Origin of the sequence: Lysinibacillus sp. 1 U-2021, from assembly GCF_029916965.1 — a bacterium.
Taxonomy (GTDB): Bacteria; Bacillota; Bacilli; order Bacillales_A; family Planococcaceae; genus Lysinibacillus; species Lysinibacillus capsici.
This window is the reverse complement of record NZ_CP123966.1, coordinates 2,937,536-2,993,831: the sequence shown is the minus strand read 5'-3', so window position 1 is coordinate 2,993,831 and position 56,296 is coordinate 2,937,536. Positions and strand designations below refer to the sequence as shown.

Here is a 56,296-nt window from a genome sequence, read left to right as displayed (position 1 = left end):
AAATCGAAAAAAAATAAACTTTAAGCAACTGATACTTGTAGCACTCTTTATCGGCTATATTGTATTTGTGTGTGAACTAACGATTTTTGGGCGTGGTTCTTCCCATTTCATGCAAATGAATCTCCAACCATTTAGTGGCTATATAGATGCATGGAAGAAATACTCGTTACGTGATCTTCAAAATTGTATTTTTAACATTTTAATGTTTGTGCCACTAGGCATTTTCTTACCTTTACTTTTCTCTAAATTTAAATTGTTCAAATGGCTTCTTCCTGTAGTGGTGATGGCAACCTTATCCATTGAAACGTATCAAACACTTACAGGAGCAGGGATTTTCGAGCTTGATGACTTAATCAACAACTCGCTTGGTGGGATTATTGGATACCAGTTATATAGACTAGGATCTTCTATTGTTCAGCATAAAAAAATAAAAATGAAAAGTTTGATCGGAAACCTAGCCATTCCTCTCATGATGGGTTTGATTTTTATTGGCATGATGATTGTCTACGCTCAACAGGAATTTGGTCATTTAGCAATTAATGCCTACACAAAATTAAATATGTCGGATGTTGATGTAACCACCTCATTAGATTTACATACAGCATCTACCGTTGCCCCCGTGTATAAAAAAATAATTCATACAGATGAAGTTGAGACTTTGTTGCAAAAGAAATTGGATTTATCAGAGTTAAGTCGGCAGGATATTCGTGGTGATCGTGAGCTCTTATTGAAAGATAAAGCCGAGAACTCGTATACGCTATTTATTAATTCAGAGGGAAATTGGTCGCTAACAGACGATCTTTATACGCCCGTGCAACCTTCTTTAGCTGTGCAAGAGACACTTGTGAAGAAGGCAAAGAGTATGATGGATGAGCTTTCTCTCCTTCCTAAAGATGGGGAGTTTACAGCCTTGGATAATGGCGTATTTGAATGGACGCTTCCTGACCAAGCTGAATTGAACCAAGATTATTGGCTTGGTGAGGTAGAGCTCGGTTTGAAACCAGATGGTAGTTTGTATTCATTATCGTATAATATTCATGAGCATCAATTGATCCGTGAAGTAAATATTTTGTCACCTGCAGAGGTGTATGAGCGAATTAAGAAGGGCGAATTTCCACAGATAAAATATAATGCACTCGTAACAGAAGAAGAACTGTTGATAAAAAAAGGCGATCAGCTTACTGTCGATTTAATAGAGCTCTCGTATATGTATGATACAAAAGATTTCTATCAACCCATATACAGAGTTTCTGGTACATTCAATGGAAAAAGTTGGTTCACCTTGATTCAGGCGAGAAAGTAGCTTTTTTAATACCGCTAACTAAGGAAAGCCCAGACTTGATACTTGGCTTTCTTTTTATATGAGTTGAAATAACATCTCAAACTTTGGAATACTTCTAACAAAATGGACACCATCAACAAGTAACTACTTAACAGAAAAATACTAGTGTTTTTAGGTTTTATCTAATCTGTAGCCTAGGTGCCGGTTCTATTAAAGATAAGAGAGTTGAATATAATATTTATATTGAGAGCATAGAGGAGGGTTAGAGAATGTTCGGTAAACATACATGTCAGAACTGTTGTCCAAATGAAATGAAATATTCCCCAAAAATTGTTGCGCTTCTTGGTCCTGTTGTTCCTGTCCCTTCACCAGATCGAAGTGCTTTAGCGTATGGATCCCTTAGAGGAGATACATTGGGCCTTTTATCACCTGATCCAATACCCGTCACTTTCCAAGTGGTTGGTCCGCTATCAAATGTTACGGTTAGCCCATCTGGGAATGAATTGGTCGTTCAAAATGACGGTGTCTATCAAATCACCATTTCGATTAATGCGCAAGCAACAGCAGCCCCTGATCCTGATCAACCATTTTTCACAGTTAGCATTACCGTCAATGGTCAACCGATTTTTCTAAACGGCATTGCAGTCTTTAATGTTGTCAATAGAAGTAGCTCGGCCTATGTGGTCCAAGCTACATTAGCCGCAGGGGATGTGGTGGGAGCCAGTGCAGCTTCAGATTCCTTCGTCGCTAGTTATGCTAACCGCTCCTTAACGATTGTTCAATTAAATGGTTAGATTAAAAGTATATAAAGGACAGTAGCTCTCATCTCTAAATTTTAGAGATGGGATCTTTTTGATTTGACGAGGAGTGTATTTGGCTTCCTCTAATACTTCATTATTTATTTCTTACTCATAATCAAGTGACGCCAAGTCTGTTCTTCTCCTATTTTTTAGGTACGCCTGAATGATCATGTGTTATAGTAAAAAAAATAGTTACATGAGGTGGAACAATGGTTAGAAGAAGATAGCTAGCCTCCTAGGTTGTCAGTAGATTTAGGGGGCGAATTTAATTGATAGGAGTGTTCTATACATGAAACAAAATAAATATGATGAAATCAATTTCTTTTCCGAATATGAAAAAATGCCACGTTCCGTTCAAGGACTAGACGCGGCAGGTGAATGGCACGTATTAAAAGCACTTCTTCCAGATTTCCAGGATAAGACCGTACTTGATCTAGGCTGTGGCTTCGGCTGGCATTGTCGCTATGCCCGTGAACAACAGGCAAAATCAGTAATTGGTGTGGATTTATCAGAAAAAATGCTGCAAAAAGCGCAGGAAAAAACGAATGATCCTTTTATTACCTATTTAAAGATGCCGATCGAAGATATCCATTTCTCTGCTTCTCAATTTGATGTAGTAATTAGTTCATTAGCGATTCACTATGTACAATCCTTCGAAGCACTTTGTAAGAAGGTTTATGCTTATCTAAAACCTAATGGTTCATTTGTCTTTTCTGTAGAGCATCCTATATACACATCACGCAATGAACAAGATTGGGTCTACGATGAGAATGGCAACCGCCTGCATTGGGCAGTTGATCATTATCAGATAGAAGGCATTCGAGAAACGACCTTCCTTACCGAAAATGTTATTAAATACCATCGCACACTGTCTACTTATATGAATGTCTTAATACAAGCTGGATTTACGATAAGTGCGGTGAAGGAACCTATGCCTTCAGAGGAAATGCTAAAAAATATTCCGGACATGCAGGATGAACTACGGAGACCTATGTTTTTAATCATTACAGCTGAGAAAAAATAATCACTGTGTGCTTAGGCAATATGGATCGGGTATCGCTAAGTATACAGCTATATCGTATATAAACAAAAAACCAGATGCTCTCTTTTGGGGAGCACCTGGTTTTATTGTGAAAGTGAATCTTACTAACTTACTTAGTTTTGATTCGTTATAATACTACGACAACTTGAGGCGCTGAACAAGTTAAAATATTTTCCAATAGGATTTTAGGGGGAATTAATGCTTTTTCGAGAAAATAAATCATTCTATCAAATTTTAAGTCTTTCTTAGTTTCATTAAAATAAGAAATAACGAAATCTCATAAATGACTAACCGTAGCTCATGACACAGGGTCATTTACCAATGACAGCCCCACTGTATAGGTGGGTGACTGTTTGCTATTTTCACATAATTAAAGTATGTTTCTACAAACTGAAATTGATAACAATGCTCCCCCTGCTCTAACTGAAAAATTTCTGCTAAAAGCATGAAATCCGCTTCATCATTCTCGCATAGTGATGGAAAAGCAATACAAGCAAGACATGCGCTGTTAAAACCATACAGGTCTCTATGATTTTAACTATGATAGGTGAAGCTACTAACTTTTTCGTGCTATTCATAAAACATGCTGAAGAAACACGTCTGCTAAAGGAACATTAAACAAAAAGACCAGTCACTCTTTTAAAGAGAACTGGCCATTTTGCGTTTAGGTTGAAGACTATGAAATATCTTCATTCATAGATTAACATATTATACTGAACAATATCTGAACAACCATACAAAAAAGACTAGACTCTCACATGATGATGTAAGCTCTAGTCTTTTAAGTGAAAGTGAATCTTACTAAATCTTGTCTAGCTTTAGATTCAAATTACAATACGAATGAACAGGCTAAAGGTTTCATAAATTCTTTATTTTTTCGTTAAATTATAGGACTACCACCACAAAAAGACCAGGAAACACGACAAAATGTGAATCCTGGCCCTTTTGTGAAAAGTGAATGTTACTAGTTTGCTTTAGTTCTTTGTATTCTACTGATGAGTTAGACGGCTGATGTTTTAAAAAGTTACACATTCTTAAAAATTTTTTACTCTACTAATTAAATGGCAAATCAAACACGCCGTTAGCTCCATCCACCATACTAATTGACATAGCACACGCTCCCTCTGACTTATATAGGCTTCCTTTTCCAGTAAAGATGTTTGTCCTTCAGCAGCTACTCTACCTTTAGCCCATATTTTCCCTTCCGAAGCCGTGACACTCCAGTTAAATTGTTGTGTGCCTTTATTTTTCACCTCATATCAGATACCGAGTTCTTCATCAGAATGGACACTATAAAAGGAGGTGTGAAATTCACCATTCCCAGTTGGTTTATCTACATAATTCACAGGGAAGATCTATGCTGTATCCCTACTTATAGCTTGTGTTGGATACTAACTAATTCTGTGAATCTTCCATTGCTTTTTCTAAAAGACTAAAAAAAACGTGATCTTCTATCATTTCAAAGCTTTCATTTGTGTTAAGGAGAACCAATATTTTATTTTTAGAATCAATGAACATCGGGTAGCTTGTATTGAGTGAAATTGTCATTCGGTAATCGTAATCAATAGTTTTTATGGCTGTTTTTTTGAATGTTACCTGTTGAAAAGACTGTATCAATTCTTGCTGTGTTTCTTTTGATATTTTCATTTCAGAAAAGATATCTTCTGTATCTGTATCTATACGATGTAGCGTAACAGTGGAATTTTCCACATGAAAATTAGCATTTTCTAATAGATCAATAGCAGAATAGCGTTGATCTTTCCATGTAATAAGCATACCACTAACAATTACTGCTAAGAGTAAAGATAAGCCTATTTTAAATTTTTTCATATTACTCCTCTTTCTCAGTATCTATAACTTGACAAAAAAATATTTTTATGCTAAAATTTACTTTTAAATAAATATTATATATAATAGGATTCTCCTGGCCAGGGGAATCCTATTTTTTTGTTAAGGAGTGTTGGTATGAATCAACAGAAATCTAGTATCACTTCATTAGTTGCTGCCTTTAGTAGAGCCTACCATAGCCAATTTGATACGCCGAAAATTTTTGATGATTATTTAGCCAAGGAATTGATTTCACAAGAAGAATATCAAAATATTCAAGCTAATCTGATACAAGGCATTGCATTTTTTAATAAAGATATCGCTACAAAGTTTAAAGACGATTCAAAGGAATTAATAAAATGGATTACACAGGTTCAACTCTCACCGACTCCTTTGGCACGTGCTGCTTATTGTGAAAGGGTCTTGCATAGCGAAATACAGCTTGGTGTCGAGCAATATGTCATCTTAGGTGCTGGCTTTGATACTTTTCCATATCGTCAGCAACAAGGACAAACCATGCTGGAAATTTTTGAGGTGGATTATCCCACAACACAGACATCCAAAATAAAAAGATTACAGGAAGCTTCTCTCCCCCTCTTGAATCATCTGCATTTTGTACCAATGGATTTTACAAAGCAATTTCAATCTCAATTATTTTCAGAGCAAGGCTTTCAATCTAAAAAAACATTTTTTAGTCTGTTAGGTGTGTCCTATTATTTAACAAAAGATGAATTAGCAAGTTTACTCAATCATCTATTTGCCTTAGTTCCATCAGGTAGTTCCATTGTCTTGGATTATGGTGATGAAACACTCTTCACGGAAAAAGGACTCTCCAATAGAGTAGAAAACATGGTCAAAATGGCCGCAGTTGGTGGTGAACCAATGAAATCATGCTATGCTTATGAGGACATGGAGAGGATGCTAGATCGATTAGGTTTGCTTATATATGAACATCTATCTCCTACAGCGATTCAAGAGCTGTATTTTCAAAATCGAACAGATTACTTATGTGCTTTTGAAACTATCCATTACATGCATATTGTTAAAAAATAGGTCCACCCCATTCAATTTTATAAAATTCTAAATTTTCTTTTTATTACCCAGGCAATTAACTATTTCAATATAGAGAATTAGTATACTATAGTAGTGTAAAGCTAATTAGCCTTACACCTCCTAGATTTGTTACTAGGGTCACTGTTAACGCTGTGACCCGCTTATAATGATTGACAAACACCTAAAGGATTCCCATCAGGGTCATAGAAGGTAAAAAATTTGGTGTCCCCTTCTCCTTCTAAAGCCTCGACTTGAACATGATGATCCACTAGAAATAAATAGGTCTCTTCAATATTTTGAGAAAGGAAGTTCACATATTTCCCCACACCAAAGTGATTGTCTGGAAAATGACATGGCTGATGCTCCTTAGCTTTTACTAAGCAAATGACCGTGGGGGATTGTTCAGTGATTTTCATAACTGCTGCGCCCTCTTCTATATATTGAAGCTTAAATCCGAGTATTTCCTCATACCATTTAGCCGATAATTTAGGATCTTTTATTGGAATAAAAATGGCCTCTACACCTTTAAATAAGGATTGTTTCATTTTTCTTACCTCCATTTCACAGTTTGTTTTCTCATTTTATTCTCCTTCAAAAAGATTCATTGAGATTGTCATTATTGATTATTTTGCCTGTCTTTTGCTTATCCTTAATAGTATCCGAAATGTCTTCTTTTCCTAGAGGAGGTGTCCACCATTAAACACAAGGTATCATTCATCCTATTGCTGTCAGTACTTCTTTTACTAGGTGGATGCTGGAATAAGCGGGAGTTAAACGAACTAGCTATTGTTACGGCTGTTGGTGTGGATAAATCGGACGAGCAATTCGAAATTTCTGTTCAGATTGTTAATCCAAGTCAAGTGGCTTCGAACAAAGCATCTGGCATTCAAGTCCCTGTTTTTACCTACCATGCAAAAGGTAAATCATTATTTGATGCCATTCGAAAATTAACAGCGCTAACACCTAGAAAGCCTTATTATGCGCATGCCCAAATTATTATTATTGGTGAAGAAATGGCTGAGGAAGGTATGAATAGCATTTTAGATTTATTTCAAAGAGACCCAGAAGGACGAAGTGATTTTAACTTTATTGTTTCTCATGATTCGACTGCACAAGAAATATTAAGTGTTTTAACCCCTTTAGAGGATGTGCCTGCTAGCAAAATGTTTAAATCATTAAAGGTTTCTGAAGCAGTATGGGGCACTACAGAATCTGTTATTCTTGATGATTTAATTCAATCGTTAGGCAGTATTGATCATAGTGCCGTCTTACCCTCTATTCATATATACGGTGATGCGGATGCTGGAGATTTTAGCTCGAATATAGAAAAAATGGATAGCCCTGCACAATTAAAATATGGTGGACTGGCTATTTTTAAAAATTATAAGCTCATCGGCTATTTAACAGAACAAGAAAGCAGAGACTATAATTTTTTAAATAATAATATAAAAAGTACATTTGAAATTATTGCTTGTCCTGAAGAAGGGAAAATCTCAACAGAAATTATTAATTCTTCTACTAAAATGACGGGTCATTTTCAAAATGATGTACCCTCGATTTCCATCAAACTTGATATTGAGCAAAACGTTGCAGAGATAAGTTGTCCATTGGATTTAACAAAATCAAAAACCATCGATGCTTTAAATAAAGAAACGAGCAGACAAATCAAAGAGCGATTAGAACGTACACTTCAAACAATTCAACAAACCTATCAAGCCGATTTATTAAAATTTAGTAATGTACTACACCGAGAGGACTATCAAGCATGGAATCGAATTAAAAAGAACTGGCTGACCCTCTATCCAGATCTTGAAGTTCAAATTGAAGTCGATGTGCATACAAAAGGAATAGGAACTGCAACAAAATTAAAACTTGACTAATTCATAAAAATGACCAGTACTCTTTTAAGGAGTACTGGTCATTTTAATTAACGTACCGCTTCAAACGTTATGAGTGACGTTTCTTCAGTTGGTTGTTGAAGGAACTTATAATTCGCAGAACAAGTTATTGCAGAGAAGCCCACACTTTGTAATAAAAGCTTAAATTCTTCAATCCCATACCAGCGTAATAAAAACTTTTGCAGTTCCGTATCACTTAATGTGCCTTGTTGCCACTTCTCATATTTTAAAACCATCAGCGTATATTGCTCCACCCAATTCATGGCAATCGATTTTCTTTCAAGGGCAATTCCTTCATCTTGTGAAATTTGATGGTAAGATGTCGTAATTTCTCCTGTTTTCCAGTCTGTAGGAAGTAATAAATCTACTAGGAGTCTCCCACCAGGGACAAGGTGCTGATACATAGAGGTTAAAGCTGATAGTGCTTCTTGATGATTTTCAATTAAACAAAATGAGCCTGTAGGCATAACAATGGCTTCGTATTGTTGACCTAAGGTGAATTGGCAAACATTCCCTTCATACAGCACTGGCGTCAATCCTCGTTCTTGGCATCTTTTTCGACAGGATGCTAGCATTTCTGGGGAATGATCAATTCCCTCTATATCAAAGCCTTTTTCCATAAAAGGAATATAGAAACGTCCAGAACCAACCCCTGCTTCTAGAATCTTCCCCTTTACACCTTGCAGTCGTTCTAGATAATATTCAATATCTCCACCAAGCGAGTATCCAACTGGTTTCGTAAAATCATAAAGTGCTGTGCTTAACGGTCCGTAATTTTTGTACATATATTCTCCTCCGATTGTTTGCGGAAGAAATCAACTAATCTATTTATTCTCCCGCACCTTTATTATATTCAATGGGAAAACAGAGCTGACTATCATCATCTATCACTCACTTTCTTGTAAATTTAGTTAAATTATACATTTATTTATTGTTTTAATCAATGTTTCTATTGATTTCCTATACATTACAATTTAATGTACAAATTAGCACAAATTATCAAAAAACCCTTCCCATTAAACGGTACCATTGAGTTAAGAAAGGATGATGGTATGGATTATTTTGAAAGAATTCAAAACGCCATAGAGTTTATTGAGAAAAACCTACATGAAAAGTTAACGATTACAGATATTTCTTCTCAGTCTTACTTTTCAGCATTTCATTTCCAACGACTTTTCCAAGCCATTACAGGTTTTTCTGTGCAGCAGTATATTCGCAACAGGAGACTTTCTGAAGCAGCTTCCTTATTAGCAACAACAAAGCAGAATATACTTGAGATTGCAATCAACTTTCAATATGGTTCTCAGGAGGCATTTACACGGGCATTTGTTCAGTATTTTGGTGTCACACCTGCTAAATACCGAAAAGGAGCCAACTCCATACCATTTCAAACCAAAATAAACTTTTTGGATTATAAACTGGAAGGAGAGCTCCCTATGCAGCGACCGGAAATACTTCACTTATCTAAAAAACGTATTACAGGCTATGAATACAAAACGTCCTTACAAGACGAACAGTACTATGCAGAAATCCCTGGCTTTTATTTGGATTTTGGTCAGCAGCAATATTATGAGCGAATTTCCCATAAAGTAGCCCCTAATATGGCGTATGGCATTTCTACAAACTTTCAGGAGAATGGTCAATTTTCCTTTATTGTAGGAGAGGAAGTCGAAACATTTGAGGAGCGATTAGAGATAGGCTTCACCCAACTTGAAATTCCTGCTGGTAAATATGCGGAGTTTACATTGAATAGCACTACGGAAGGAATTCAAAATACAAGACGTTTCATTTACGGAGTATGGTTGCCGAATTCTAATTATGAGCGCGATACGGGTCCTGATTTTGAAATAACCGATGTCATGCAATCGATCTATCCACAGGAGATGAAAATGAAAATCTACATTCCCATTAAAGAATAATAAAGGAGCAAGGTCGATGATTATTGAGAAAGTATTTAAGCAGTTCCCTACCCTACATTCAGCTACTTTACAATTTAAAAAAATTGAAGACTCACATATACAAGAGTTATTTGCTATTTATGATAATGACAAGGTATTTGAGTATTGTGGCATCATCCCAAAACATAACCTTCAAACTGTTCAAAAAATGATTGGCCATTTTGAACGTGATTATACGAAGAAAAGCAGGATTAAATGGGGGATCTTCGAAATATCACAGCGTGAAAAACTAGTAGGGATTATCGAAGCGATGGACTTTAATCAAAAAGTAGATATGGTAACAATCGGTTACTATTTAGCTGAAGCATCCTGGGGAAAAGGCATTGCATCAGAGGCAGTTGCAACAATCGTAAAATTTTTATTGGAAGAGGTAAATGTTAATCGAATACAGGCAGAAGTCATGCCTTTAAATGAACCCTCGAAAAAGGTTTTGTCAAAAAATGGATTTTCAAAAGAAGGTCTTTTGAGACAAGCTTCATTATGGTCTGGTAAGGGTGTTGTTGATTTAGAGATATACGGCTTATTGAAAGGCGATTACAATTTGAAAGACTAAACTCTACTAATGAGTTTAGTCTTTTCTTATATTGTACAGATAAATGGACATTTTACCATCTCCTAAAGGGCTCTTTAACATAGACTAGAAATAGATGACTCATGCTAGCATGACATTGTAATCATAAAGGAGCGTTTTAGAAATGGATGGAAACAGATATTTAACACGAATGAATTGGGAATTTAACAATTATCATAAATTTTCTAAATGCTATTGTGAATCAAAGAATGTTTACTTTGGTCACTCTCCCAGCGTAGAGCATCCTATTATTGAGGAAGATTCTTATAAAATAAAATATTATAATAGTCCCCAATTTGAAAAAAAATATCAGAAACAAAATCAAATTGAAAAGCATTGTCAAAGCTGTATTTGTAGTCACTTAGAATGTTTTGAACCAGGGACTTTAGTAGATGTATACCTTTCAGATGGCAGCCAATTTCTAGGAATATACTTTATTTATCTTATTCCGCACAGCTGCTGCGGGTACTTCCTTCAAATCGATGATATGGCACGGCCTGTCATTATGGACTGTCAAAACATTGATGCAATACGTAAAACTTGTTGAGGTAGTTGATACTTTGGCTTTTCTCTTTTTATTATTAAAATAGGCTGGTTAATTGCTATACAAGCACAACCAGCCATTCGACTACCCCTCGTTTATCCATTGAATTAGTTGTTCATTAAAAAATACAGGCTCTTCAAACATTGGATTATGACCACTTTTTTCAAAAATGACTTTCTTTACATGGGGAATATGATCTACTGCATCCCATAATGAAATAGGGGCTACTAAATAATCATACCTGCCTAGACCTAAAAAAATTGGCTTATTAACTTGTAGCATTTGTTGTAAAAGGTTCTGCTCCGCAAAAGCTACTCCCCATAGATAATCAATAATTTCCATATTCGGATGAACGTTAACCCACATAGAGGTAGCATTGAACATAAAATCATAAAAACTATGCGCCCCCATACGAATACACATATGAACAAAGCGTCGTTCAGGCTCCTTCTTTAGATCCTGCTCCAATAAGGCTATTTCGTGCGCAAATTGATGATTACGCTCCATACTTGCATGTGCCTCAAAATAAGATAAGCTTTGTTGCTGTCTTTTTTGACTATTCGATGTTGCTGTATTTAAGAGTACGAGTTTTTGAACATGCTGGGGATACGCTTTGGCATACGCCATTGCCATAAATGCATGTCCTGAATGTCCTAACACTATTAAATTATCTAGCTGTAGGATTTGTCTCGCATACTCCATATCCTTCACTATTTTGTCCAATGTATAATCTTCTTGCGTAAATGCTTGAGCTGGCTTACCAAAACCTCGATGATCTAAAAAAATCACCTGGAAATGTTGATAAAAGTCTTCTGAGAACAGACGTGGATAATAAACACTACTCCCCACCACTAAAATTGGTTGGCCTTGCCCCTTTATACAATAGTTTAATTCAAATCCATCACACATAAGTTTTTGATATGTCATTATCTTCATCCTCTTTTCTATTTTTGTATCATCACTCCCTTCCCTCTTGATTTTCCCGTGTTTTTTCCATTGAACGCTCTAGCATTCTATCACCCCAGTAGATGTTATTATTTACATTAACAATAGCATTCCCATAGATTCCTAGCAATGAAGGATCGTGTATACTGAATAAAAGGAGAATGTCTATGAGGGAAGATCTAATAAAGCGTTTGCGGTTATTTTTATTTAATGAGAAGCATCAAACGTTAGTGGGTAAACCTGCAAGTCAAAGGGAAATCATAGAGGCACAGCAACAACTTCATGTACAATTTCACAGCGACTATGTAGCGTTCATTGAAACGTTTGGTGGGGCATATGCAGGTATAGCAATCCATGCTTTTTCTAACGGCTCAAGTCTAGGAAACGAAACCGTTGTCAATTTAACACTGGATTTCCGTCAACAATATAAAGAGTTCCTATCTCCAAATGTTTTAGAAACGAGCTATGTTATTTCAATGGATGGTGGGGGTAATCCCATTTTCATCGATCCATCAGGCCATGTTTTTATTTGCGATCATGATTGTGGAGAAATTAAGCGAATAGCTGATTCATTTGAGTTGCTGATAGAAGATTGTTTTTATGAATGGTAAGTTACTTATAGTAAAGAAGAGGTTAAATATAATGGACAAACAATTAGAACACATACTTACATTAAGAAAAAACGGACAGCTTGAGGAAGCAAATCAATGTATGGTGGCACTGGTCAAGGAACAGCCTCAAAATGCTTATTATCAATTTCAATGTGCTTGGACATTTGATTCTTTAGGGCAGGAAAAAGAGGCTGTTCCGCACTACGAAGAAGCGATAAAGTTGGGGCTAGAAGCAGAAGTTTTAGTGGATGCCTATCTTGGTTTAGGAAGCACCTATCGGACTATAGGACAATACGAGCAAGCAAAACGGATCTTTGAACAAGCCATTCAAGAGTTCCCCAAGGCTGAGCAAATCAAGGTCTTCTATGCCATGACACTCTATAATCTTGGCGAACATGCAAAATCAATGGAAACATTATTGAACACGATATTACGCACAGCCAATCATCAAGGCATTCAAGATTATAAAAAAGCTATTCACTACTACAGTGATAAGCTAGATCAAACATGGTTATAAAAAACAGGCCCTATTTAGAGCCTGTTTTTAGCATTATTATATGGAAGTTTGCTTTTTGAATGTAGAAGATAACGCCATAATCAAGAATGTAAGTATACCGCTAAAGAAAAATAAATAGCTCAATGGAATTAAAAAGAAGTTTTTCTCCACTATCGTACCATCTGCTAGTATCTCATCTCCTATAAGGCCTTTTATAAATAAACATACGATCCCCATGATCATCGGAATTGTGGCAAGTAAATATTTCCCCATTATTTCTTCCTCCATTTGTTAAATCCTTGTTGTAATTGATGATAGCGTTATTTTTATTGCAAGTCAATTATTTTTTATCGAAAAACAATAAATAGTTATTGATTAACACTCCCACCTAAAAGAACAAACGTTCCCTCCTCTTTTAATTTCTTGTACGTGATTTATTATGTTTTTTGAGTAAATTTTGTGCGAGTTAGTATAAATAATTATATAAATTAATGTCGGATAATCTGTTATATTGGGCTATAAAAAACAGCTACTTTATTAAAAGTAACCGTTTTTCCATAAAATCATATTGATTGAGAAGCTTGTTGTATGAGGGCAGCGACCATTTTATCCATCTGAGCAAAGCGATCATCCTGCGTTTGTCCTTGAACATAGCGATAATAGATTTGCTGACAAATAACGGCTAATTTAAAATAAGCAAATGTACAGTAATAATGAATAGCTGACACATCTCGCCCACTTTTCTCTGCATAACGATCAATAAATTGCTGTCGGGTATAAAAGCCTGGTAATACAGTTACTGGTGGTTCACCAAGTGCATATAATAGCATTTTCGGGTCATCCGCTTGCATCCAATAACTCATTGCTACACCAACATCAGCAAGTGGGTCCCCTACTGTTGCCATCTCCCAATCAAAAAGGCCAATCATTTCGGTATAGTCCTCGGAGAACATTGCATTATTCAATTTATAATCGTAATGAATAATGGTTGCCTCATGATTGGACGGAAGATTGTTTTTTAACCACTCTGTTAACATCGCTACTTCTGCATGTTCTGCTGTTTTCGCATTTTCATAACGCTCAATCCAGCCATATACTTGTCTTTCAAGAAATCCGTCAGGCTTCACGATATCCTTTAGCGGAGTGTCCTGATAAGGAATAGCATGTAATGCAACTAAAGAATCAACCATCAGTTCGGACAATTGACGTGCTAGCTCCTCTGTTGGTTCTGTGCCTTTTGGAAAATGTGTATCAAGGACGATTCCTTTTTTGCGCTCCATTAAAAAGAAATCACTCCCGATAATGTCTCGATCCTCTACATAGACATATGGTTTTGGAACCGATGGTAAAAATGGATGCAGTGCCGATAAAATCGTAAATTCCCGCTTCATATCATGCGCTTTTTTGGCAACTGGTCCAAGCGGAGGACGACGTAGAACAGCTTCAAAATCAGCTATTTTTAAACAATACGTCAAATTGGAATGCCCTGCACTAAATTGTGCTATTTCAAGCTTCCCCTGTGGAAGCTCAGTGAAATAACTCTCTAAAAAGGCATGTAGTTTATCAACATCCAAACGTTCACTTGACCTTACTTGCATCGTATCCATTCTATCTCCCTCCTTAAATAATGGAGCTCATGCCCCCATCTACTACAATGACATCCCCAGTTACATAGTCCGAAGCTGGTGCTGCTAAAAATAAAGCTACGCCCTTCAAATCATTTTCGGAGCCTAAGCGTTTCAACGGTGTAACACCCATCAAATAGTCTTGTCCACGTTCGATTAAGACATTGGACATTTTCGTAGGAAAAAAACCTGGTGCAATAGCGTTGACATTGACTCCATGTGGCCCCCATTTGACGGCTAAATCCTTCGTTAAAGTAATGACAGCCCCTTTACTCGCGTTATAGGCAATCGTATCCATAAAGGCTGGTAGCGTCCCACCTAGTCCAGCAATAGAAGCAATATTAATGATTTTGCCGCTTTTCTGCTCTAGCATAATTTTGCCAACGGCTTGGCTGAATAAAAATGTCCCGTTGACATTGACATCAAATACTTTTTGCCAGGCTTCGTAGGGCATATCAATGGCAGGTGTTCCCCATGATGCGCCACTGTTATTGACTAAAATATCAATTCTACCAAATGTTGTAATCGTTTGGGCTACCACATTGGCAATATCCTCAGGCTTTGTGACATCACAGGCTAGAGCTAATGCTTGAACACCAAGCTTTTCGAGCTCAGCGGCAACCTCCTCACATGCCTCCACCTTTCGTGAGCATAAGACCACATTGGCTCCAGCCTCTGCAAATCCTTGAGCAATTTGCGCACCGAGTCCACGTCCTCCACCTGTCACAATCGCTGTTTTACCTTTTAAGCTAAATAACTCTAGGACCGTCATTTCACCAGCTCCTCTTGTTTGTTGGCATGCTTTTTCAATTCTAGTTTAGCAATGGTATTACGATGCACCTCATCTGGTCCATCCGCTAAACGTAATGTACGAGAATTAGCCCATTGTGCAGCAAGCGTAGTATCGGGACCTACCCCAGCAGCACCAAATGCTTGGATAGCTCGATCAATGACTCTGAGTGCCATATTTGGAGCAACTACCTTAATCATAGCAATTTCAGCTTTTGCCTCTTTGTTGCCTACTGTGTCCATCATATAAGCAGCCTTCAATGTTAAAAGTCTTGCTTGCTCAATATCCATCCGAGATTCTGCAATGCGCTCCCGCATTACCCCTTGATCTGCTAGTGGTCGATGAAATGCCTGCCGCGCTTGTACACGCACACACATTTCCTCTAATGCACGCTCTGCGGCACCAATAAGACGCATACAATGATGAATTCTACCTGGTCCTAGTCTGCCTTGCGCAATGGCAAAGCCTTTACCTTCACCCCATAAAATATTTTCCACCGGTACACGCACATTGGTAAATGTAACCTCACCATGTCCTTCTGGCGCATGGTCGTAGCCAAAAGCCGTTAGCATACGCTCCACTTTTACTCCTGGTGTATCCATCGGTACAAGAATCATAGACTGCTGCTCATGGATAGGAGCCGTTGTATCTTTATGCTTGCCCATAAAAATAGCCACCCTACAGCGAGGATCCCCAGCACCAGTTGTCCACCATTTATGGCCATTTAAAATGTATTCATCTCCATCGCGTTCAATGCTTGCCTCAATATTTGTAGCATCACTGGATGCAACGGCTGGCTCCGTCATCGCAAAGCAGGACCGTATTTCACCTCGTAATAATGGTTCTAGCCACTGTTTTTTTTGCTGTGCCGTTCCATAGCGTACAAGTACTTCCATATTGCCTGTGTCAGGTGCATTACAGTTAAACACCTCGGGGGCCAGAAGTGAACGGCCCATGATTTCACATAAAGGTGCATATTCTAAGTTGGTTAAACCTGCCCCATATTCACTATCTGGTAAAAATAAATTCCACAAACCTGCCTGTTGCGCCTTCTGCTTCAGCTCCTCCATAATCGGTGGAATCGCTCCCCAACGATCCTCCATTGCCTCAACCTGTGCAGCATAAACGGCCTCATTTGGATAAATGTATTGCGCCATAAAATTCGTCAGCTTGTCCTGTAACTTCTCAACTTTTTCACTATAGGAAAAATTCATTAGAAGATACCCCCTTTGCTTGAACTTCGCAAAATGAATGAATGTTCATTTTCATTCTTACAATAAATGTTACCGCTATTTTTCTAGTAAAGCAATGTTCTATTTTTGAATTTTCTAATAAAAGAGAAAATTCATTACTATGGACTTACATCATTTATTTTCAAAAAACTGTACTATATCCTTCAGTAATTGTCGGATGGCTAATGGTAAATGACGGTTTTTTAAGTACACTAGATAGACATTGCGACTTAAATTCAGACCCTCTATTTCTTTTTTTACAATCGTTTTAGCAGTCGGTCCTTGCAAGTAATTTTCAGGTAATATGGTCACTCCTAAATGTTCTCGTACAAGCGATACAGCGGTTTCAAAACGCTCAATTTCAAATTGAATATTGATGTTTTTACCAGCCTGTTCAAATGACGTTAAGATATCTCGTCTTGTTTGAAAGCCCTCGGTACTAATAATAAATGGTTCTTCACAAATATCTGAGATGGTTAAAGTATCCTTTTGGGCTAACGGATGATGTAAAGGTAATACTGCGACCAACCGTTCTTCATATAAAGTTTGAACTTCCAACTCTGGATCATCCATTAGCTGATTGGTGATGATTAAATGAGTTTTATAGCTTTTCAAGGATTTTTTCACCCGCTTACTACCTAAAATATCGACTAAATGAATATTCATGTGAGGATAGTCTTTTTTATAGTTGGCGATTACCTTTGGCAGCCAATGCTTAATAGATTCCATGACACCAATGGTGATGTCTCTCGTGCCATGAACAATCACTTCATCCATTTCGATTTTTAGCACTTCCATATTTTTTACAATAACTTTTGCTCGTTCAAAAAGTAACTCTCCAGCTTCTGTTAATTGCAGATTTCTAGTATTTCTCTCTAATAAAGGGGAGCCAATCTCTTGTTCTAATTTTTTGATCGCATTACTTAAGGAAGGCTGCGAAATATGCAGTCTTTCTGCGGCTTTTGAGAAATTCATCTGTTCTGAAACAGCGATAAAATAGTGTAATTGTTTAATGTCCACCTATAGATACCTCCCAGATTTATAGTTAAAAGCTATAGATTAATATTAATTATATATTAGTAATTATAATTATGTGAATATATAATGAATTACAACAATACTTTTTCTACAATAATATTCACAATGGGGTTGATAAGTTTATGTACACAATGACAGATCAAAAACAATGGAAAGGCCGAATAGATTCAACGACAAATACAAGCAGCTTTCGTTTACATCAACAAGTAAAAAGAGTTGCGATTAATGATGTAAGCGCTTCAGATAAGAAAAATGCTGCTCTCGTTGGCTTTATCTGCGATGAAGGGGTACGTCGAAACCAAGGCCGTGTAGGGGCAGCAAATGGTCCAAACGCCCTACGAGAAGGCTTAGCCAGTTTACCGTGGACATTTGAAGACGATCAGCAAATTATTGATGTTGGCAATATCGTTTGTCTAAATCATGCTTTAGAGGAAGCCCAACGTGAGCTTGGTGAAGTCGTAGCAACAGTACTACAAAAAAACTTATCATGTGTGGTGCTAGGTGGCGGGCATGAAACGCTGTATGGCCATTATTTAGGCGTTCGTTCTGCTCTACCAAAGGAAGCTAAAATCGGCATCATCAATATCGATGCTCACTTTGATTTACGACCATATGATGAACAACCTTCGTCAGGTACGATGTTCCGTCAAATTTTAGAGCAGGATCCACACGCTGACTATTTTGTTGTTGGTATTCAACGCTACGGCAATACAAGAGAACTTTTCGAAAAAGCTGATGAATTAAACGTGAAGTATGTTTATGAGGATCAAATGACGGTAGCCTACCAACAACAATTAACGGATGCATTACAACATTTTATGGAAAAGCATGATTATATTCTTTTAACATTATGTATGGATGTATTGAATGCAGCATTTGCTCCAGGTGTAAGTGCTCCATCACCGTTTGGGCTTGACCCATCGACTGTGCGCTCCATTTTGCAACAAGTCACTTCACACCCTCACACCCATTCATTTGATATTTGTGAGGTCAATCCGTTATTAGATGAAAACGGACGTACAGTGAAATTAGGTGCCTATTTTGTATATGAGGCACTGAACAACTTACTTAGGGGGCAAGGTTCATGATCGAAATTAATCAAATTACAACGGTATTCCTAGCTGTTGCACTCTTTGCATTAGGTAGCTTTCTTATCAATAAAATAGGCTTTTTAAAGCGTTTCTGTATCCCAGCACCAGTGGTTGGTGGTTTATTGTTCGCTGCTCTTGCTACCATCTTAAAAACAACGGGTATTTTAGAAATATCACTTGATACTTCTTTACAAAGCTTATTTATGATTACTTTCTTTACGACAATTGGCTTAGGTGCAAGCTTTAAACTTGTAAAGCTCGGTGGTAAATTACTGATTATCTACTGGCTAGCATGTGGCTTCCTAGCGTTAATGCAAAATGTCATTGGGGTATCTCTGGCCTCACTTATGGGGATCCATCCTTTAATCGGTATGATGGCGGGTGCCGTTTCTATGGAGGGTGGTCATGGCGCTGCAGCTGCATTTGGCCAAACCTTAGAAGATTTAGGGATTTCTTCAGCTATGACAATTGGTGCTGCTGCCGCAACATGTGGTCTAGTTGCTGGTGGCTTAATTGGTGGTCCAATTGTCAAATATTTAGTAGGTAAATATAATTTAACACCAGATGAACAAGAATCGGAAGAAGTCCAATATGAAAATAAACATGAGCAAATTACATCGGATTCGTTCTTTACACAAGTCTTATTAATTACTTTCTGTATGGCGGTTGGTACGTACGTCGGCACACTATTCTCAGAAGCAACAGGTTTCGTTCTACCTGGCTATGTAGGAGCAATGTTTGTGGCTGTATTAGTGCGCAATATTATGGATAAATTCAAACCTGAAGCCATTAATATGAAAAGCATCTCATTAATTGGAGATGTCACATTAGGTGTATTCCTTTCCATGGCTCTCATGAGTATTAAATTATGGGAAATTGCTGATTTGGCACTACCATTATTCATCATTGTTTTTGCGCAAGTATTCTTTATTGTTGTATTTAGTATTTTTGTGTTATTTAAATTACTTGGCAAAAACTACGATGCTGCTGTTATGGTAGCAGGTTTTGCAGGACATGGTCTAGGCGCAACACCAAATGCCATGGCCAATATGTCAGCCGTTGTGCAACGCTTCGGTCCTTCTAAAAAAGCCTTTCTTGTCGTACCGATTGTCGGCGCATTTTTAATTGACGTATTTGGGATTCCTATTATTATTACGACTATCAATTTATTTAAATAAAAAAGAGCTTTGCATTCGTTCTGAGTAGACGATTGCAAAGCTTTTCTATTATTGTAATATCTCACTTACTGTAACAAATTCATAGCCTTGTTTTTGTAAATAATGAATAACATTTTCTAAACCATTGGCTGTCGTTTGATGGATATCGTGCATTAGAATAATACTCCCATCTTTTACAGAGGCTTTGACATACGCTAAAATTTTATCTGGATTGTGATGTTTCCAATCCAGTGTATCAATCGACCACAAAATCGAGGGGATTGTCATGACAGAACGTACTTGGTCATTGGTCGCCCCATAGGGTGGTCGGAAAACAGTTGGATACTGCCCGATGGCTGCATAAATAGCATTACTTGTGCCATTGACTTCTTGTTTAACGCCTGCTATTGATAAGGTCGTTAATTTTTTATGGCTCAAGGTATGGTTTCCGATTTCATGCCCTGCTTCATAGACTTGTTTAACGATTGCAGCATTTCTTGACACATTTTTACCTACCATAAAGAATGTAGCCTTGGCATCGTATTTCTTTAACGTTGCCAAAATTTGTGGTGTCACCTTAGCATCTGGCCCATCATCAAATGTTAAGGCTACCCGTTTTTTTGCGCCTTTCGCTACTGGCACACCTTTATTATAAACTTTATTATCTATTAACTGAATATCGGCTAGCTCAGAAGCTTTGACATACCCTTTTTGGTCGCCTGCTTCTACATAAGCCCAACCCGCAAGTGTTATGTAATACTGGACAGTTGTTTTATTGGGAAGTGTACCAAGAACTTCTCCGTTTGGACTAGCTGTTAAACGTAATTCAGCACCAGTAACAGCATTAATTTTTTTCTTCGTTGGAGCTGGTTTTTTTAATGCGTTTGTCGCTACATATCCTATCTCCTCGCCATATTGAACGAAAGACCAACCACCAGGTGCTGTGCCATATACATAAATTATTCGTCCTTCATAGAGCTGTCCTACATGCTGGGCATGTTGACTTGGCGCTGTAAATAATGTTGTACCACCCTTTTGAATGACTAGGTATCCCTCAGACTTCAACTTGACTAAAGCATCAGATGTGACATAGCCCTCCTGCTCTGGCGTTTGAATATGTGTCCAACCTTTACTTACTTTTGTTACTGAAACAAAGTTACCTTTCGAAAGTTCCCCGATCTCCGCACTATTCGTAGAAGCTTCTTCAAAAATAACCGTATCTTTGACTACCTTGTGAATCACCACTGACCCTTCAGCATTTACTGAAAGTTGCCCTGCCAAGATGCACATCATAAACGTCAAAACGATGGCAAAGGGTAAAAATTTTTTCATTGTTCTACACCGCCCTTAGATGTCTTCCATGTCTGTTTGCTAAAAAATTGCTAAGATTTAACTTTTATTATAGAGTAAACAACCCTGCCATAAAATAGTAATAATCAACTAGATTCCCTTTTACGATGCTGCTAAAATTCATATTTTAGTAAATACTTATACATTCCTCCTTCCCTTTTTACTGAGAAACTATGCATAGGTTATGATAATTAAATGATGGTGGCTTATTTTGTAGATTTTTTGTTAGCTCCTTTTTCTCATGCTGCTAAACGACCTACGGACTTAGGTGAGTGACCTTCTCCTTACTGGGAGAGGGCTCTCACCTCTTTGAGCAGGTTCGCCACCTTTTGGAGATGGCTCCCCTCTCTTTTTGAACTGCTCCCTCACTTTTAGCAGCAGCTCTCCCCGTATTTGATGGTTCCTATAAAAAGCTGGTTATCCACCACCGAACCTCAGCTATATAATTCCCCTTTCTATTAAGACGTTAGGAACCATGAAAAAGTTGAGGTTTTTTCATTATTTTTCCTGCTATAAAGCTTCGAAGGCCGTTAGGGCATCTTCAATATGTGGGGGTGGGTTCCATATATAGCTAGGAGCATTGGTTGTAATGAATAAAAAAGATTTCCCTTCTTTCTCGATTATGGTCGCCAGACACAGTCCTGCTTCCGGGGTATAGCCTGTTTTTCCCCCTATTATCGGACTGTCTAGACCCGGTAATTTTGTAAATAATGAGTTTGTGATGATTAATTGATTGGGAACATAGGTTGTGTAGTTTTTTGAGGTAAATATTTGATAAAAGGTAGGATTTTCCAATGCATATCGCAGAAGCTTGCTGATATCCCGCACGGTGGATACATGTGCCTCATCATGTAGGCCACTGGTATTAACAAAATATGTGTCATGCATGCCTAATTCTTGCGCCTTGTTATTCATCAACGTGACAAATTTGTCCTCACTGCCAGCGACAGCATCTGCAAGTGTTCCTGTTGCATCAGCACCTGAGGCAAGGAGTGTACCATACAATAAATCCTCCATCGTGACAAAATCTCCTGCTTGAAAGCCTGCCATCGAAGCATTTTGTGCCGTATAGTTCGCAATCGTTTGGGGCTCTACAATGGTTTGTGTTTGTAAATTATCTGTCATCTCTATGGCAACGATGGCTGTCATGATCTTTGTTAAAGATGCAGGATAAATAATAGCATCCGCATTTTTTTCGTATAATACATCGCCCTGTTCATTGAGTAACAAAGCATTTTGACTATGTAATGATGGCAGTTCTAGATGCGTGAATTCATATGTTTTGCTTGTATAATAAAATAAGAAAACCATGATACAAATACAGCCTACTAACATCCATTTTTTCATAAAAAACGCCTCCTACACATTATAAGAGGCGGCATTTCTGAATATTCCTTGAGAAAAATGGGATACGCTCAAATATTTTCACAGGTAAAAATCATCATCGAAATTTGAACTAATTCTTGTAATCTCTTTATTTGTTAATTTGAACATTACATCTTGAGAAACCTCTAACTTGAGCGTCTCTTCTTTGCTTAGACTTGCATAGACGCCGCGTAAAATACGACCAGTTAAGCCATGCGAGACAATAATCACTTTTGAAAGTGGTTGAATCGTTTCAAGCAAAGCAGTTAATCTGCTTACAACAGCTTCATAGGTTTCCCCATCTGGTGCACGAAAATACCAATTGAAGGCATCTGTGTTCGTTAACAAGGCAGGCCATTGTTGCTGTATTTCCGCCATGGTTAATCCAGCCCATTGTCCCACAGCAACCTCTGTTAAACGTGGATCCTGCCTCACCTTGTTGCTGTCATAGCCCAGTGTTTCACAAAGTATGGCTGTGCTTTGCATGGCTCTTCCCATTGGACTTGATAGGATGGTCCATTCATCTGCATCGCCAATGAGTGATTTCAGCATGCGCGCATTTTGCTGAACCTGCTCCCGACCACGCTCAGTGAGTGGTGAATCAAGCTGTCCTTGATATCTCCCTTGTGTATTATAATTTGTCTCACCATGGCGAAGTAAGTAGATCATTTGCTCCATTTTATATCCCCCATTCTGCTCCCCTTATTAAAGTAAAATTGCTGTTAAACTAACACCAGCACATAAACAAAGCTAAGAAACAAGCATAAAGGACTATACCATTTTGAATCATTTTGAGCAAATGTGGAATGCTTAATCGTTTTAAAAATACCAACATACTTAAAATCACCAATTGCTCGTAGCAAAAATACTAGCGCACAAACGATACTTCCTACTTTTGAAAAAATAGAGGCTTGAAAAAATGGCATGAAGCCTCCTTGAACAAGGATGATACCACTTGCTAGCATCAACAGCATTGCAACAAAGAGCGTTCCCCATTTTCTAGGCGTAAAAACGGCTTGTTGGCTGCCTTCTTTCATAGGAATAACAGCTTCTGTACCCCATCGACCACCAAAGGCCCAATAAATATGTAGGATACTAATGAGCCCTAATAGTCCCACTGCGACAATTGATAAAATAAACATGTTCTACCTCCTCTTCATTTACATACGCTACCGTATGTTCTGGCGTTAAATATAGTCCCTCAAAGCCCATGTTAGCTCCGAGAGACCTTCTTACTGTATTAACAGCTTAATCATTTTTTCGAGATCGAAATGAGGATTGGCTTCAAATCGTGTCATCCAGCCTATATAGGTTAAATAAGCTAATCTTGCACGATCAGTGGATTCGTCTATGCTGATACCACTTTTTTGATAGAGTGTCGCCACACAGGCTATTCGCTGCTCCTCTATTTGAACGATACGCTTTGCGACATCTGAATCATATTTGGCCCAAGCATAAATGCCTATCTCCATCTTTTTATTTTTGTGAAAACTTATCCGTAAAAGCTGCTCTAGAGTAGCATCGACTTGCTCCATATTTTGAATAATGGCCTTTGTTGCATGGTTTTCCCAATAGTCTAGCATGGCATCTAATAGTTGTTGACGATCACGAAAATAATGATAAAAGCTACCTTTACTAATGTTTAATGATCGAGCAAGTGCTTCAATACGTACTTTATGAATCCCCGCTTCTGTTAATTGCTCTAGACCCGCTCTAATCCAATCCTCTTTCGTTACTTGCATAATTGCCCTCCAAAAAATACGTTAGCGTATGTTTTGTCTTATATTACCACTTTATACATCACTCATCAACTTTTATCGTTTTTATGGCGTACATTAATATGATTATTCACTGTAACATGAACTGTTACTAGTCGTGGTAAAATACATGCACACACTAAAATAAACACTAATAGCTTTTTCATGAATTTACTCCTTGTCTTAAAAAGTATTGTCAAACAACTTTTCTGCAATGCCCTGTAAAATATCCTGCTCCTCAAATGTCATGAGTTCTTCTCTCGAGATTGTTGCCTGTTGAATCAATCGGTTTGATTGGATCGTCACTAGTTTCTCAAACAAGTTTCGAATATAACGACCATTCGAGAAATTAGGGATGGTTTCAATCGGCATATGACGTAGCTGTGTTTTCATATGTTGGGCAAATGCTTCGCCAAATTGATAATCGTTCGTTTGACAAAGCATCGCAAAAATATCATAGAGTTCATCCGTGCTAAAATTATCAAATTGTACAAAATGATTAAAGCGAGATTTAAAGCCTGGATTAGATTGTAAAAAATCTTCTATTAGCTCTGTATAGCCCGCAACAATAATTACCAAGTCATCACGTAGATCCTCCATTGCCTTTAATAAACTATCAATAGCTTCCTTCCCAAATGCATCCTGTTTATCATTCATTAATGAATAGGCTTCATCAATAAAAAGTACCCCGCCCTTTGCTTTGTTAACGACTTCCTGAACCTTTAATGCTGTTTGTCCAACATAGCCAGCGACTAAACCTGCACGATCTGTTTCCACAAAATGCCCACTTGAAAGGACGCCAAGATGCTTGTAGATTTGGCCAATAATGCGTGCCACTGTTGTTTTACCTGTGCCTGGATTGCCCGAGAAGACAAGATGATACGTAATAGGAAAGCTTGTTAAACCATGATCCACACGCAGACTTTGAATTTTAATAAAGTTTATTAAATTATGTAATTCCTTCTTTGCATTCGGAAGACCTACAAGACTATCTAATTGTTTTTGTAGCTTGGCAATCTCTTGCTCGACTTCAGGTGTAATGCGTAACCGCTCATCGTTGATAAATTCACCACTATAGATAATTTTGCCTTCTTCATTATAATAATCGCCTCGTCCATGTTTTTTGCCTTGAACGAGGTCACCAATATAGGTAGCTTGCCCATTGGCATAATAGAGCGTTCCTTGCCCTGTCATCATATCCTCTTTAAATTGCCCTTCCGCTTCTAAAATTCCATCCCTAGAATATACTTTGCCTTTACCATGCTTTAGGTCCTCAAAGAAATGACCTTCATAGTAGAGATTAGTTACACCACGTGCAAGCTCCTCAGCTGTTGGTGATTCCGTAGGGTAATATAGCTTCCCAGCCCCTTGCATATGATGCCAAATAAAATCACCCTCATATTGTAAAAATCCATTTGGATAGTACTGCTTGCCTTTTCCCTTTTTCATGCCATGGACAAAGTCACCCTCATACTGCGGTTGATTTAAATGTGGATACTGTGCTCGTAGTGTTTGATAAGGGCTAATTACTTCTTCTTCATAATATAAAACACCATAACCATCCATTAAGTCATTGCGAAAATGACCTTCATAATGGATATGACCATCCTTATATAAAATGCCATGACCCTGTTTTTTATTTTGTATGAATTCACCCTGATAAATGAGTTGTCCTTTCAAATACATAATGCCATTGCCTTGCTTCATATGATTGACGAATTCACCCTCGAATAATAATTCTCCCTCTTGATCAAATAGCGAGCCTTTGCCGTCATAAATATCGTGACCGAAATCATTCTTCTTGACGCCACCTCGATACATAATGATTCCACTTGGGTAAAATAGTTCTTTCTCTTCATGATTATGTGTCATTTAATTGCCTTCCTTCATCATTTCAGTATATGCTCAATTATAGCGTGGAAAAGAATACATATGTGTGAATTTTTAGAATTTAAGGAGACAAGCATGAAAAAAAGATACAAACTACTTCTAGGCATTTTACTACCACTACTTATTCTGTATATCTCGACAATGCTGTTAACACGAGACACTGATTTTACAACAGAGGTAACAGAACGTCTCGAAATGGAGGAAATTCATGAGATTGAAATTATTCGTTCCTCAGATGAAAAAACAGTAACGATTACTGATGCAGCAGAAATCAATCAAATGATGCAGCCATTCAAGGACCTACCTTTAAAAAAGGTGTGGTTTTCGAATTCTGATTCTCATGAAGCATACTGGCTAACACTCTCAATTAATGACAACAGGGAAATTGGCTTGCGTTTAGATGATGACCAGCATTTATTCGTGTATTTATATGAGGAAAATTACATGAAAGATTATAAGCTCACTAAGGATATCGATACGACATTTATCAAACAATTGTTTCAGTAAACGTAAAAACCCGTGCATGTACACACGGGTTTTTATATGTAACGATAATTTTGCTGCATAGCTTGTAAGGTCTCAATAATCTCTTCTCTCAGTTCAATTGGCTCTAATACCTCCATATCGGCTCCTTGACTTAACAACCACTCTTTCACGCCATATTCTAACACTTCTGCCTCAAAAACATATTCATGCTTGTTTTGTGAAACTAGGTGGGCTGTTGGGAAACGACTGTAGACTATTTGAGGAGAACGGCCTTTATAGAGAAGACGGATATGAGTAAGGTCATTAGTGTCCTCTACTTGTAATGGATGTACAGATGGAAATTCAAAATGGATAGTCATTTCACGAAAATGCTGAATACGATCCATTCTGTAAACAGTTGGGGTGTCTTGATTATCGCCTATTAAATAAAAATAATGTGTTGAAAAGATAACAGCGAGCGGCTTTAAAATTTTTGCAGTTGGAATCGCTTCACCCTCCTGTAAATAATCAATTGTAATGACCTTTCTCTTTTGAATGGCTGTTGAAATTCCCCATATCAAGGACAATAATGACTTGTTTTGATGGAGATCTTCATATACAATTTTTTCATTTAATAACAGTTGATCGTCTGCTACACGTGAGAGAAGTTGATTAACGATCTCACCGATATCCGATTTTACGAGAGCTTTTGAGGCAATCAGTATTTTAACGATGACTAGTACCTGTTCTTTAGATAAACGATTGTTTTTTGTATGCATTAATTTATACACTTTTTCTGTACGTACATATTGTAAATGGTAATCTAGCTTAGCCTTTTCCAGATACGTACGAATTTCATCGATATCCCGTTGTATGGTTTTTTCACCAACCTGATGTGTCAATGCTTCTTGCTTCTTGTTGATTCCTTGGCCATCCATCAATCGATCAAACATCGATAGTACGCGATAGCCTTTGCCTTGTTGTGAATCTACCATATATCCCACTCTTTCTTCTATCATGCCCAGCTTGCAGTACATTGGCCATAAATAGCCCTTCTACTGATTGCGTCCAGATTTTTTGCGAGTTGCTCAAAAAGCTTCTCTTCAAAATCTGTGACCTCCACTTGGGCTTTTATCTTGATTCAGTTGGTGTTTTGACACCCACTCCATTTGTGCATTCATCTCATTATCTATAAACTGAATCAAGATAAAACTTCTACTTTATTGGTATAATTTGTACTATACCCATCCTATAATAAATCACCATTCAAGCAGCACAATAGACTGTATTTTTGACATAATTAACTAAAATTTTACAGCATTTTAGATGAATGTGTCACTTTTTAACCATTGAAAAAGGACTTCCATTGAATGAAAGTCCTTGTACTCTTTTATTTGAATTTTACAGCTGTTCCATATACCAATACTTCGGATGTACCATCCATGACAGATGAAGTAGCATAACGAACGCCTACAACTGCATCTGCACCTAATTGTTTGGCTTCCTCTACCATTGCCTCTGTGGCAATTTCACGAGAGCGCACAAGCATCTCCGCATACTCCTTCATTTCTCCACCTACAATATTGCGAAGACCTGCTATCATGTCACGACCAATATTTCTAGATTGAACAGAATTCCCTTTCACTAGCCCTAATGTTTCCATGATATCTTTTCCTGCCACCATGTCTGATGTAGCTAATAGCATCATGATGCCTCCCCGTTCTGTAGTTTTTGTATGGCTTTCACAGCCTCTTCAATAGAAGATGTAATCACGCCATTGCGTTTAACTAACCCCACAACAAATAAATTACGATAAACAAACTGATTCTCTAGCCCATCTCGGATCAGTGCCTCTATTTTTTGCATATTGTCCCGCCCTTGCTGACGAACATCTGTTAGCACACCAATAATGGGACGATTCAGCATCGAAAACGCACCTATCTCTGCGGCAACGCCTGAATCAATTTCCACCCCATCTAATACAGCTATCAGAACATCGCTATCCTGTAGCATCTCTAAATCTGCTTGGGCAATCGCTAAGCTATCTGCATAGGCAGATTTATCATTGATGGCCTCATTCTCCTGAGGTACATATAATGCGATGCCTGGTACTGCCTCGCGAATAGCTGCTGCCAATTGTTCATTTACAAAACGATCGCCTAACGAAAATAACCCATTTGCTAAATATGCTTTCATGTATAAAACTCCTTAATTAATTATTTTTCAAATATAATTTTATGTCTGCCTTTTTCATCAATAAATGTTGATCGTATATCGAAACCATGCTTGAGGTTGGTAATGAGCATAGCTTTGAATGTATTTCTTCCATATGTACGAACTTTGTGAAAGCCTAAAGTCTTGATATGCTCATGCTGTTGTTTCATTAATTGACTTGCAATTCCCTGACCTCGATGTGCTACATGAACGCCACCCAACCAACTATCAAATACGCCCTTGCGTAATTGCGTCCAGATTTTTTCGAGCTTGCTCGAAAAGCTCCTCTTCAAAATCTGTGACATCCGCTGGGGCATTTATCTTGATTCAGTCGGTATTTGGACACCCTTTATATCAAAGAGTACAATTGTGCATTCATCTCATCACCAATAGAGGTGGGCATTTTCTGATGAATCAAGATAAAATATCATCTGGATGTGGGTAGCCTAGTTTAAAGCCGATTAATGTGTCACCTTCCACTGCCAATATGCAAAGAAGGCCTTCTTTCTTTTCTAGCTTTTCGAGTGGCGAATTTGCTCCATCAAAAACGTGAGCGTGGATTTCTGGTAATTGTTCAAGCCAAGCATAGGGTATGCCTTCAATCGTCACAATATGCATATTCATCACCTCTGTCTGTCATTATAGCAGTTCTATAGCCTGAAGAAAAAGGTAGACATCTGCTCCAAAAGCAATTATTATCACTGCATAAAAGTAACTATTTTCCATCTAAGCTATTTTCGACACCCACCAAATTCAGTATACTTGACCAAAATACAAAACAAGAGCTAGGAGGAAATTCGATTGACACCATTTACTAGTTGGTTAACCAATTCATTGCGCCCCTATTTCGGCCTACATACTTTAGAAGCACATTGGGAAACGATTCCGATTCGAGAGGATTATTTTATTTGCCTTGAAGGTGATCTCATTAAAAAAAGAATTTTCGTGAATGAGCATAGCTACCAAGAAGCGGATGTCGACATTTTAACACGTAATCGTGAAGTCATTGTCCCTCAAACCGCGCGTGGAAAAGAAAAGAAATTGAATTATACCAATATCTCCGCTGTGAAAGCTGCAGGCGTTGTTTTTTCTGCTGGTCTAGGTAATGAAAACCATCCATCTAGCTATATCACAGCTCGTAACACTAAAACATATTACCAGCTGCCATTAACAGGCTTTGAGCATTTAACGACTAAGTCGGCTCTCTTTAATTGGTTAGAGCAATTTCCCTCCCAGCTTCCTGCTGATTACTCAGACAAGCTAGAAAAGCTAACCAAGATGAAAAGTCTACGCTATAAGACTGTGCCAGGTGATATTTTTCGTGTAGAAATCGATTTATTTGTAGATGGCTATGTGCTTGTCATTGGCGATTTACGTCAAATGCAAAAGGATCATCTTTTTGGAGAAGATAGTATTTGGCATAATGTAATGACAATGCCATTGTTTGTACGGCCCTATTTGTTGACAACGACAGAGCGCCTGCCTTCTCTTGAGGAAATCATATCAGCTCCATTGGCCCCTCAAACCCATATTGTGATGGATGACCATTTTATGCGGGGATGCTATGAAAAGATAGGCCATAAAATGTTAACAGAATCCGATATTGTATTTCCAATGGGCTATGGCGTGACACTAAACTATGGGAAAGAGCCTCGATATCGTCTATCCTGGGGGACAGGAACAATTAGTAAACCTGCACCTTCCACCTCCTATCAAACAGCTAGCCGTTTTACCAATCATGGTGTCTATGCAGGCGTTGCCAGTGATTGGTTGAAGCAAGAGGAAGGAATTGTAACAGAGTCGCTAGATCATCCACACTTCCGCGAAGATCGTCAGCGGGCACTCGCTGAATTTAGTTTTCCAGAAGATATCTCCTACGATGACTTTAATCGCCAAACGGGTGGATTGACCCGCACCCAATATATTCATTACCTCAATAAAACTTATCATCGTACACAAAAAAAATAGAGGGAGCTTCTAGATGCTCCCCCTCCACTTTTTCATTGATGGTTGATTTCATCCAATAATTACTTATAATATAGAGATATCATTAACCAACTTCCATCACTAGAGGTGCATTTTGTATGTATTTTGGCATTATTCCACTGATTCTTTTCATCGTTTTTCTTATTTCTTACTTCAAAGACCCAAGAAAAATGATCAACGGACTATTATTTAATCTATTTGTCTGTTCATTTCTGCTATTCTGCGTCATTCTATCTTTAGCATCTGACCATTACTTTTTAAGGCTTATTGTCATTATTCCACTGATTGCTCTTTTCATTTTAATTCCTTTTGGTATTGTTGCCTTAATGTTTGGTTTATTTTTAAATGCGAGAGTATTAATGAAGCGAGAAGGTAGACGTTTAGCCAATTCCTTAACATTACTTGTGGCGATTGGCATTTTACTTTTTATCCTATTACCGATTATCAATCCAGCGAGTTTGTTTTCAGTCCACCTCCAGCCCATTTTTGGTGGAATTTCACTCATTACGTTTTATTTTTTTATCCATTTATCCAATTTTTTATCTGCTTATTTTCTCTACCAATTCAATCGCCCTCGATTGAATCAAGATTTTATTATTGTACTAGGCAGTGGATTAATTAATGATAAGGTGCCTCCACTTTTAGCTAGTAGAATTCAAAAGGCCATTGACTTCTATCATAAGCAAGCAGCAGTGACTACTCCACCTACCATTATTTTCTCTGGTGGACAAGGTCCTGATGAAAATCTACCCGAAGCTGAAGCGATGCAACGATATGCAATAGAAAAAGGCATTCCCATTGAGCATACACTTCAGGAGAACCGCTCTGTGAATACCTATCAAAATATGTTATTTTCTAAGCAGCTCATGGATGATCGGAAACAGGGTGAGGCCTATAACAGTATTTTCACCACGAATAATTTCCATCTTTTTCGTGCGGGTATTTATGCAAGACTTGCGGGCTTAGATAGTCAGGGCATTGGCTCTAAGACAGCCTTTTATTATTGGCCAAATGCGATGATTCGTGAATATGTAGCGATTGTTGTAATGGCACGAAAACGACATATGAAAATGATTGGACCTATTGTAATCATTTCGATTGCGCTATCTCTATTCAGCTTTTTCTTTGTATAGGTTCTAGGAAATGGATTCGTACACTTTTTATAGAAAGTGTTACGAATCCTTTTTGATGCTATCATACCCAAAATTTCTTCAGCTGTTGTTCATAGAATGTCTCATAGTAAAGTTTTCGAGGATAGCGTTGTTCTTGTAATACCTGATAGAGAATGGATTGACCTTCCTCATAGCGAATCCCCTCATCACAATTATCAAATAGTTTTCGTGTCAGCTGTCTTACTAGGTGAACATCTTTTGTGTTCACTCTCCAGCCAAATTGAATTAAATCCAGTTGATCGAGCGGATCTCGATAAGTATCAAGTACCACACAGACATGTGGTTGCTGCTTATTCGAAAATACTAAAACATGTCCTGTATGAATGGATTGACCAAAATAACGTTCGTAAATCTCTGCTAGCGGTACGTGGATTTCAAGCACATCCATGATCGTCTGTAAAGTTGGATGTGCTATATAGTCATCGCTTGTCTCATCTGGATATTCAACCAACTCCATGATGGAAGCCATCATCCAAAAATCATAGGTCATTTCCAATCACTCCATCTATTTTTGTAGCAAACGGTTAATCGCTTGTTCAACCGTCTGAATAAGATAGGCTAAGTTGGTCTGCCATTCTGGCCAACCCTTGGACTCTTGCCATAATTCTACAATCTCTCTACTACCATGTTGATCAGGTACTTCATCTCTAATGTCCTGTAAATACCGCAATATAAATGTCAAAGAGCTTTCATCAACTACCCATTGTATTTGTTCATCCTTACTTTCTTGACCATAAATGGTTCCTGTATCCAGATATTGACTATAAAGCTCTGCCAAAGCCAGGGCACTTATATCGTAGAAAAAATCTATATCCTCCAATGTTTTACCAAAAAAGCCTTGCTGTTTCATAGCCTGTACAATATCCGATAATGTTAGCTGAGTGGATTCCTTATGCTGTTCCATAAACTCCCGCAAAAACGCCACTACATCTAAACCTTCATCACTTTCCAATGCTTTGTATCCCCAAGCCCCCATCTCACTGCACCTCTCTTTTTTATTTTAGTAAAGCTCTGGTAAAAGTAAAATCTGCACATTATTAGTGCAGGACCATGGCAGCAGTTCATTATAGTATGTGCTCTTAAAATACCTTCGCTATATCAATAATCCTCAGCATCCTTTGCCAGTTTTGTGATCGATCGAAATACTGCTCCTTTTTATAGGTAGGAGCCAAAGTAAAACTTCATCTTTTCCTGTGAATAGCCATCCTGTCCTCTCCAAGTTGCCATTGACATAAAATCAGTTCCACGTCCACGCTCCTTGCGATAATCATCCTTTGATACGAGTAGTCCCGCATAACCCCAGATTTCCATGACCACATCTCGTTCATGTTGATTGGACTTGAAAACATCTTTCCAGCGCTTTTCAAGCTGTCTAGCTGCATCTGTGTCGTTACAGGATTCTATTGCTGCTACCATCTGTTGTAAGATGGCTACGTCATCCTCACTGACATTCAATGCTTCTTGTTCTTTTACCAGGCATTCTAAGTCTAGTAAACAATAGATGAGCCAATTGAGGCGAACCCCTCCCCACTTGATGCGTTCAAAATTAAGCACATTTAAATCTTCATTGACATACGTATCATTGGACATGATTTTCTGCTCATTACAGTAGCCACAGCCACTATAGGAGACCAATGCCACAGGTTGTTCATCATACGTATGCATTGGTAAATCATGCGTAAGAGCCCAGCTCGATAAGGCACTGCGTAAATGTACTTTGCGCGTCGATAAGCTATGCAAAAATGCCTTTACCACAAGCTCCTTTGTTAAGAATTTCTCATGAAGCTGTTGCAATCTTTGTACACATTCATCATGGGAAATCGTTAATTGATCAAACATCAAGCCCTTACTTTTAGCATATTGAAAATCTTCTTCTGTATAGGTATAACCACCTGAACGCCATCCACCAGATTGCCAATAGGTTTGCATTAATATTTTCCTTGCTTTTTGGTCCATTACTCTCTCCTCGCTAGTTAGCATTTTAATTTTTCTTGTAAGGCTAGTGCCATCTCTTTCCATGGTCGCTTCCAATCGGAACTCGCTATCTCTTCCTCTGTTAGTGCTAGCCAATATTCTCCTTCCATTAGCTCAAACATGTCTATCATGGTAATAGGGGCACAAACTGGATTAGCTAATGCTGCGAGCATAGGCTCGGGGCCATCATCCCAGTTATAGCTATTGACAATGGCATGTAAAATAACAGCTGATAATACCTTGCTTATGCGCTGGCACATTGTATTGAGAGGATCCTCGTATAAAATGGCATCAACTTGCTGTTGTTCTTCTGCATTCAAAGTTAGACGGATTGCACCTGGTGTATCTACCAATAAATCAGCGATTCTTGCATGCTCCCTTGCTGCAAACCAAGCTGTAGCGGTAATCCCCTCTCTGGCTCAGATAAATTTACACCCTTTGCAAGTAGTAAAGAAATCACTTCTTTCTGCTTAAACTTTACCGCTTTTTTCAGTGCTGTATCACCAAGCTTATCTCGTGCCTCCAAGTCTATATGCTGTGCCAAAAGAAGCTTGATTCCTTCATGTGGCATTCGATTTGTTATAAAAAGCATTAATGGTGTTCTCCCACGTGCATCTCGCTCATTTACATCTAATTTGCTAATGGCCTCCCGAACGACCTCTAAATCCTTGGATTTACTCACTTCCGTCCATTCCATTCGTCTACCCCCTTCAGGAATCCATCCATTGCCGTAATTTCTCAAGTTCATCCCTTATTGGTGCTGATTCTTTCTTTAGTCGCTGAGCAAGCTTCTTGGAACTACCGAATATTCGATATAAAACAAATGGACGCTGATAATCTGCTTTCTTTTCAAGTTCTTGTCCGAGTGCCACGAGCAAATCTAAATCCATGATGTCAATGTTCTTTATTGGCTTAGCTGATTCACTAGCACCAAGTAAAATAGCTACAAACACAGGCATCATCTCTATTGATAAGCCATGAGCTTCAAGAAAGGCTTCCGCATAAGCATCTTGCACGGATTGATGCTCTGTATCAACGAGTAACATATATCGTTGAACAAGTGGAAAATAATCCTTGCTATAAAGCCCTAATCCAAAAACCGCATAGGTGCTGGGCATAGCTGATTTTTCACTCGGCTCAACATCCTGATACCAAGCAAATTCCTCCATAGCAAGCTGGGCATAGTCCGCTAATAAAGGGAAAAGATTTGGATATTGTAGGCAATTGGCGAAAAATTGATGAAGCTTTGATTTAGCTAACTTTTTAATAGGAAGATAATGTTTCGCTTTACTCTTTAAAGTCAGCTTATAGCCCTTTGAAAAACCTTCTTGTAGCAGTTGAATGATATAGTAAAGGGCTTCACGATAAGCGTTTTCCTCTTCTACCATCACTCGTATATCAATCGTTTGTAAAATATCATTTGCCTGTCCTTCGAATACATCCCGCTTTCTTATACTTTCAAAACGACCGCTTCCTTTTTCCAAATAATTAGCTGCCTGCAGCGAGCCAAGCTGCTTCGCAAGTTCCAAGTATTCTAATCGAGTGGCTGGCTCTTTTTGACCAATCTTCAACGCGACATAAAGAAAGAAATCTAGTTTTTCCTTCTCTAGTTGTTGTACCGAGTCCTCTGTTTTCAATACCCACTCTTTCCGATAATCGCCTGCTTGTTCAAAATAGTGCGTTAAAAAATGCTCCTCTGCCCACTGCTTAAAGGCCATTGTATAATAATAAATCCATTTGTCTAAACGTTCTTTATTCGCCCGGTGCTTTTCTTGAAGCCGATGAATAAGTGGTTCGACTTCCTCAGCTGTTTGATGGAAAAAATGTGGATTGACCAAATGCTTCGCAAGGAAAAATTCATCATTATCACTTGGCCTAAATGGTAGCTCTGCCATCACCTTTGTTTCTATAAAGCTTGCCAGCACTTGTTTCGTTGACGCTAGTTTACGATTATTCAACAGCTCCTTTTGATAATGAAGCACCGTTTTATCATGTTCAAATTCCAGTACAACCTCAAAGCGGTAATCAAAAAATCGGGGACCGTATTGCTCAGATTGAAATACTTCCTCTGTTTTAGTACATAAAGCACTAAAAAGCTCTTCAATATGCTGGACATCTGTAAATTCTTGTATGTATGAACCCGCTTCCACCTTATAGGAGCTATCACTCCAACTAAATGGCTCATAAACATCTATAAAGATTGTGCCATTAGGACTTTTTCCTTTTTTCCAGGCAACTTTCAAATATTGAAGGATGCCTGCTTGTAACCTACTTTGCTCTTTCAGCCCTGTTATTCGTTTACTCTCTTGTTGATAAACAGCCGTGATTTGCTCCCACACAGCCGCTAGAAAATGCTCTACACACTGCTTCACTGTACATCCTCCTTTCTATTGTTAGAGAAAAATCTCCCGCTAAAGCCTTAGCGAGAGATCCATCTTATCCGATTGTTTTCACAACCGCTCCTTCTTGATTTTTAATATGTGTCTTCAAAATTTGAAAACTTACACCAGCTAAAGAAGAAATAGTGAATTGACTTTCTTGCGGTATCAGCCTCTGACTTAATTCTTCTACCGCTGCCTTGTTCAATGTGATCGTAATCTCTTGACCATTCTTTGAATAGCCTACCTGAGGGCCTGCTTTAAATATTATCGTTATTTGTTGACCGACTAAGGTAAGATCTTTATCTTTCAGAATACGTCCACGTAATAATTTACTAATGACAGCTGCTTGCTTTGCTCCAAGTTGAACAACATTAGACGGTTTGTTAAACCAGCTCTTTTTTTCTACTTCCCAAGCAAGTTGATCTACGAAAAGAAACCCCGTATTAGAGCCATCTTCCTCCATTCCTCGCACAACTGCCTCGGCAACGTCAGGATTTTGTAGGAGAGAAGTTCTTGTTAAATCCGTAGTATAGCTTGGTATTTGCTTCATGCCGGCCTGTAGTACACCAAGCGTATTCCATGTCTGCATCGCTTCTAACTCATCCTCTGAAATACCAACCATTTGGATAAACTCCATCTTGCCATTTGGTGTATCGATTTCAGCAAGCTCTGGATCATGTGTAAAGGCTAGTGCCGTTAATTGTGTGTCGGCATCGAGGCAAATCGGACCATTTGCATCCAAATAATCTCCCGCTCTAAATACATTACCACTATTAAACACATATCTGCCCATATTCTGTAGTAAATTCAATGCCCAAGCAGGTGGCTCTTCCTCATCTAGTTGACGTACTAGTCGAAATGTTAATTCAAATCCATAGCCACTATAGTCCTTGTTTTCAAATTCCTTTTCATATAGTTCCGAGAAGCCATATGTAACAAAATGCCAATGTGGAATGGATGTTTCGCTTTTATAAACACTAATTCCATCTAAAGGATCTTGTCCTCCTAGTGAATAGGGAATCAAAGTTCCATAATGCTTTGGCTCCTGCTCACCATATACCTGTGCTAATGCCTGATCAATCGCATCCCAGCCAACTGCTGCTATTTCATCACTCATTTCCATATCCTCCTTGCTGTTATCACTCGTAGAACGTACGTATCTATTATTTATGATAGCAATTTTATGGGGACTCTTTTAACAGGAATAGGACTCATTTTCCAGTTTCCAGCAACTAGGTTTATTGACATTCTATATGGGGTAAATATGACTAATATTGACGACGCCTTAGCGTAATTGCGTTCATTTTTTTCGAGCTTGCTCGAAAAGTATCGGGACACCATTGAATCAAAAGTACAAGTTGTATACATTCATCGCACCACTGATAAAGAAGGGCGTTTTCTGCTGAAAGATAAAAAGACAATCCTCTTACAAAATAGAAGATTGTCGCATGAGTGTCTATTTTACTATTTAAACGTCAGGTAGTGCATCTATTCATTAACCATATAGCATAGCTGGCTCACGTACTGTTTGTAAATAATCTGCCAGTTTCCCTGCAAAGACTTTCTCTAAATACGGTAATTGCGCTAGGCAATGAGGCGTCATTAATGCTGGGTTTTGAACTATTTTTAGCCCTCCCACCTTTAGTAGCGTCGCTACAAACTGGGAACAAAAATAAGCACGCTCACGTCTCACTTCCTTTTGCATCACCACACCAAAGAGTCCGATAAAATTATATTTATAGCGATCTCGATTCCAGTACATATAACGGACAATTTTCATCATGTCTAAATATTGATAATGTGATATACGACAGCGATAAATAACACAATCCGCACACTCAAATAGCCCTCTTTCTGCATCCTCTCGTAAAAAGCCCCCACTTAACGGATTGTTCAATTGCCTTCGCCCAAAGCTATACATATCAAATAGCCCCTCATCAAAGGCTATGGATGCATGATTCATCTCCTTGCCCGTATACATGCCGATCGCTTTTGATAATAACGTCCCTGTTTTGGTTAATACTATGTAAATCGTATGTGCCATATCTTCACCTACTTCAATATTCTCTCTCCTACTACCAATACGTTTTAAATCTTCAAATGGTTTCGTGAATTTCCTTTTTTTATAATTATACACAGCGAATCTTAAATATTTCCTAGTAGAACCTGAAGATTTTCTTAAGATTTGATAGGCTGGAAGTGTTTTTAGAATTTGATTATGACGATGAAAGGATGTTGATTTTTTTACTACCTTTATTTATATGAGCTTAATTGTAGTGTTATGTGTGAGGGGATCGTGAAAATTTTTTCTAAGGAAAGGAATTTATTTATCCTTTTTATTAAAAGACGCTACTCAATATTGAGTAGCGTTTACTGAGTAATCATGCATTTAAATCCGTTATGGCTGGGACATTAATTTCTTTTACACAGGAGACTGCTGATAGATTAATTACACATTGCACAAGAGAGACAATATCTTGTACGGGGATTCGTGTACCTTCATATAAATGAATGGCTTTTTCCGCTCCTTCTTCATAGGGTACTTCTGCTGCCAGTTCACCAGGATTAATGCATGTGACAGCAATTTTATCTTTCCTTAAATGTTCACGCAGTGCATTTGTAATGCCCCTTACGCCGAATTTAGATGTGACAAATGAAACTTGTGCATTGTTTGTGTGATCTAAGCCTGCTGTAGATCCAATTAAAATAACCTTTCCCTGCTTCGCTTGTCTTAAGTTGGGTAAAAGTGCCTGAATATATGTAATCGTAGAAGTTAGATTGATATTGATTAATTTCGAAATATCCTCTACTTCATCCTTATCAAATGTATAATCATCTTCAAAACCATGCTTTTCCCATACACCCACATTATAAATTAATACATCGAGCGGAATGCCTTGTAACACTTCTTTTAAAGTGGAAATTTGTTGTTGACTAGACAGATCAATGGATAACCAGTGACGATTTACTCCATCATTTAGCTCTAAACTATTGGGTCTCGTTCGTGCTACCATCCATACTGTATCTCCTTTGACAGGTAACCCCTTAACAAATGCATCTCCCAATCCTTGGCTAGCTCCAAAGATAATAAAATTCCTACTCATATTACCATCCTTTCTCATGACAAAATGTAATGAAAACCTGTAGCTTGTTGCCGATCAATATATTCTTAAGTGAAAGGAATTTCTGCCTTTCAAAATTATCGCTACTAACTGAAAAGAATGAATAACTTTCACCTTATTTGATCTTAACGTATTTAATGCTATTAATCTCTTTTTATCACTTGAACTTGCCACTGTCTCTTTTACGATTGTCGTATGAAAATTATTGTGAAGAGAACCTAAAGTAGTTGCAGTTACACAGCCTTCTGCAAATAAACCAACAATAATTATTTCTTTAATACCAGTAGCATTTATAAATCTAGTTAGCTCTGGGTCACTTTATATTTGTTATTCATTACCAATAGAATTTATCTGTTTAAACATGCTATCATTTTGTGGATATTGGTTAAAGCAGGTGAAAGATGAAAAGAAAGCTTATTTATACAATAATGTTCGTTTTATTCTGTTTCGTTTTTTTAATGAATCACATTTCTGTCTCTGCAAGTGGCTTTGATGATATAAAAAAACTGCCGAATCAAATGCAACAAGAAGTACAGGATCTAACAAAAAGAAATATTATTAAGGGGACAACACCGACAACTTTTTCCCCAAACACGACGATTACTCGTGGTCAAGTTGTCGTAATGATGGGACGATATATCGAACAGAACGGCATAGCGAAGGTTGATAAAAATTGGGAGGAAATGGATCGTTTTATGGATATGCCCCTTCGTGTGAAGGATCGTGAATTGCTAAAGTATTCAACTTTACTTTACGATAATGGCATCTTTAAAGGAGAAAATGGACGCCTAAATCCATATAATCACATGACACGAGAACAAATGGCACTAACGTTAAACCGACTTATGGTATTAGCCCGAAACTATTCATTGATTGACTATGCCTATGATTTGCAAAGTGATGTAGTGGATATACAGAAAGCAACTAAAGAAGCTAGACCCTATATAGAGGCACTTAATGCTTTAGGCATTTCCAATGTAGATACTTTCAATCCCAAAAACAGTGTGACACGAGTGCAGTTTGCTTCTTTTTTATCAAGAACAATCAAATTAATTGAGCGCAATCACCATGTTATTCATTTTGAAAAAACAGCTGAAGAGCTAGGATTTCAAAAAATTTCAAATGTAACAACGATCAATAAATCACATTTACATGTGTCCTTTTCTAATTCTCTTCTTCATATTTATGCACGCTATGATGGTAACTTTGCCATCGACGAAGAAGTGCTAATTGAAGGGACTAGCCTTTTTGGTCGTCCTCACGAATCACGATTACAGCTAAGAAATCAATTTATGCAATCAAATGCTTTCTCCATTGTAAAAAAATACATTCCAGGTCAACATGGATATATCAATATGAACCTTTTCTTAATGCATAGTTTTACAGATGCGCATTACAAATTATTAGATACAGGAAAAGAATATGGATCAGAAGCAGGATATTTAGATAAACAAGGTATATCTATGTATTTCATAAACAGTGATTCTGGCATAATAGAGCATACAATCAATGGAAATGTATTATCTATGAAAAATGAAGAAATGATAAGAACACCCAAGACGATGCATTACCGATATTATTTCGACTATCAAGGTGTGATGGTATCTGATACAGATGCCATGAATCATATCGGTGATAAGCGTTACACAGTAACAAATAATGGAGATGTTCTATTTGAAGGAAAAGTACTAAAAGATCGTACATTTTATTATTTACCTATCATTCGGCCGGTACCTTTCCATACCTATAATGATGATTTCGGTGGATTTACGTATACCGATGATGTGACATTGCAACAAATTTTAGCCTTCCACAAAACGGACGGACAAAAATCGAGTATTCCCAGACAATACATGCATCCAAAGGTGCTAGTGATTGATGGGAAGAAAAATATATATGGTACAATTAATCTACGGGATGTAACGTTCGGGACTTTTGAAGAGATTAAAAATTATTAATATTCTTATAAATAAAGAAGCCATCTGGTGTTGTTTTTTCAGCATCAGATGGCTTCTTCGTTTACAGTTTTATTCATTGTCCCAAATCGGATAATATGACTCGTTGATTGGGTAGCTATAATAAGGTGGTCTTACGCCAATGGTTGGTGTTAACCAGGTGTCATTCAAATAATGGATCTCAAGTGTAGACGCTTCATTTTCTAATAATCGCGTAACCTCTGGGAAAAATTCAACCTCCATTTTCAGTCCCCCCGTTTCCTTCAGTGCTTGTTTGGATGTTTAACACAAAAAGGTAAGCTTTCATAGTCTATGTTGAAAAGGAGGGATTGGTTATTACTAATCCGAATGACAAGGACTATCGTGAATTATTAGCACAAATCCACTTTTATCAAAAGTGGTTTGAGGACAATAAAAAGGAAGATCCATACCCGCAATATCCTGTCTATGGGAAGATTACGCAATATAAAGAAGTGCCACTTACTCAACCTGAACAAAGACAATTACGCCAACCGGGGTTGGAAAGCTTAATGGTTCCTAAGCCCATCATAGAAAATCCTCATTATAAAGGGAGTGGTAAATTAAAGGGAAAAGTTGCGCTTATTACTGGGGGTGATAGCGGGATGGGTGCAGCTGCTGCCATTGCCTTTGCGAAAGAAGAGGCCGATGTGGCCATTGCTTATCTAGATGAGCATGAAGATGCGCTAAGAACGAAAAAAAGAGTTGAAGAATTAGGACAAAAATGTCTGCTGCTTCCTGGAGATCTTCGCTTTAAAAAACAATGTGTAGACATTGTTTCCGAAACGATGAACACTTTTGGTCAATTGGATATTTTATGTAACCATGTTGGGATTCAATTTCAGCAAAATGAGCTGACAGACATCACGGATGAACAGTTTGATGAAACCTTTAAATTAAATGTATATGCTCACTTCTATACGACAAAAGCCGCTCTCCCTTATTTACGAGCAGGAAGTTCCATTATTGGCACTGCCTCCGTTGTGGCTTATGCAGGAGAACCTTTACTCATCGATTATTCTGCTACAAAGGCGGCTATCGTAGGCTGGACTCGTTCCCTAGCTAAAAGCGTTGCCAAAAAACAGATTCGTGTCAACGCGATAGCCCCTGGCCGTATTTGGACACCACTTATTCCTTCTAGCTTTTCCTCTGATGAAAACGCCTTACATGGAACTAATTTATTTAACCGAATGGCTCAGCCCTTTGAAGTCGCCCCTACTTTTGTCTATTTAGCATCAGATGATTCTAGGCATGTTACAGGGCAAGTCTTGCATGTAGATGGTGGCGAATCAACCAATTCATAATTGACGTCATATGGTTTAATAGCAAGACTTAAAATATGTGACAAAATTTTCAACCATAGCAGACAAGGGAAAACCACCTGTTATTTATCCATGATGCCTCGGATTATACCTATAATAAAAGCTTTACACCCTTATTTCAATTACTTTTCAATTTACTTACAGTGGTAATGTTTATAAGTTCTTTCACATACATTAATGTCGGGATAGCACCTTTAACATCGCCCCCAAGATGTTTTTGTACAATGCTATCCCTTTTTACATACTCTGTTTAGTTGGAGATTTCCCCAAGTTTTAATTTATTAAAAGCCGTTGCATTGTTCTTAGGAAGGTTTTCTTCATTCCAATCATCCTAATAGGACTGTGCCTTTTCCTCCCCCTTTTTCTCAAACTCTGTCTGTAACAATGAGTAGATCAACATATCGCTACGCTACTTTGTCCTGTAACACTATGATATTCATATTGTCTTAAATAGCCTTCTTCTTTAAATGTGAATTTTGTTAGTAACTTCTTGGAGGCAATGTTTTCTACAGCAACAATTGCCTGTATCCTGACTAGACCTAATTGATTAAAGCCAATTGATAATACTTCCTTCATTGTCTCTGACATAATACCTAGATGCCAGTAATTCTTTGATAATTCGTAGCCTATTTCAGCTCATTTACCTACAAATTCACTAAAAAAACCATTCCTATTACTTCAACTGTCAACTTGTCAGCAATGGCAAAACGAATAATCCAGCCCTTTTTAATTGTTAGTGTCTAGTTAGTTTTTTCCAATAACAGAGAATGCTATTTTGTGAAGGTAAGAACCTCTAGCCACGCCTTTCATATATTATAGTGAAAGGAGTGGCTATTGTGCCTTGGCAACATAAAATTCCGTATTTAATCGGTCAGCCTGTTGGTGTTTCTTTTACAAATGGTCAAGGAACTTCTGGTGTCCTCTGTGGCGTATCAGGAGGAAAACTGCTTGTTCTTGAATATTTGTATCAAAGTCAATTTGCCTTAAAGCAATACGACCTTCATATGATTCATGATGTGAACGGCTTCCCCCCTTGTCATACGCAGCAGCCGTTATACTAAAAAAACATCCTAGAACGGATGTTTTTTTACATCGTGTTGAATACCAATACAATTAGTAGAATTTGTTTCATTATTCTTGATGCTATACAGGCTAACAACTAACTCAAGCTACTATTCCATCATAATAATAAAGTAAAGCTTTCACCGCTTTATTCCCGAATGAAGGGACAACTCATTTTTTCTCTACTCGCTAACCCCCCCTTTTGTCCAATACATACTTTAAAAGAAAGAAAGGAGGTGTGTTTCATGAGTTACTGTAATTTCAATAGTTACTGTGGCGGGGACAATGGAAGCGGCAATAGCTCTACATTCGTGCTTATTGTTGTACTATTCATCCTTCTTATTATCGTTGGTGCTAGCTTCATGTGTTAATTGATCATCTCAGGCTTTAGCCTCTGTTCCATTACAGAAGCTAAAGCCTTTTTACCATGAATCGCTACCACAGCTATTCAAATCTCCTCCCTTTTCGTTTTTTTCTAGCTCATTTATTTTTACTCACAATTAAAAGTTAGTAATTTAGATAGATAACTATCTTAAACCGCTAGCTTCACATAATAATAGTAGTGTAAAGTTCTTGTAACTTTACTTTACACTCCTTTTGGTGCTTGGGGTCACTTTCGTCCGAGTGACCCTGTTCTAGCAACACACATTTAGTTTCTCCTTTTCCCTATCAAGCGGAATCATCGGAACATTCCTACAACAAATTCGTTTTTATAGGAAGGAGGAAAACAATGGGAATTAATTTAAATCTCTGGTCATTTATCTTATCTTTGGGCTGTATTCTATTATTTTTTCTATCAGGTTCAATGAGAGACTTCTTTTACACATATCTTCATTTCCATCCATTACTGTTGACACTACTCTTGTCAGTTGCCTGTTTCTACCTAAGCCTGGTCGGTATGAAAAATGTTAAAAATTTAACGACCTTGCTTCGAGGAATTTTAACAATGGTCATTACACTTATTGTGATGATTAGTATTTCTTTTATTTTACTTTTTGGTACCCTTTTAAGTTAAAATGACCTACCCCCACATTATTTTAATACAAGCCTCCTTGACGAACATTTGTTCTATGGTTAAACTATTAGAAAAGGAGGCTTTTTTATGCAAGAAACAACGAATATTGAGTTAGTACATTTCTCTGAAAGCTATGTAGAGCAGTTAAATCGTTTTGAATTACCTGAAGAACAACACCAATTTACGGCACTTCCTCAAGAGATTTCAATCGAGAAGGTCGGACAGTATCCAATTGTTATTTTAAGTGGTGGCGTACCTGTCGGCTTTTTTGTGCTTCATGCAACGGACAGAGTCCAACAATATTCTAGTAATCCTCAGGCGATGTTACTAACTGCCCTGTCCATCGACCATCAGCAGCAAGGTAGGGGCTATGCTAAAAAGGCTATGTCTGCACTTGCTGATTTTGTGAAGCAGGAGTTTAAAGAATGTAATGAAGTAGTATTAGTCGTCAATCATAAAAATATAGCTGCACAGAATTTATATGTCAAAGTAGGCTTTATGGATCATGGAGAAAGAAGAATGGGACCTATTGGTGAACAAATCGTTATGAATTTGCCATTGTAAAGAGATCGTCACTCATTTGCTTTTCAAAATGAGAGACGTACCTTACAAACAATGGAATTCTATTTTCCCCTACCATCTCTAAGAATTTCATTGTTACACCTCCACTCCCTGGCATATAAGCTTTTCCTTCACGAATTCAACTGCTATGGGGCATGTTTATACAGTATAATAAAGTCAATTAGCTATAGAAAAGGTGGAACTAGACATTGAAAAAAGAGATGTGGCTATGGTTATTAGGAATTTCTCTACTAGCTGGATGTAGTGTTACTGTTCCAAACGAGACAGTAAACACCCCTGCTGAACAGGTCTCATCACAGCTGGAGATACAGCATGAGGCTCCATTGATCGCCGTTTCCGATGATGAGAAGGTGAAATTATTTGCACGAAATGAAGCACAAAATGAAATTACAGAGGTAACTTTAGATATTGATGGTAAGCGGAAAAATTTTGACTGGACAATCCCTGATACAGGAACTAAACCTCAGTTATTCTATACAGATCTGACAAATGATCATAAGGAAGAGGCTGCTATTATTATCCAAACTGGACGAGGGACAGGCCTTAATCACTATGAGATTCATGTGGTAAATGGAGAGGATTTATCGGAGATGAATGTCCAACATTATGAAGACATCGTTGCACATACTATTGAATCAACGATTACGAAAAAAGATGATGGCACATTAGCGATTACGATGAAAGCACAGGGAAAAGAATCTACATTTGATTATGACTTTGATCCAGCACCGGATATCAAGCAAGCGCAACTTGCTTTCGGTGGTGTGGTCATTTATACAGTAGAAAATCAAAAAATAATGTTAAACATCCCTGGATCGATTGGCATCTCACCTATTTATGTAGCCGATGTTCGTATTACCTATCAATTTAATCGTACTAACAATGAGTTTCTTGTTGAGCAAATTGATGTGAAACCTATCGAGAAATAAAGCCGCCAAAAGCTGACCACTCCTGTCATCAGCTTTTGGCTTTTTCGTCGTAGACGTAAGCCTAGGCATTGTGTAAATGTTTATTCATTAGCTCTTCGACTTGGGTTTTTAACGCTTGATTGGCATAGCGTAGTACCTCATCATTGCCTGCGGTAGCCACCTGCACATCACTAAAATAATCATCAATTCGATGCCAGCCAACTAATCGTATTTTTTGCTGGGCGAGCTGACGTTTTAATTGAAAATAATCTTTGTGTAGCTGCTTTAATAAGGCATCCATAGCAGGTAAAAATACACGCTTCATCTTAAAATGCTCCGCCACTGTTAGATCGTGCTGCAAGGATTTCACAGCTAAATCAAGCAGCAAATATTGATGTAATAATCGTCGTTGCTCTCCATTAATCACATCCATCATCTTCTATACGAGCAGCATAAATGTATCTTAACGGGATGTGCTTCGTTGTGGTAATGGTTTCTAGTAGCAGCTGGTCCTCGTTCATCGCTTGAATGGTACCTCCCCATTGCACATAGTTACCATGTTCCCATATAGTTAACATAATATAGTTATGCTGTGTGAATGCTTGTGTGATTATTTGCTGTAATTCTTCAAGCTCCCATTCAGCATGTTCCCGAGGCAACTCTGTCAACACCTCTTGTTTCCATGCCTTCAAAAGCATTAAATGCTCTGGTAGCATCATCGCTGTCCATTTCATCGTTCCTCTATCTCTTATCATTTTTTCCACTCCTTATGCTAAATGCCCGCCCACTAAGCGATTCCGTGAAATAGCTGTACCAGCGCTGGTATAGGAGGCTGCGCGTAATAAGGCCACCACTCCATATTTCCTACGAATCGCATCCATGACATGACCAATGACCTGTCGCTGGTCCTTACGCTCATCAAATAAATCAAGCTGAATGCTACGCTCTGCCTCTAAATTTGTCAGTCTAACAGATAATTGACGCGCTGGCTCACCCGCAAAATGCTCATCTAGTAAGTCCAGACAAGTCTGATACATAACAAGGGTCTCATTGGTTGGACTTTCGATGGTTCTTGAGCGATGGAACCCCTTCGTCATGGCATTGCGACTGTAAGAGAGCCCCAAGCTAACAGTACGCCCGACATAGCCTGCTTCCCGTGTACGTCGCATCACATCCTCACACATTTCTAGGAGTACAACTGCAATATCCTTTCGTGTGTGATAATCCTTCATGAGCATTTGGCCCTTCCCAAAGCTTAATGCCGCATTGTTCACCAATGGCTCACCTAATGTGGAGAGATCAATGCCCCATGCATGGTAATAGTATTGATTACCCATAATACCAAAGCGCTTTTCTAATTCGGCTAAATCGGCATGGGCTAATCCACCGACCGTTTGAATACCCATCGCATTTAAATTGGCTGCCATCTGTTTCCCAATCCCCCACATATCAGATAAAGGACGCACTGGCCAAAGCTTTGTTGGGACATCGGCATAGGTCCATTTGGCAAAGCCTGTTTTTTTTGCCTCTAAATCTAATGCTAATTTAGCCATCAACATGTTTGGTCCCATACCAATGGCGGACGGAATGCGAAACTTTTCATAAATGTCTTCCTGAATCAATTTGGCTACCTGCTCAGGCGAACCCCAAAGTTGCTCTGTGCCTGTTAGATCTATAAAGCTTTCATCCACACTATAAACATGGATCGCCTCTGGAGGGACATATTGTGCAATCAGACGCGTAATGGCCATGGACATCTCTAGAAAAAAGGACATTTTTGGTTCAAACAACTTAATATCTGGATGTTTGGGAATTTCATAACGCCGATTCCCTGTTTTAATGTTAAATTTTTCTTTCATCACTGGTGATGCAGCCAGCACAATACTGCCAGGTTGTTCAAAATTACCGATGATAGCAATTGGATCTGTCAGCACATCTAGCCCTTCTAGCATGGCAATACAGCTTGCATAAAAGCACTTCATATCAATACAAAAAATATCTTTCTGTGGGAAGTCGTTGTAATTCATATCACCTCAGACTCCCGTTGGAGAATGGGCAGAAGTGCTAGAACATTGTTAATATGAAACGTACGCTTCGCTAGCCTTGTAAAACAAAAGGCGGTAAAGGAATCACCTTTAATATGGATGATTTTCACGCGCCTTTTCGTAATGGCACCTGATTTCGCTATATACATCATGTGAACGATTTGGTGACGATGCATGGCTTTTATCAACTGTTCTTTCATGTTGAATGCTCCTTTACTGACCCTGTTTGCGTTCATGTTGAACAGCATTTTTGATAACTAAGAACAAACGTTTGTGTTTTTATTATACGCACGTATGTTCTGAAATAGAAGTGGTAATTTTAGCTAATTTCTTATCCAGACAGAGGCTGACTGTAGCTAGGCATTTGTGTAAGTCTAGAAGTACCTAAAACATAATCTATGATGATGAATAGCTCAATTTATATGAGAAAGGATGTAAGTATCAGCTCAAATATCGATTATAGCTCCCCTTCTGCAGCGTTCACTTTTGATGTCAATAAAAGTACGCTTTTTAAAAAAGACTCCCGAAATTACATTAATATTCTCGGTGTGGAACAATTAAATACATTAGAAAATACATCTTTGCTTGATATTTTTTTAAGTAAAGACAATGTCATCGAGCCACATTACCATCAAAATGCTGCAGAGCTTGTCTATTGTATTGCAGGAGCAGCAACGGTTTCTCTATTAAATCCCTTTACCAAGAAAATTCAAAACTATCCTATCAAGCCTGGGCAGGTTGCGAATGTACCACAGGGCTGGTGGCATTATGAAGTAGCCACAGAAGATGACACGCATCTACTTGCTATTTTTGATGCGCCAACGCCAGAGGTCATTTTAGGCTCTGATATCTTAAAATTCACACCAGCCAATATTATGGCCCATACGTATTGTTTAGATGAAGAACAATGGAAGAAAACGATTGCACCGATTGTTCCTACGACTTATATCGGACCAGCAAAAGGCTGCAATCGTGTCCAATCAGCAACCGATCAAGCCCCTTATAAACCAACCATGCCACAGCAATATATGAAACCATGTCCATACCCTTATCCCTATCGTTACCCTCCTATGTACCCTTATGGCACCTACTATTAGCGACCTCTTATACACTTTTTATTGTAAAAGATGAATAGAATGTCATTTACTGCTACATCCTAATCTTAAATCAACCTAAGAGTTAGGAAGTGTCAGGATGACAATGATAAATGAAAATCTAGCATCGCTACGATTTAAGGAGGTTTTCAAGCTTTGGTCACAGCTTGGGATCAATCAAGGCTATATTGCTTCCAGTCATGCTTTTTTTAAGCATACGCGTGATAAAAACTTAAAAATCCTTACATTGGAATTTATTCAATGTTTAAAAGAGGAAAATAAACAGCTAACACTGCTATTAAAGGAAAACGGTGTGCTGGCACCAACAGCATCAATAGAATACAGTAAAATGAAAATAACGGATATTCGTGGGAAATCTTTCATTAATGATGGCGAAATAAGTGCTATTTTATCGATGAATATTGCCTCTTCTTTGATTGCCGTAAGCCAAGCTTTAGAGCTGGCAGTAAAGAAAACACATCTAACCAAATATAGTGAACTCCATATGCGTTATGCGCTACTTGGAGCGAGATTGATTGACCTAAGTAAGAGTAAAGGCTGGTTATTAGCCTCTACACACTAAAAAGAAGCCTCCGTTTTAATAACTAACGGAAGCTTCTTTTTTTAATCTTTATCGATTTCTCACGAACAGTAGCTTATACCATTGATTGACTAGGAATGGTAACACCGATAGGCTATAAATAAAGCCTAGCTGTGCTGGTGTTAATGGAGCTACCTCAAAGACCGTTGTAAGCATCGGCATAAATAAGACCATGTGTAAACTTAGCACACCAATGATAAAGGCGAACCACGTATATTTATTCGAAAATACACCAATCGCAAAGATGGATTGTTTGGATCGAGAATTAAAGCCATGCACTAACCTTGACAAGCATAGTGTTGTAAAGGCCATCGTGCTTGCTGTTAACGTATCGCCTGTCGATAAACCGATTTGAAACGCAATAATGGTGGAGATGGCGATTAATATGCCTTCAAGCACAACTTGTGTGGTAAATTTTTTATTTAATAAAGGAGTATGAATGTTTCTAGGCTTGTCCTTCATTGTCTTCTTATTATTTGGCTCTAAACCGATGGCAATAGCAGGCAGACTATCTGTTAATAAGTTGATGAATAGAAGATGGACAGGTGCAAAAGGAACAGGTAAGCCCAGAACCGTTGCATATAACACGACAAAAATAGCGCCTGCATTTCCAGATAATAAGAACAGAATGGCATTTTTAATATTTGTATAGATGCTACGGCCATTGGCGATTGCTTTAACAATTGTTGAAAAATTGTCATCCGTTAAAATCATGGATGAGGCATCTTTTGCAACCTCTGTGCCTGTTACGCCCATAGCCACCCCAATATCTGCTTGCTTCAAAGCAGGTCCATCATTGACACCGTCTCCTGTCATGGCAACCACATGTCCTTTATCCTGCCATGCTTTAACAATTCGAATTTTTTGGGCTGGTGTAACACGGGCATAAACAGAATAATCCTGTACTTTCTCTTGCAGCTCTTGATCAGTTAAGCCTTCGAGTGCATGTCCCTCTATAGCTTCAGCTGGATTTTGCAAAATACCAATTTGTTCGGCAATCGCGGTTGCTGTAATTTTATGGTCTCCTGTAATCATGACGGGTTTAATACCTGCCTTTATACAGCTTTCCACAGCCTCTTTCGACTCTTTTCTCGGAGGGTCCATCATCGCTACTAAGCCGACAAAGATTAAATCTCGTTCCGCTCGTGGATCGACTTTTTGTAGAGGCAATACCTCCTTATAAGCAATGGCTAACACCCTTAAACCATTCATAGAAAAATCACGATTCACCGCCTCGATTTTCTGGCGATGCTGCGGGGTTATCTCAAAAATACCTGTTGATGTTTTGATTCGTGTCACTTTTGGTAAGAGTACATCCAGAGCCCCTTTGGTAATCATGATGGGCTGCTTGTCCATCTGATTGACAGTGCTCATAAGCTTCCTCGTCGAATCAAATGGAATTTCAGCCAATCGTGGATATTGCTCACGTATCTTCAATTCATCTAACCCATACTGTTTCCCCAATTTCACGAGCGCAATTTCTGTAGGATCACCAATTTCTTTGTGGTCACGCTCGACAGCGTCACTACATAAAAGCGCTTTTACCATTAGTTCTTTTTCCACTGGATTTATTGGATTGAGCCAATCATGAGGAATTTTCTTCTGGTCCACAAAAACTTCCTGTACTACCATTTTATTTTCTGTTAAAGTACCTGTTTTATCAGAACAGATGACCGATACACTCCCCAAACTTTCCACAGCATAAAGCTTGCGGATGATCGCATTTTCCTTTGCCATCTTTTGGGTGCCAAAAGCTAATACGATGGTCACGATAGAACTTAAAGCCTCGGGGATAGCCGCCACAGCAAGAGATACAGCAAACATAAAGGATTCCACTAAGGCTCGTCCTCGGATAAGATCAATCGTAAAGATTGCTAAACAAATCAGCGTAATCCCTAAGGCTAATTTTTCACCGAATTGATCGAGACTAATTTGTAATGGCGTTTTCTTTTCCTTTGCTGTATCGAGTAAATTCGCAATTTTTCCGATTTCCGTCTGCATCCCAATTGCCGTAACCATCACGATGCCACGTCCATTGGTCACAAAACTTCCTGAGTACACCATATTTTTCTTATCCGCAATGGTGATATTCTGCTTCCGAATGGGGTCTGTACTTTTTGCCACAGCAATTGATTCGCCTGTAAGAGAGCTTTCGTTGATGTGTAAATTATGGCTTTCTAGTAGTCTTCCATCCGCATTAATATAATCTCCCGCCTCCAACATCAGAAGGTCCCCTACTACAATTTCTTCAGAAGGAATTTCTACTAGTTGATTATGACGCATGACCTTGGCAATGGGAGAGGTCAATGCTTTTAGATTATCTAATGATTGTTCGGCCTTCACATGCTGCACTGTACCTAAAATGGCATTTAAAATAACCACGATCATGATCACAATGGTACTTTCTACTTCTCCTAGTAGAAAGGAAACGAAGGCAGCAACGAGTAAAATGATGACCAATAAATCTTTGAATTGGCCCATAAAAACAGCCAACGTACTTGTCTTTTTCCCTTCCTCTAATACATTATAGCCATAGACTTGTTGCCTCTTTTGGACGTCATCATCAGTCAAACCTTGCGTGGTGACGTTCAATATCTTCATGACTTCAGCAGATGATTGTTGATGATATTCAGTCATTGAGTTCTCCTTCCATTTACAAGATTTGAAAGTCTCCTACTATTTTTCTTAAAAATAATATTCGCTCTGAAAATCTCAAACTCCTCAAATCTGTAAATTCATTAACTACAACAATCTATTCCATAGGTAATTAGAGTATGCTAAGAAACCATAGAGAATTTAATTTTGGGAAGTGTATGAAAATAGATTCATGCAAACCAATTAAAAAGGTATTGGGATGGCTTTCCCAATACCTTTCAGGGCTATCGTTCGATTATGAATGATGATGTGCTGACTGATAATCTACGTGCTGCTCCTGTCCAAGAGGTGCCCTTTTAATAGAAAAGATCGCGCAGCCTAATGCACAAAGAACTAGAATCGTACCAAAGCTAGCTAGGTGCATAACAGAACCTGTCCAAGCAAACATTGCGCCACCAACTGCTGATCCGATAGAAATACCAATTTGCAGGGCAGCTGTATTTAGGCTTTGCTGAATATCCGATGATTGAGGATCCGCCTGAATTAAGTAATTTTGTAATGGCGGTGTCAGTGCCCAGCTCAACGCACCCCATAAAACCGTAAATACTAAAAACAGTGGAAGGGCAATAATTGTATAAGGAATACTAAATAAGACAATGGCAAAAGCTGAGACAATTAAAATAATGGCTTTACTTGTGCCAATTTTATCACTCACCCATCCACCTACAGCATTTCCACTAACAGAGGCAATACCAAAAATTAAGTAACAAATACTAATCCATGAAGCTTTCATATCAAATGCCTCTACTAAAAATGGTGTTAAATAGGCGTAGAGCATGTAATGGCCCGCTAGCATAAATAAGGTAGTTAACTGTGCTGTCAGGATTTTTAAATTCGCCAGCGATTTAATTTGCGCCTTGAGTGGCACTACTTCTCCAATTGGCATTTTTTCAAGTAATAAAGCAATTAATATCATTGAAATCGTTGATAGGATACTAATACCTAAAAATATGGCTCGCCAGCCAAACGCTTCTGTAATAAAAATACCCATTGGCACACCGATCACCAACGCAGAACTTACCCCCATAAAAACAAGCCCCAGTGCTTTAGCACGATGGCGAGGCTCTACGATTTTAGTTGTAATCGTTAATGATAAAACAATCACTAACGCTGTACTCATAGCTGTGAAAATACGTGCGATTAGCACAATGATAAACGTTGTACTAAAGAAGGTCATTAGATTTCCTAACGTAAAAATAAATAAAGAAATAAGGAATAAGCGCTTGCGTTCCACCTTGGCTGTCAAGGATAGTAGGACAGGCGCAGAAATCGCATAAACAAGTGCAAAAATAGTAATTAATTGTCCCGCTGTCGCTAAAGACACATCTAAATCCTCTGCAATATTTGGCAGGATTCCACCAACAATTAATTCAACTAACCCTACTGCAAAGGTAGTCACAGCAAGAATATAAACTCTCCAATTCATCGTAATCTCCCCTTCGATACCGTTCATTTTTGTAGGAGATTGTTTTAAAACAAACTAAAAAAATCCTGACTACAAAAATGAAGCAAAGTTTTGTAGTCAGGATTTTATGGTTCCTGGTAGAGACCCTCAATCCATATTATTGAGGTTATACAGATCAAATATTTACTTTAGCTATAGTAGCACATCAAAATTTCATTGACAATAGCTTTTTTCATAGAATTCATTGCCTCTAAAAATCTTTTTGGCAAGAGAAAATTTCGATTTTCTGCTTATATTTCGACGAATTTGACCATATATATAAACATACAATAACTATTTTACGAGGTGATTGTTTGCGTATAGTAGGATTTGTCTGCTATTTTTTAATACTATTTTATGGCGTAGAATTAGTAGAAGAAGCGTTCACAAATGAAGAACCAGCAATGCAATCGCCCATGAAAAGTAAGCCATCGCCCATCAAGGAAACCGTTGAAAATTCAAGGATTTGTGTCTATTATCCCACTTATAAAAGCTGTACCGATTTACCCCAACAATAAAAAAGAGGCTACTCAATGGAGTGACCTCTTTTTTCATCATTTTGAGCCAATATGAAAATGACTAAATGGATATAGTATTAATTTCGATTCACCATATACAGCATCCTCTGAAATTAAACCATAATGGCGACTGTCACTACTTTTTAGGCGATTGTCACCAAGCACAAAATACATGCCCTCTGGCACTTCTTTTTCATTCACTAATTGTTCCAATGTAAAGTTTTCCGTAATGCGTAATTGATTAGGATCATCCGTTTGACGGTTCACATAATCTTCTTTATATGCTTTGCCATTGACGTACAATACATCATCTTTCATTTCCACTTTATCCCCTGGAAGACCAATGACACGTTTAATATATAACTCATCTTCGACAGGAGATTGGAAAACAATTTGATCAAAACGCTCGATTTTACTTGTTTTGCTTACAATAATAATATCCTTATCGTGATAAGTAGGATACATAGATGCTCCCTGTACTTTAATCGGCGCAAATAAGAATTGCTTACAGCCAAAAACAACAACAGCTGTAATGACAATAATTTTGATGTAGGATAATATTTCTTTTTTAAGATTGGATGTTTTTTCCGCTTGCATGCTCATTCCCCGATACTGTTTTTTTAATAGTATAACATTTTCTCACTATTATTGACGAATGAATCACACAAATTGTTTCCTATTCATAGAAAAATAGACAAGGCTACAAAGTAACATTGTCTAGAAATTGATATTTTACTGTTTCAACGTTATGAATGGTTAGTTTGTGTAGCAGAGTGATGCTGCTCGTTTAATAAATCTACTGCTAATACGATACCCACTGGTAATGCAAATGCTAATAAAATTGTGCCTACAATCATCACAATCACTCCTTTAACCATTTCTAATGTCAGTATACACTTAATTTTCTGATATTTCAAGAAATATCGAAAAATGATGCATAACAGCAAAAAAATCATTCAACTAGGCATGCACCCTACCTGAATGATTTTTTATCCCTTACATAAATAATTTTAAACATAATACTTGTAGGCCTCTTATTGCTGATTGGACTGGATTTTTTCGCACTTTACGTTTAGGTACATAGCTTTGCATGCAATGATTCAGCGCTGTATACCTCAGCACCTGGGTCCTCCCATTCATTCATCTCCCTCCCTTCGTGGCCAAAAAGTTTACAGCTAGTATGCGACATTTGTAAGCAACTTGCTTACTTACTTTTGTAAATGGTTTTTTAAATCTGTTTGTATTTTTTGAAGCTCTGCCTCATTCGGAATATAGTACCAAATGCGGTTAATCCTTTCACCGTCTCCCTGTTCGAACGATAACTGCTCAATATCCTTATCCATTTTTTTATAAATACTTTGCAGCTGAATAAGGTCCTTCACTGAAAAGTTCATGCGAACATTGTCGCCTAGTACATTCAACATATCAGTTGCTTTTAATA

The 56,296-nt window shown here is 38.0% G+C and carries 65 protein-coding genes, 1 pseudogene and 1 riboswitch (2 of these 67 cut by a window edge); of the genes and pseudogenes, 25 read left to right on the top strand and 41 right to left on the bottom strand.

From position 1 onward, the window contains the following. From QH639_RS15415 to QH639_RS15405, 3 genes are all read left to right on the top strand, one after another. On the top strand, positions 1-1,303 hold the 3' portion of the coding sequence (locus QH639_RS15415) for a VanZ family protein (protein WP_281114797.1). Its footprint begins 122 nt before the window's first position; only the last 1,303 of its 1,425 coding nucleotides appear in the window; its start codon lies off the left edge, out of view; the stop codon is at positions 1,301-1,303. Between the two features lie 248 nt (positions 1,304-1,551). Further along, positions 1,552-2,076 carry a hypothetical protein gene (locus QH639_RS15410; RefSeq protein ID WP_237898117.1) on the top strand — a complete coding sequence of 175 codons (525 nt, stop codon included), beginning with the start codon at positions 1,552-1,554 and terminating at the stop codon, positions 2,074-2,076. A gap of 295 nt (positions 2,077-2,371) precedes the next feature. Continuing rightward, positions 2,372-3,106 (top strand): class I SAM-dependent methyltransferase, encoded by a 735-nt coding sequence (locus tag QH639_RS15405; protein WP_237898118.1) that lies wholly within the window; start codon positions 2,372-2,374, stop codon positions 3,104-3,106. 1,413 nt (positions 3,107-4,519) lie between these two features. Here QH639_RS15405 and QH639_RS15400 read toward each other — a convergent pair. Beyond that, positions 4,520-4,954 (bottom strand): hypothetical protein, encoded by a 435-nt coding sequence (locus tag QH639_RS15400; RefSeq protein WP_237898119.1) that lies wholly within the window; start codon positions 4,952-4,954, stop codon positions 4,520-4,522. 135 nt (positions 4,955-5,089) lie between these two features. On the opposite strand from QH639_RS15400, the gene QH639_RS15395 reads away from it, so the two are divergent. After that, a complete protein-coding gene (locus tag QH639_RS15395; protein WP_131520059.1) occupies positions 5,090-6,004 on the top strand; it encodes a class I SAM-dependent methyltransferase in 915 nt (304 codons plus the stop codon). A gap of 161 nt (positions 6,005-6,165) precedes the next feature. Here the strand turns inward: QH639_RS15395 and QH639_RS15390 are convergent, their stop codons facing one another. After that, entirely contained in the window at positions 6,166-6,549 is a 384-nt protein-coding gene (locus tag QH639_RS15390) for a VOC family protein (protein ID WP_131520058.1), read from the bottom strand. Between the two features lie 141 nt (positions 6,550-6,690). Here QH639_RS15390 and QH639_RS15385 point away from each other — a divergent pair, with 141 nt between their 5' ends. Next, positions 6,691-7,884: a Ger(x)C family spore germination protein gene (locus QH639_RS15385; protein WP_131520057.1), complete on the top strand. Its 1,194-nt coding sequence runs from the start codon at positions 6,691-6,693 to the stop codon at positions 7,882-7,884. A gap of 47 nt (positions 7,885-7,931) precedes the next feature. Here the strand turns inward: QH639_RS15385 and QH639_RS15380 are convergent, their stop codons facing one another. Then, entirely contained in the window at positions 7,932-8,687 is a 756-nt protein-coding gene (locus QH639_RS15380; RefSeq protein WP_131520056.1) for a class I SAM-dependent methyltransferase, read from the bottom strand. A gap of 267 nt (positions 8,688-8,954) precedes the next feature. Between QH639_RS15380 and QH639_RS15375 the strand changes: the two genes are divergently transcribed. The 3 genes from QH639_RS15375 (at position 8,955) to QH639_RS15365 (ending at position 10,978) form a co-directional block, all read left to right on the top strand. Beyond that, on the top strand, positions 8,955-9,821 hold the full coding sequence (locus tag QH639_RS15375) for an AraC family transcriptional regulator (RefSeq protein ID WP_259419590.1): 867 nt from the start codon (positions 8,955-8,957) through the stop codon (positions 9,819-9,821). A 16-nt stretch (positions 9,822-9,837) separates the two neighbouring features. After that, the gene (locus QH639_RS15370) at positions 9,838-10,413 is read left to right on the top strand and encodes a GNAT family N-acetyltransferase (protein ID WP_281114796.1); all 576 of its coding nucleotides are present in this window, start codon (positions 9,838-9,840) and stop codon (positions 10,411-10,413) included. Between the two features lie 142 nt (positions 10,414-10,555). Then, positions 10,556-10,978 carry a hypothetical protein gene (locus QH639_RS15365; protein WP_131520053.1) on the top strand — a complete coding sequence of 141 codons (423 nt, stop codon included), beginning with the start codon at positions 10,556-10,558 and terminating at the stop codon, positions 10,976-10,978. An 81-nt stretch (positions 10,979-11,059) separates the two neighbouring features. Here QH639_RS15365 and QH639_RS15360 read toward each other — a convergent pair whose 3' ends face one another. Beyond that, positions 11,060-11,902 (bottom strand): alpha/beta fold hydrolase, encoded by an 843-nt coding sequence (locus QH639_RS15360; RefSeq protein ID WP_281114795.1) that lies wholly within the window; start codon positions 11,900-11,902, stop codon positions 11,060-11,062. Between the two features lie 185 nt (positions 11,903-12,087). Here QH639_RS15360 and QH639_RS15355 point away from each other — a divergent pair, with 185 nt between their 5' ends. Next, positions 12,088-12,531 carry an SMI1/KNR4 family protein gene (locus QH639_RS15355; protein ID WP_237898124.1) on the top strand — a complete coding sequence of 148 codons (444 nt, stop codon included), beginning with the start codon at positions 12,088-12,090 and terminating at the stop codon, positions 12,529-12,531. A 31-nt stretch (positions 12,532-12,562) separates the two neighbouring features. Then, positions 12,563-13,048, top strand: a complete 486-nt coding sequence (locus QH639_RS15350; protein WP_131520050.1) for a tetratricopeptide repeat protein — start codon at positions 12,563-12,565, stop codon at positions 13,046-13,048. A gap of 36 nt (positions 13,049-13,084) precedes the next feature. Here QH639_RS15350 and QH639_RS15345 read toward each other — a convergent pair whose 3' ends face one another. The 5 genes from QH639_RS15345 to QH639_RS15325 all read right to left on the bottom strand — a co-directional run bounded on the left by QH639_RS15345 (position 13,085) and on the right by QH639_RS15325 (position 17,694). Continuing rightward, positions 13,085-13,300 carry a DUF3955 domain-containing protein gene (locus QH639_RS15345; RefSeq protein WP_048392534.1) on the bottom strand — a complete coding sequence of 72 codons (216 nt, stop codon included), beginning with the start codon at positions 13,298-13,300 and terminating at the stop codon, positions 13,085-13,087. Positions 13,301-13,590: 290 nt separating this feature from the next. Next, the gene (locus QH639_RS15340; RefSeq protein WP_237898125.1) at positions 13,591-14,634 is read right to left on the bottom strand and encodes a phosphotransferase family protein; all 1,044 of its coding nucleotides are present in this window, start codon (positions 14,632-14,634) and stop codon (positions 13,591-13,593) included. 13 nt (positions 14,635-14,647) lie between these two features. Further along, positions 14,648-15,424 carry an SDR family oxidoreductase gene (locus tag QH639_RS15335; protein ID WP_131520049.1) on the bottom strand — a complete coding sequence of 259 codons (777 nt, stop codon included), beginning with the start codon at positions 15,422-15,424 and terminating at the stop codon, positions 14,648-14,650. Continuing rightward, on the bottom strand, positions 15,421-16,656 hold the full coding sequence (locus QH639_RS15330; protein WP_131520048.1) for an acyl-CoA dehydrogenase family protein: 1,236 nt from the start codon (positions 16,654-16,656) through the stop codon (positions 15,421-15,423). The genes QH639_RS15335 and QH639_RS15330 overlap by 4 nt, the downstream gene beginning before the upstream one ends. Before the next feature lie 150 nt (positions 16,657-16,806). Further along, positions 16,807-17,694 (bottom strand): LysR family transcriptional regulator, encoded by an 888-nt coding sequence (locus QH639_RS15325; RefSeq protein WP_281114794.1) that lies wholly within the window; start codon positions 17,692-17,694, stop codon positions 16,807-16,809. A 140-nt stretch (positions 17,695-17,834) separates the two neighbouring features. Here QH639_RS15325 and hutG point away from each other — a divergent pair, with 140 nt between their 5' ends. Continuing rightward, entirely contained in the window at positions 17,835-18,800 is a 966-nt protein-coding gene (hutG, locus tag QH639_RS15320) for a formimidoylglutamase (protein WP_281114793.1), read from the top strand. Then, entirely contained in the window at positions 18,797-19,981 is a 1,185-nt protein-coding gene (gltS, locus tag QH639_RS15315; protein WP_016993292.1) for a sodium/glutamate symporter, read from the top strand. The genes hutG and gltS overlap by 4 nt, the downstream gene beginning before the upstream one ends. 48 nt (positions 19,982-20,029) lie before the next feature. Here gltS and QH639_RS15310 read toward each other — a convergent pair whose 3' ends face one another. From QH639_RS15310 to QH639_RS15285, 6 genes are all read right to left on the bottom strand, one after another. Then, positions 20,030-21,292, bottom strand: coding sequence for a polysaccharide deacetylase family protein (locus tag QH639_RS15310; RefSeq protein ID WP_281114792.1), 1,263 nt, complete (start codon positions 21,290-21,292; stop codon positions 20,030-20,032). Between the two features lie 528 nt (positions 21,293-21,820). Then, positions 21,821-22,657, bottom strand: a complete 837-nt coding sequence (locus tag QH639_RS15305; protein WP_131520045.1) for a D-alanyl-D-alanine carboxypeptidase family protein — start codon at positions 22,655-22,657, stop codon at positions 21,821-21,823. Positions 22,658-22,735: 78 nt separating this feature from the next. Continuing rightward, positions 22,736-23,353, bottom strand: a complete 618-nt coding sequence (locus QH639_RS15300) for a histidine phosphatase family protein (protein ID WP_131520044.1) — start codon at positions 23,351-23,353, stop codon at positions 22,736-22,738. Between the two features lie 44 nt (positions 23,354-23,397). Next, positions 23,398-23,817 carry a DUF3995 domain-containing protein gene (locus QH639_RS15295; protein WP_054550386.1) on the bottom strand — a complete coding sequence of 140 codons (420 nt, stop codon included), beginning with the start codon at positions 23,815-23,817 and terminating at the stop codon, positions 23,398-23,400. A 90-nt stretch (positions 23,818-23,907) separates the two neighbouring features. Further along, positions 23,908-24,417: a TetR/AcrR family transcriptional regulator gene (locus QH639_RS15290; RefSeq protein ID WP_131520043.1), complete on the bottom strand. Its 510-nt coding sequence runs from the start codon at positions 24,415-24,417 to the stop codon at positions 23,908-23,910. Between the two features lie 198 nt (positions 24,418-24,615). After that, the gene (locus tag QH639_RS15285) at positions 24,616-26,304 is read right to left on the bottom strand and encodes an AAA family ATPase (RefSeq protein ID WP_237898128.1); all 1,689 of its coding nucleotides are present in this window, start codon (positions 26,302-26,304) and stop codon (positions 24,616-24,618) included. Positions 26,305-26,397: 93 nt separating this feature from the next. Between QH639_RS15285 and QH639_RS15280 the strand changes: the two genes are divergently transcribed. After that, positions 26,398-26,829, top strand: coding sequence for a hypothetical protein (locus QH639_RS15280; protein ID WP_131520041.1), 432 nt, complete (start codon positions 26,398-26,400; stop codon positions 26,827-26,829). Positions 26,830-26,861: 32 nt separating this feature from the next. Here the strand turns inward: QH639_RS15280 and QH639_RS15275 are convergent, their stop codons facing one another. The 5 genes from QH639_RS15275 to QH639_RS15255 form a co-directional block, all read right to left on the bottom strand. Next, positions 26,862-27,782 carry a helix-turn-helix transcriptional regulator gene (locus QH639_RS15275; protein ID WP_281114791.1) on the bottom strand — a complete coding sequence of 307 codons (921 nt, stop codon included), beginning with the start codon at positions 27,780-27,782 and terminating at the stop codon, positions 26,862-26,864. 395 nt (positions 27,783-28,177) lie between these two features. Next, positions 28,178-28,492, bottom strand: coding sequence for a YbjQ family protein (locus QH639_RS15270; protein WP_004225046.1), 315 nt, complete (start codon positions 28,490-28,492; stop codon positions 28,178-28,180). Next, complete coding sequence (locus QH639_RS15265) at positions 28,492-28,983, bottom strand: nucleoside 2-deoxyribosyltransferase (RefSeq protein ID WP_131520039.1); 492 nt, start codon at positions 28,981-28,983, stop codon at positions 28,492-28,494. Before QH639_RS15265 ends, QH639_RS15270 begins: the two co-directional genes overlap by 1 nt. Before the next feature lie 20 nt (positions 28,984-29,003). Further along, positions 29,004-29,294, bottom strand: coding sequence for a hypothetical protein (locus tag QH639_RS15260; protein ID WP_237898130.1), 291 nt, complete (start codon positions 29,292-29,294; stop codon positions 29,004-29,006). Positions 29,295-29,415: 121 nt separating this feature from the next. Continuing rightward, positions 29,416-29,619 (bottom strand): hypothetical protein, encoded by a 204-nt coding sequence (locus tag QH639_RS15255; protein WP_237898131.1) that lies wholly within the window; start codon positions 29,617-29,619, stop codon positions 29,416-29,418. A 183-nt stretch (positions 29,620-29,802) separates the two neighbouring features. On the opposite strand from QH639_RS15255, the gene QH639_RS15250 reads away from it, so the two are divergent. Both QH639_RS15250 and QH639_RS15245 read left to right on the top strand, forming a co-directional pair. After that, on the top strand, positions 29,803-30,969 hold the full coding sequence (locus tag QH639_RS15250; RefSeq protein ID WP_281114790.1) for an immunity 26/phosphotriesterase HocA family protein: 1,167 nt from the start codon (positions 29,803-29,805) through the stop codon (positions 30,967-30,969). A 116-nt stretch (positions 30,970-31,085) separates the two neighbouring features. Beyond that, on the top strand, positions 31,086-32,120 hold the full coding sequence (locus QH639_RS15245) for a YdcF family protein (RefSeq protein ID WP_048392508.1): 1,035 nt from the start codon (positions 31,086-31,088) through the stop codon (positions 32,118-32,120). 61 nt (positions 32,121-32,181) lie between these two features. Here the strand turns inward: QH639_RS15245 and QH639_RS15240 are convergent, their stop codons facing one another. The 10 genes and pseudogenes from QH639_RS15240 to QH639_RS26515 form a co-directional block, all read right to left on the bottom strand. After that, on the bottom strand, positions 32,182-32,649 hold the full coding sequence (locus QH639_RS15240) for a hypothetical protein (protein WP_131520037.1): 468 nt from the start codon (positions 32,647-32,649) through the stop codon (positions 32,182-32,184). 15 nt (positions 32,650-32,664) lie between these two features. Further along, positions 32,665-33,135, bottom strand: coding sequence for a DUF4259 domain-containing protein (locus QH639_RS15235; protein ID WP_131520036.1), 471 nt, complete (start codon positions 33,133-33,135; stop codon positions 32,665-32,667). 179 nt (positions 33,136-33,314) lie between these two features. Beyond that, positions 33,315-34,115, bottom strand: coding sequence for a hypothetical protein (locus tag QH639_RS15230; protein WP_237898134.1), 801 nt, complete (start codon positions 34,113-34,115; stop codon positions 33,315-33,317). 17 nt (positions 34,116-34,132) lie between these two features. Further along, positions 34,133-34,486 carry a DUF4274 domain-containing protein gene (locus QH639_RS15225; RefSeq protein ID WP_281114789.1) on the bottom strand — a complete coding sequence of 118 codons (354 nt, stop codon included), beginning with the start codon at positions 34,484-34,486 and terminating at the stop codon, positions 34,133-34,135. Continuing rightward, positions 34,480-34,830, bottom strand: coding sequence for an ankyrin repeat domain-containing protein (locus QH639_RS15220; RefSeq protein ID WP_281114788.1), 351 nt, complete (start codon positions 34,828-34,830; stop codon positions 34,480-34,482). Before QH639_RS15220 ends, QH639_RS15225 begins: the two co-directional genes overlap by 7 nt. Positions 34,831-34,843: 13 nt before the next feature. Further along, positions 34,844-36,505 (bottom strand): DUF6138 family protein, encoded by a 1,662-nt coding sequence (locus QH639_RS15215; RefSeq protein WP_281114787.1) that lies wholly within the window; start codon positions 36,503-36,505, stop codon positions 34,844-34,846. A gap of 64 nt (positions 36,506-36,569) precedes the next feature. Beyond that, positions 36,570-37,631 (bottom strand): suppressor of fused domain protein, encoded by a 1,062-nt coding sequence (locus tag QH639_RS15210; protein WP_281114786.1) that lies wholly within the window; start codon positions 37,629-37,631, stop codon positions 36,570-36,572. Between the two features lie 378 nt (positions 37,632-38,009). Further along, a complete protein-coding gene (locus tag QH639_RS15205; protein ID WP_131520031.1) occupies positions 38,010-38,558 on the bottom strand; it encodes a hypothetical protein in 549 nt (182 codons plus the stop codon). 337 nt (positions 38,559-38,895) lie between these two features. Then, complete coding sequence (locus QH639_RS15200) at positions 38,896-39,618, bottom strand: SDR family NAD(P)-dependent oxidoreductase (RefSeq protein ID WP_281114785.1); 723 nt, start codon at positions 39,616-39,618, stop codon at positions 38,896-38,898. Positions 39,619-39,672: 54 nt separating this feature from the next. Beyond that, positions 39,673-39,939 (bottom strand): annotated as a pseudogene (locus tag QH639_RS26515) (isochorismatase family protein); the annotation flags it as partial. Positions 39,940-40,037: 98 nt separating this feature from the next. On the opposite strand from QH639_RS26515, the gene QH639_RS15195 reads away from it, so the two are divergent. Further along, complete coding sequence (locus QH639_RS15195; RefSeq protein ID WP_281114784.1) at positions 40,038-41,594, top strand: S-layer homology domain-containing protein; 1,557 nt, start codon at positions 40,038-40,040, stop codon at positions 41,592-41,594. Between the two features lie 69 nt (positions 41,595-41,663). Here the strand turns inward: QH639_RS15195 and QH639_RS15190 are convergent, their stop codons facing one another. Next, positions 41,664-41,834, bottom strand: a complete 171-nt coding sequence (locus QH639_RS15190; protein WP_193767315.1) for a hypothetical protein — start codon at positions 41,832-41,834, stop codon at positions 41,664-41,666. Between the two features lie 92 nt (positions 41,835-41,926). On the opposite strand from QH639_RS15190, the gene QH639_RS15185 reads away from it, so the two are divergent. Beyond that, positions 41,927-42,913: an SDR family oxidoreductase gene (locus tag QH639_RS15185; RefSeq protein ID WP_036076497.1), complete on the top strand. Its 987-nt coding sequence runs from the start codon at positions 41,927-41,929 to the stop codon at positions 42,911-42,913. A gap of 411 nt (positions 42,914-43,324) precedes the next feature. Here QH639_RS15185 and QH639_RS15180 read toward each other — a convergent pair whose 3' ends face one another. After that, a complete protein-coding gene (locus QH639_RS15180; RefSeq protein ID WP_281116203.1) occupies positions 43,325-43,561 on the bottom strand; it encodes a GNAT family N-acetyltransferase in 237 nt (78 codons plus the stop codon). A gap of 206 nt (positions 43,562-43,767) precedes the next feature. Between QH639_RS15180 and QH639_RS15175 the strand changes: the two genes are divergently transcribed. The 5 genes from QH639_RS15175 (at position 43,768) to QH639_RS15155 (ending at position 46,519) form a co-directional block, all read left to right on the top strand. Then, positions 43,768-43,992, top strand: a complete 225-nt coding sequence (locus QH639_RS15175; protein WP_004224247.1) for a hypothetical protein — start codon at positions 43,768-43,770, stop codon at positions 43,990-43,992. A gap of 246 nt (positions 43,993-44,238) precedes the next feature. Continuing rightward, the gene (locus QH639_RS15170) at positions 44,239-44,364 is read left to right on the top strand and encodes a YjcZ family sporulation protein (RefSeq protein ID WP_081011033.1); all 126 of its coding nucleotides are present in this window, start codon (positions 44,239-44,241) and stop codon (positions 44,362-44,364) included. Positions 44,365-44,723: 359 nt separating this feature from the next. Further along, the gene (locus QH639_RS15165; protein ID WP_131520028.1) at positions 44,724-45,008 is read left to right on the top strand and encodes a hypothetical protein; all 285 of its coding nucleotides are present in this window, start codon (positions 44,724-44,726) and stop codon (positions 45,006-45,008) included. 87 nt (positions 45,009-45,095) lie between these two features. After that, on the top strand, positions 45,096-45,572 hold the full coding sequence (locus QH639_RS15160; RefSeq protein ID WP_048392488.1) for a GNAT family N-acetyltransferase: 477 nt from the start codon (positions 45,096-45,098) through the stop codon (positions 45,570-45,572). Between the two features lie 206 nt (positions 45,573-45,778). Further along, positions 45,779-46,519 (top strand): hypothetical protein, encoded by a 741-nt coding sequence (locus tag QH639_RS15155; RefSeq protein ID WP_054550404.1) that lies wholly within the window; start codon positions 45,779-45,781, stop codon positions 46,517-46,519. A 61-nt stretch (positions 46,520-46,580) separates the two neighbouring features. Here QH639_RS15155 and QH639_RS15150 read toward each other — a convergent pair whose 3' ends face one another. Genes QH639_RS15150 through QH639_RS15135 form a run of 4 tightly spaced genes read right to left on the bottom strand, consistent with a single transcriptional unit; the run spans position 46,581 to position 48,743 of the window. Continuing rightward, positions 46,581-46,934: a YhjD family protein gene (locus tag QH639_RS15150; RefSeq protein ID WP_009370358.1), complete on the bottom strand. Its 354-nt coding sequence runs from the start codon at positions 46,932-46,934 to the stop codon at positions 46,581-46,583. Then, positions 46,918-47,253, bottom strand: coding sequence for a YolD-like family protein (locus QH639_RS15145; protein ID WP_009370357.1), 336 nt, complete (start codon positions 47,251-47,253; stop codon positions 46,918-46,920). The genes QH639_RS15150 and QH639_RS15145 overlap by 17 nt, the downstream gene beginning before the upstream one ends. A gap of 12 nt (positions 47,254-47,265) precedes the next feature. After that, positions 47,266-48,525 (bottom strand): Y-family DNA polymerase, encoded by a 1,260-nt coding sequence (locus QH639_RS15140; protein ID WP_131521427.1) that lies wholly within the window; start codon positions 48,523-48,525, stop codon positions 47,266-47,268. After that, on the bottom strand, positions 48,522-48,743 hold the full coding sequence (locus QH639_RS15135; RefSeq protein ID WP_048392481.1) for a transcriptional regulator: 222 nt from the start codon (positions 48,741-48,743) through the stop codon (positions 48,522-48,524). The genes QH639_RS15140 and QH639_RS15135 overlap by 4 nt, the downstream gene beginning before the upstream one ends. Before the next feature lie 240 nt (positions 48,744-48,983). Between QH639_RS15135 and QH639_RS15130 the strand changes: the two genes are divergently transcribed. Both QH639_RS15130 and QH639_RS15125 read left to right on the top strand, forming a co-directional pair. Next, a complete protein-coding gene (locus tag QH639_RS15130; RefSeq protein WP_348638180.1) occupies positions 48,984-49,640 on the top strand; it encodes a cupin domain-containing protein in 657 nt (218 codons plus the stop codon). Positions 49,641-49,737: 97 nt separating this feature from the next. Next, positions 49,738-50,220 (top strand): DUF3231 family protein, encoded by a 483-nt coding sequence (locus tag QH639_RS15125; protein ID WP_048392480.1) that lies wholly within the window; start codon positions 49,738-49,740, stop codon positions 50,218-50,220. Between the two features lie 48 nt (positions 50,221-50,268). Here QH639_RS15125 and QH639_RS15120 read toward each other — a convergent pair whose 3' ends face one another. Both QH639_RS15120 and QH639_RS15115 read right to left on the bottom strand, forming a co-directional pair. Further along, positions 50,269-52,875 carry a cation-translocating P-type ATPase gene (locus QH639_RS15120; RefSeq protein ID WP_131521428.1) on the bottom strand — a complete coding sequence of 869 codons (2,607 nt, stop codon included), beginning with the start codon at positions 52,873-52,875 and terminating at the stop codon, positions 50,269-50,271. A 253-nt stretch (positions 52,876-53,128) separates the two neighbouring features. Then, positions 53,129-54,319 (bottom strand): MFS transporter, encoded by a 1,191-nt coding sequence (locus QH639_RS15115; protein WP_131521429.1) that lies wholly within the window; start codon positions 54,317-54,319, stop codon positions 53,129-53,131. Positions 54,320-54,392: 73 nt separating this feature from the next. After that, positions 54,393-54,492: riboswitch (purine riboswitch) on the bottom strand. Positions 54,493-54,651: 159 nt separating this feature from the next. On the opposite strand from QH639_RS15115, the gene QH639_RS15110 reads away from it, so the two are divergent. Further along, positions 54,652-54,855, top strand: a complete 204-nt coding sequence (locus QH639_RS15110) for a hypothetical protein (RefSeq protein ID WP_036218669.1) — start codon at positions 54,652-54,654, stop codon at positions 54,853-54,855. A gap of 36 nt (positions 54,856-54,891) precedes the next feature. Here QH639_RS15110 and lepB read toward each other — a convergent pair whose 3' ends face one another. From lepB to QH639_RS15095, 3 genes are all read right to left on the bottom strand, one after another. Continuing rightward, entirely contained in the window at positions 54,892-55,452 is a 561-nt protein-coding gene (gene lepB / locus QH639_RS15105) for a signal peptidase I (RefSeq protein ID WP_048392477.1), read from the bottom strand. A 149-nt stretch (positions 55,453-55,601) separates the two neighbouring features. Then, positions 55,602-55,712, bottom strand: coding sequence for a hypothetical protein (locus QH639_RS15100; RefSeq protein ID WP_004230560.1), 111 nt, complete (start codon positions 55,710-55,712; stop codon positions 55,602-55,604). A gap of 351 nt (positions 55,713-56,063) precedes the next feature. Then, a protein-coding gene (locus tag QH639_RS15095; protein ID WP_054550408.1) for an LCP family glycopolymer transferase crosses the window boundary here: on the bottom strand, positions 56,064-56,296 show its final stretch. The gene runs 703 nt beyond the window's last position; the window shows 233 of its 936 coding nt (coding positions 704-936); its start codon lies off the right edge, out of view; it ends in the stop codon at positions 56,064-56,066.

What these genes read in the sequence shown, in the direction of transcription:
- QH639_RS15410 (WP_237898117.1), top strand. Translation starts at nt 1,552, where the DNA reads ATGTTCGGTAAACATACATGTCAGAACTGTTGTCCAAATGAAATGAAA.
- QH639_RS15405 (WP_237898118.1), top strand. Translation starts at nt 2,372, where the DNA reads ATGAAACAAAATAAATATGATGAAATCAATTTCTTTTCCGAATATGAA.
- QH639_RS15400 (WP_237898119.1), bottom strand. Translation starts at nt 4,954, where the DNA reads ATGAAAAAATTTAAAATAGGCTTATCTTTACTCTTAGCAGTAATTGTT.
- QH639_RS15395 (WP_131520059.1), top strand. Translation starts at nt 5,090, where the DNA reads ATGAATCAACAGAAATCTAGTATCACTTCATTAGTTGCTGCCTTTAGT.
- QH639_RS15390 (WP_131520058.1), bottom strand. Translation starts at nt 6,549, where the DNA reads ATGAAACAATCCTTATTTAAAGGTGTAGAGGCCATTTTTATTCCAATA.
- QH639_RS15380 (WP_131520056.1), bottom strand. Translation starts at nt 8,687, where the DNA reads ATGTACAAAAATTACGGACCGTTAAGCACAGCACTTTATGATTTTACG.
- QH639_RS15375 (WP_259419590.1), top strand. Translation starts at nt 8,955, where the DNA reads ATGGATTATTTTGAAAGAATTCAAAACGCCATAGAGTTTATTGAGAAA.
- QH639_RS15370 (WP_281114796.1), top strand. Translation starts at nt 9,838, where the DNA reads ATGATTATTGAGAAAGTATTTAAGCAGTTCCCTACCCTACATTCAGCT.
- QH639_RS15365 (WP_131520053.1), top strand. Translation starts at nt 10,556, where the DNA reads ATGGATGGAAACAGATATTTAACACGAATGAATTGGGAATTTAACAAT.
- QH639_RS15360 (WP_281114795.1), bottom strand. Translation starts at nt 11,902, where the DNA reads ATGACATATCAAAAACTTATGTGTGATGGATTTGAATTAAACTATTGT.
- QH639_RS15355 (WP_237898124.1), top strand. Translation starts at nt 12,088, where the DNA reads ATGAGGGAAGATCTAATAAAGCGTTTGCGGTTATTTTTATTTAATGAG.
- QH639_RS15350 (WP_131520050.1), top strand. Translation starts at nt 12,563, where the DNA reads ATGGACAAACAATTAGAACACATACTTACATTAAGAAAAAACGGACAG.
- QH639_RS15345 (WP_048392534.1), bottom strand. Translation starts at nt 13,300, where the DNA reads ATGGGGAAATATTTACTTGCCACAATTCCGATGATCATGGGGATCGTA.
- QH639_RS15340 (WP_237898125.1), bottom strand. Translation starts at nt 14,634, where the DNA reads ATGGATACGATGCAAGTAAGGTCAAGTGAACGTTTGGATGTTGATAAA.
- QH639_RS15335 (WP_131520049.1), bottom strand. Translation starts at nt 15,424, where the DNA reads ATGACGGTCCTAGAGTTATTTAGCTTAAAAGGTAAAACAGCGATTGTG.
- QH639_RS15330 (WP_131520048.1), bottom strand. Translation starts at nt 16,656, where the DNA reads ATGAATTTTTCCTATAGTGAAAAAGTTGAGAAGTTACAGGACAAGCTG.
- hutG (WP_281114793.1), top strand. Translation starts at nt 17,835, where the DNA reads ATGTACACAATGACAGATCAAAAACAATGGAAAGGCCGAATAGATTCA.
- gltS (WP_016993292.1), top strand. Translation starts at nt 18,797, where the DNA reads ATGATCGAAATTAATCAAATTACAACGGTATTCCTAGCTGTTGCACTC.
- QH639_RS15310 (WP_281114792.1), bottom strand. Translation starts at nt 21,292, where the DNA reads ATGAAAAAATTTTTACCCTTTGCCATCGTTTTGACGTTTATGATGTGC.
- QH639_RS15305 (WP_131520045.1), bottom strand. Translation starts at nt 22,657, where the DNA reads ATGAAAAAATGGATGTTAGTAGGCTGTATTTGTATCATGGTTTTCTTA.
- QH639_RS15300 (WP_131520044.1), bottom strand. Translation starts at nt 23,353, where the DNA reads ATGGAGCAAATGATCTACTTACTTCGCCATGGTGAGACAAATTATAAT.
- QH639_RS15295 (WP_054550386.1), bottom strand. Translation starts at nt 23,817, where the DNA reads ATGTTTATTTTATCAATTGTCGCAGTGGGACTATTAGGGCTCATTAGT.
- QH639_RS15290 (WP_131520043.1), bottom strand. Translation starts at nt 24,417, where the DNA reads ATGCAAGTAACGAAAGAGGATTGGATTAGAGCGGGTCTAGAGCAATTA.
- QH639_RS15285 (WP_237898128.1), bottom strand. Translation starts at nt 26,304, where the DNA reads ATGACACATAATCATGAAGAGAAAGAACTATTTTACCCAAGTGGAATC.
- QH639_RS15280 (WP_131520041.1), top strand. Translation starts at nt 26,398, where the DNA reads ATGAAAAAAAGATACAAACTACTTCTAGGCATTTTACTACCACTACTT.
- QH639_RS15275 (WP_281114791.1), bottom strand. Translation starts at nt 27,782, where the DNA reads ATGGTAGATTCACAACAAGGCAAAGGCTATCGCGTACTATCGATGTTT.
- QH639_RS15270 (WP_004225046.1), bottom strand. Translation starts at nt 28,492, where the DNA reads ATGCTATTAGCTACATCAGACATGGTGGCAGGAAAAGATATCATGGAA.
- QH639_RS15265 (WP_131520039.1), bottom strand. Translation starts at nt 28,983, where the DNA reads ATGAAAGCATATTTAGCAAATGGGTTATTTTCGTTAGGCGATCGTTTT.
- QH639_RS15255 (WP_237898131.1), bottom strand. Translation starts at nt 29,619, where the DNA reads ATGCATATTGTGACGATTGAAGGCATACCCTATGCTTGGCTTGAACAA.
- QH639_RS15245 (WP_048392508.1), top strand. Translation starts at nt 31,086, where the DNA reads ATGTATTTTGGCATTATTCCACTGATTCTTTTCATCGTTTTTCTTATT.
- QH639_RS15240 (WP_131520037.1), bottom strand. Translation starts at nt 32,649, where the DNA reads ATGACCTATGATTTTTGGATGATGGCTTCCATCATGGAGTTGGTTGAA.
- QH639_RS15235 (WP_131520036.1), bottom strand. Translation starts at nt 33,135, where the DNA reads ATGGGGGCTTGGGGATACAAAGCATTGGAAAGTGATGAAGGTTTAGAT.
- QH639_RS15230 (WP_237898134.1), bottom strand. Translation starts at nt 34,115, where the DNA reads ATGGACCAAAAAGCAAGGAAAATATTAATGCAAACCTATTGGCAATCT.
- QH639_RS15220 (WP_281114788.1), bottom strand. Translation starts at nt 34,830, where the DNA reads ATGGAATGGACGGAAGTGAGTAAATCCAAGGATTTAGAGGTCGTTCGG.
- QH639_RS15210 (WP_281114786.1), bottom strand. Translation starts at nt 37,631, where the DNA reads ATGAGTGATGAAATAGCAGCAGTTGGCTGGGATGCGATTGATCAGGCA.
- QH639_RS15205 (WP_131520031.1), bottom strand. Translation starts at nt 38,558, where the DNA reads ATGGCACATACGATTTACATAGTATTAACCAAAACAGGGACGTTATTA.
- QH639_RS15200 (WP_281114785.1), bottom strand. Translation starts at nt 39,618, where the DNA reads ATGAGTAGGAATTTTATTATCTTTGGAGCTAGCCAAGGATTGGGAGAT.
- QH639_RS15195 (WP_281114784.1), top strand. Translation starts at nt 40,038, where the DNA reads ATGAAAAGAAAGCTTATTTATACAATAATGTTCGTTTTATTCTGTTTC.
- QH639_RS15190 (WP_193767315.1), bottom strand. Translation starts at nt 41,834, where the DNA reads ATGGAGGTTGAATTTTTCCCAGAGGTTACGCGATTATTAGAAAATGAA.
- QH639_RS15170 (WP_081011033.1), top strand. Translation starts at nt 44,239, where the DNA reads ATGAGTTACTGTAATTTCAATAGTTACTGTGGCGGGGACAATGGAAGC.
- QH639_RS15165 (WP_131520028.1), top strand. Translation starts at nt 44,724, where the DNA reads ATGGGAATTAATTTAAATCTCTGGTCATTTATCTTATCTTTGGGCTGT.
- QH639_RS15160 (WP_048392488.1), top strand. Translation starts at nt 45,096, where the DNA reads ATGCAAGAAACAACGAATATTGAGTTAGTACATTTCTCTGAAAGCTAT.
- QH639_RS15150 (WP_009370358.1), bottom strand. Translation starts at nt 46,934, where the DNA reads ATGATGGATGTGATTAATGGAGAGCAACGACGATTATTACATCAATAT.
- QH639_RS15145 (WP_009370357.1), bottom strand. Translation starts at nt 47,253, where the DNA reads ATGATAAGAGATAGAGGAACGATGAAATGGACAGCGATGATGCTACCA.
- QH639_RS15140 (WP_131521427.1), bottom strand. Translation starts at nt 48,525, where the DNA reads ATGAATTACAACGACTTCCCACAGAAAGATATTTTTTGTATTGATATG.
- QH639_RS15135 (WP_048392481.1), bottom strand. Translation starts at nt 48,743, where the DNA reads ATGAAAGAACAGTTGATAAAAGCCATGCATCGTCACCAAATCGTTCAC.
- QH639_RS15125 (WP_048392480.1), top strand. Translation starts at nt 49,738, where the DNA reads ATGACAATGATAAATGAAAATCTAGCATCGCTACGATTTAAGGAGGTT.
- QH639_RS15120 (WP_131521428.1), bottom strand. Translation starts at nt 52,875, where the DNA reads ATGACTGAATATCATCAACAATCATCTGCTGAAGTCATGAAGATATTG.
- QH639_RS15115 (WP_131521429.1), bottom strand. Translation starts at nt 54,319, where the DNA reads ATGAATTGGAGAGTTTATATTCTTGCTGTGACTACCTTTGCAGTAGGG.
- lepB (WP_048392477.1), bottom strand. Translation starts at nt 55,452, where the DNA reads ATGCAAGCGGAAAAAACATCCAATCTTAAAAAAGAAATATTATCCTAC.
- QH639_RS15100 (WP_004230560.1), bottom strand. Translation starts at nt 55,712, where the DNA reads ATGATTGTAGGCACAATTTTATTAGCATTTGCATTACCAGTGGGTATC.